The sequence below is a fragment of the Micromonospora sp. DH14 genome, from assembly GCF_029809455.1.
Taxonomy (GTDB): domain Bacteria; phylum Actinomycetota; class Actinomycetes; order Mycobacteriales; family Micromonosporaceae; genus Micromonospora; species Micromonospora parva.
The window spans coordinates 115,343-171,146 of sequence record NZ_JARVKT010000006.1 but is presented as its reverse complement, the minus strand read 5'-3'; the positions used below and the strand labels follow the sequence as shown (position 1 = coordinate 171,146).

General features: G+C 71.2%; 49 protein-coding genes (1 of these 49 only partly in view). 21 read left to right on the top strand and 28 right to left on the bottom strand.

The window, feature by feature from the left end:
• The 4 genes from QCZ28_RS11100 to QCZ28_RS11085 all read right to left on the bottom strand — a co-directional run.
• Positions 1-712, bottom strand: partial view of an ABC transporter ATP-binding protein gene (locus QCZ28_RS11100; protein ID WP_279516538.1) — the 5' portion only. It extends 392 nt beyond the left edge of the window; the window shows 712 of its 1,104 coding nt (coding positions 1-712); it begins with the start codon at positions 710-712; its stop codon lies beyond the left edge, outside the window.
• Positions 709-1,686 (bottom strand): ABC transporter permease, encoded by a 978-nt coding sequence (locus QCZ28_RS11095; protein ID WP_279516537.1) that lies wholly within the window; start codon positions 1,684-1,686, stop codon positions 709-711. Before QCZ28_RS11095 ends, QCZ28_RS11100 begins: the two co-directional genes overlap by 4 nt.
• Positions 1,687-1,810: 124 nt before the next feature.
• Positions 1,811-3,550: an ABC transporter substrate-binding protein gene (locus QCZ28_RS11090; RefSeq protein ID WP_279516536.1), complete on the bottom strand. Its 1,740-nt coding sequence runs from the start codon at positions 3,548-3,550 to the stop codon at positions 1,811-1,813.
• An 80-nt stretch (positions 3,551-3,630) separates the two neighbouring features.
• Positions 3,631-4,644, bottom strand: coding sequence for an ABC transporter permease (locus QCZ28_RS11085; RefSeq protein ID WP_279516535.1), 1,014 nt, complete (start codon positions 4,642-4,644; stop codon positions 3,631-3,633).
• A 527-nt stretch (positions 4,645-5,171) separates the two neighbouring features.
• Here QCZ28_RS11085 and QCZ28_RS11080 point away from each other — a divergent pair.
• From QCZ28_RS11080 to QCZ28_RS11070, 3 genes are all read left to right on the top strand, one after another.
• Positions 5,172-5,840 (top strand): response regulator transcription factor, encoded by a 669-nt coding sequence (locus QCZ28_RS11080; protein WP_279516534.1) that lies wholly within the window; start codon positions 5,172-5,174, stop codon positions 5,838-5,840.
• Positions 5,841-5,844: 4 nt separating this feature from the next.
• Complete coding sequence (locus QCZ28_RS11075) at positions 5,845-7,035, top strand: HAMP domain-containing sensor histidine kinase (protein WP_279516533.1); 1,191 nt, start codon at positions 5,845-5,847, stop codon at positions 7,033-7,035.
• Between the two features lie 77 nt (positions 7,036-7,112).
• Positions 7,113-7,607: a DUF2231 domain-containing protein gene (locus QCZ28_RS11070; protein ID WP_279516532.1), complete on the top strand. Its 495-nt coding sequence runs from the start codon at positions 7,113-7,115 to the stop codon at positions 7,605-7,607.
• A 62-nt stretch (positions 7,608-7,669) separates the two neighbouring features.
• On the opposite strand, the gene QCZ28_RS11065 is transcribed toward QCZ28_RS11070, so the two are convergent.
• Both QCZ28_RS11065 and QCZ28_RS11060 read right to left on the bottom strand, forming a co-directional pair.
• Complete coding sequence (locus tag QCZ28_RS11065) at positions 7,670-9,739, bottom strand: phospholipase C, phosphocholine-specific (protein WP_279516531.1); 2,070 nt, start codon at positions 9,737-9,739, stop codon at positions 7,670-7,672.
• Positions 9,740-9,874: 135 nt separating this feature from the next.
• Positions 9,875-10,801: an AraC family transcriptional regulator gene (locus QCZ28_RS11060; RefSeq protein ID WP_279516530.1), complete on the bottom strand. Its 927-nt coding sequence runs from the start codon at positions 10,799-10,801 to the stop codon at positions 9,875-9,877.
• Positions 10,802-10,904: 103 nt separating this feature from the next.
• Here QCZ28_RS11060 and QCZ28_RS11055 point away from each other — a divergent pair, with 103 nt between their 5' ends.
• Both QCZ28_RS11055 and QCZ28_RS11050 read left to right on the top strand, forming a co-directional pair.
• The gene (locus QCZ28_RS11055; protein WP_030337140.1) at positions 10,905-11,735 is read left to right on the top strand and encodes an NAD(P)H-binding protein; all 831 of its coding nucleotides are present in this window, start codon (positions 10,905-10,907) and stop codon (positions 11,733-11,735) included.
• An 80-nt stretch (positions 11,736-11,815) separates the two neighbouring features.
• Positions 11,816-12,859: an SEC-C metal-binding domain-containing protein gene (locus QCZ28_RS11050; protein WP_279516529.1), complete on the top strand. Its 1,044-nt coding sequence runs from the start codon at positions 11,816-11,818 to the stop codon at positions 12,857-12,859.
• A gap of 10 nt (positions 12,860-12,869) precedes the next feature.
• On the opposite strand, the gene QCZ28_RS11045 is transcribed toward QCZ28_RS11050, so the two are convergent.
• The gene (locus QCZ28_RS11045) at positions 12,870-13,475 is read right to left on the bottom strand and encodes a CGNR zinc finger domain-containing protein (protein WP_279516528.1); all 606 of its coding nucleotides are present in this window, start codon (positions 13,473-13,475) and stop codon (positions 12,870-12,872) included.
• A gap of 89 nt (positions 13,476-13,564) precedes the next feature.
• Here QCZ28_RS11045 and QCZ28_RS11040 point away from each other — a divergent pair, with 89 nt between their 5' ends.
• The gene (locus QCZ28_RS11040; protein ID WP_279516527.1) at positions 13,565-14,311 is read left to right on the top strand and encodes a metallophosphoesterase; all 747 of its coding nucleotides are present in this window, start codon (positions 13,565-13,567) and stop codon (positions 14,309-14,311) included.
• 153 nt (positions 14,312-14,464) lie between these two features.
• A complete protein-coding gene (locus tag QCZ28_RS11035; RefSeq protein WP_279516526.1) occupies positions 14,465-14,953 on the top strand; it encodes a DUF2231 domain-containing protein in 489 nt (162 codons plus the stop codon).
• A gap of 81 nt (positions 14,954-15,034) precedes the next feature.
• On the opposite strand, the gene QCZ28_RS11030 is transcribed toward QCZ28_RS11035, so the two are convergent.
• The 11 genes from QCZ28_RS11030 to QCZ28_RS10980 all read right to left on the bottom strand — a co-directional run bounded on the left by QCZ28_RS11030 (position 15,035) and on the right by QCZ28_RS10980 (position 28,676).
• Positions 15,035-18,385: a S8 family peptidase gene (locus tag QCZ28_RS11030; protein ID WP_279516525.1), complete on the bottom strand. Its 3,351-nt coding sequence runs from the start codon at positions 18,383-18,385 to the stop codon at positions 15,035-15,037.
• Positions 18,386-18,487: 102 nt separating this feature from the next.
• A complete protein-coding gene (locus QCZ28_RS11025) occupies positions 18,488-19,507 on the bottom strand; it encodes an LLM class flavin-dependent oxidoreductase (protein WP_279516524.1) in 1,020 nt (339 codons plus the stop codon).
• Entirely contained in the window at positions 19,504-19,830 is a 327-nt protein-coding gene (locus tag QCZ28_RS11020) for a TIGR04076 family protein (protein WP_279516523.1), read from the bottom strand. The genes QCZ28_RS11025 and QCZ28_RS11020 overlap by 4 nt, the downstream gene beginning before the upstream one ends.
• A complete protein-coding gene (locus QCZ28_RS11015; RefSeq protein WP_279516522.1) occupies positions 19,827-20,198 on the bottom strand; it encodes a nuclear transport factor 2 family protein in 372 nt (123 codons plus the stop codon). Before QCZ28_RS11015 ends, QCZ28_RS11020 begins: the two co-directional genes overlap by 4 nt.
• A 39-nt stretch (positions 20,199-20,237) precedes the next feature.
• Positions 20,238-21,881: a DUF885 domain-containing protein gene (locus QCZ28_RS11010; protein ID WP_279516521.1), complete on the bottom strand. Its 1,644-nt coding sequence runs from the start codon at positions 21,879-21,881 to the stop codon at positions 20,238-20,240.
• A complete protein-coding gene (locus tag QCZ28_RS11005; protein ID WP_279516520.1) occupies positions 21,878-23,116 on the bottom strand; it encodes an amidohydrolase family protein in 1,239 nt (412 codons plus the stop codon). The genes QCZ28_RS11010 and QCZ28_RS11005 overlap by 4 nt, the downstream gene beginning before the upstream one ends.
• A 9-nt stretch (positions 23,117-23,125) precedes the next feature.
• Positions 23,126-24,103 (bottom strand): ABC transporter ATP-binding protein, encoded by a 978-nt coding sequence (locus QCZ28_RS11000; RefSeq protein ID WP_279516519.1) that lies wholly within the window; start codon positions 24,101-24,103, stop codon positions 23,126-23,128.
• The gene (locus QCZ28_RS10995; protein WP_279516518.1) at positions 24,100-25,077 is read right to left on the bottom strand and encodes an ABC transporter ATP-binding protein; all 978 of its coding nucleotides are present in this window, start codon (positions 25,075-25,077) and stop codon (positions 24,100-24,102) included. Before QCZ28_RS10995 ends, QCZ28_RS11000 begins: the two co-directional genes overlap by 4 nt.
• 1 nt (position 25,078) lies before the next feature.
• Entirely contained in the window at positions 25,079-25,978 is a 900-nt protein-coding gene (locus QCZ28_RS10990; RefSeq protein ID WP_279516517.1) for an ABC transporter permease, read from the bottom strand.
• Positions 25,975-27,060: an ABC transporter permease gene (locus QCZ28_RS10985; protein WP_279516516.1), complete on the bottom strand. Its 1,086-nt coding sequence runs from the start codon at positions 27,058-27,060 to the stop codon at positions 25,975-25,977. Before QCZ28_RS10985 ends, QCZ28_RS10990 begins: the two co-directional genes overlap by 4 nt.
• An 11-nt stretch (positions 27,061-27,071) precedes the next feature.
• Complete coding sequence (locus QCZ28_RS10980; protein ID WP_279516515.1) at positions 27,072-28,676, bottom strand: ABC transporter substrate-binding protein; 1,605 nt, start codon at positions 28,674-28,676, stop codon at positions 27,072-27,074.
• A gap of 292 nt (positions 28,677-28,968) precedes the next feature.
• Here QCZ28_RS10980 and QCZ28_RS10975 point away from each other — a divergent pair, with 292 nt between their 5' ends.
• Positions 28,969-29,505: a helix-turn-helix domain-containing protein gene (locus tag QCZ28_RS10975; protein ID WP_279516514.1), complete on the top strand. Its 537-nt coding sequence runs from the start codon at positions 28,969-28,971 to the stop codon at positions 29,503-29,505.
• Positions 29,506-29,621: 116 nt separating this feature from the next.
• A complete protein-coding gene (locus QCZ28_RS10970; RefSeq protein ID WP_279516513.1) occupies positions 29,622-31,505 on the top strand; it encodes a Xaa-Pro dipeptidyl-peptidase in 1,884 nt (627 codons plus the stop codon).
• Here the strand turns inward: QCZ28_RS10970 and QCZ28_RS10965 are convergent, their stop codons facing one another.
• Entirely contained in the window at positions 31,506-32,399 is an 894-nt protein-coding gene (locus tag QCZ28_RS10965) for a helix-turn-helix transcriptional regulator (protein WP_279516512.1), read from the bottom strand.
• Positions 32,400-32,589: 190 nt separating this feature from the next.
• On the opposite strand from QCZ28_RS10965, the gene QCZ28_RS10960 reads away from it, so the two are divergent.
• The 4 genes from QCZ28_RS10960 (at position 32,590) to QCZ28_RS10945 (ending at position 36,401) form a co-directional block, all read left to right on the top strand.
• Positions 32,590-33,351 carry an SDR family NAD(P)-dependent oxidoreductase gene (locus tag QCZ28_RS10960; RefSeq protein ID WP_279516511.1) on the top strand — a complete coding sequence of 254 codons (762 nt, stop codon included), beginning with the start codon at positions 32,590-32,592 and terminating at the stop codon, positions 33,349-33,351.
• Positions 33,352-33,908: 557 nt separating this feature from the next.
• The gene (locus tag QCZ28_RS10955; protein ID WP_279516510.1) at positions 33,909-34,571 is read left to right on the top strand and encodes a C39 family peptidase; all 663 of its coding nucleotides are present in this window, start codon (positions 33,909-33,911) and stop codon (positions 34,569-34,571) included.
• Positions 34,572-34,818: 247 nt separating this feature from the next.
• Positions 34,819-35,733 (top strand): DUF1996 domain-containing protein, encoded by a 915-nt coding sequence (locus tag QCZ28_RS10950; protein WP_279516509.1) that lies wholly within the window; start codon positions 34,819-34,821, stop codon positions 35,731-35,733.
• Positions 35,734-35,807: 74 nt separating this feature from the next.
• A complete protein-coding gene (locus QCZ28_RS10945; RefSeq protein WP_279516508.1) occupies positions 35,808-36,401 on the top strand; it encodes a DUF305 domain-containing protein in 594 nt (197 codons plus the stop codon).
• Positions 36,402-36,452: 51 nt separating this feature from the next.
• Here the strand turns inward: QCZ28_RS10945 and QCZ28_RS10940 are convergent, their stop codons facing one another.
• Both QCZ28_RS10940 and QCZ28_RS10935 read right to left on the bottom strand, forming a co-directional pair.
• The gene (locus tag QCZ28_RS10940; RefSeq protein WP_279516507.1) at positions 36,453-38,105 is read right to left on the bottom strand and encodes an ABC-F family ATP-binding cassette domain-containing protein; all 1,653 of its coding nucleotides are present in this window, start codon (positions 38,103-38,105) and stop codon (positions 36,453-36,455) included.
• 271 nt (positions 38,106-38,376) lie between these two features.
• The gene (locus QCZ28_RS10935) at positions 38,377-38,982 is read right to left on the bottom strand and encodes a TetR/AcrR family transcriptional regulator (protein ID WP_279516506.1); all 606 of its coding nucleotides are present in this window, start codon (positions 38,980-38,982) and stop codon (positions 38,377-38,379) included.
• Between the two features lie 133 nt (positions 38,983-39,115).
• On the opposite strand from QCZ28_RS10935, the gene QCZ28_RS10930 reads away from it, so the two are divergent.
• Positions 39,116-40,216 (top strand): aldo/keto reductase, encoded by a 1,101-nt coding sequence (locus tag QCZ28_RS10930; protein WP_279516505.1) that lies wholly within the window; start codon positions 39,116-39,118, stop codon positions 40,214-40,216.
• Here QCZ28_RS10930 and QCZ28_RS10925 read toward each other — a convergent pair.
• The 4 genes from QCZ28_RS10925 to QCZ28_RS10910 all read right to left on the bottom strand — a co-directional run bounded on the left by QCZ28_RS10925 (position 40,174) and on the right by QCZ28_RS10910 (position 45,123).
• Positions 40,174-41,133 carry an alpha/beta fold hydrolase gene (locus QCZ28_RS10925; protein ID WP_279516504.1) on the bottom strand — a complete coding sequence of 320 codons (960 nt, stop codon included), beginning with the start codon at positions 41,131-41,133 and terminating at the stop codon, positions 40,174-40,176. The genes QCZ28_RS10930 and QCZ28_RS10925 overlap by 43 nt on opposite strands.
• Before the next feature lie 74 nt (positions 41,134-41,207).
• A complete protein-coding gene (locus QCZ28_RS10920) occupies positions 41,208-42,104 on the bottom strand; it encodes an acetyltransferase (RefSeq protein WP_279516503.1) in 897 nt (298 codons plus the stop codon).
• Positions 42,105-42,263: 159 nt separating this feature from the next.
• On the bottom strand, positions 42,264-43,463 hold the full coding sequence (locus QCZ28_RS10915; protein WP_279516502.1) for a low temperature requirement protein A: 1,200 nt from the start codon (positions 43,461-43,463) through the stop codon (positions 42,264-42,266).
• Between the two features lie 115 nt (positions 43,464-43,578).
• Positions 43,579-45,123, bottom strand: coding sequence for an NAD(P)/FAD-dependent oxidoreductase (locus QCZ28_RS10910; protein ID WP_279516501.1), 1,545 nt, complete (start codon positions 45,121-45,123; stop codon positions 43,579-43,581).
• Positions 45,124-45,364: 241 nt separating this feature from the next.
• On the opposite strand from QCZ28_RS10910, the gene QCZ28_RS10905 reads away from it, so the two are divergent.
• The 4 genes from QCZ28_RS10905 to QCZ28_RS10890 all read left to right on the top strand — a co-directional run bounded on the left by QCZ28_RS10905 (position 45,365) and on the right by QCZ28_RS10890 (position 48,435).
• Positions 45,365-46,327, top strand: coding sequence for an AraC family transcriptional regulator (locus tag QCZ28_RS10905; protein ID WP_279516500.1), 963 nt, complete (start codon positions 45,365-45,367; stop codon positions 46,325-46,327).
• A 129-nt stretch (positions 46,328-46,456) separates the two neighbouring features.
• Positions 46,457-46,840 (top strand): MerR family transcriptional regulator, encoded by a 384-nt coding sequence (locus QCZ28_RS10900; protein WP_279516499.1) that lies wholly within the window; start codon positions 46,457-46,459, stop codon positions 46,838-46,840.
• The gene (trxA, locus tag QCZ28_RS10895; RefSeq protein WP_279516498.1) at positions 46,819-47,166 is read left to right on the top strand and encodes a thioredoxin; all 348 of its coding nucleotides are present in this window, start codon (positions 46,819-46,821) and stop codon (positions 47,164-47,166) included. The genes QCZ28_RS10900 and trxA overlap by 22 nt, the downstream gene beginning before the upstream one ends.
• 159 nt (positions 47,167-47,325) lie before the next feature.
• Complete coding sequence (locus tag QCZ28_RS10890) at positions 47,326-48,435, top strand: glycoside hydrolase family protein (protein WP_279516497.1); 1,110 nt, start codon at positions 47,326-47,328, stop codon at positions 48,433-48,435.
• Between the two features lies 1 nt (position 48,436).
• Here the strand turns inward: QCZ28_RS10890 and QCZ28_RS10885 are convergent, their stop codons facing one another.
• Positions 48,437-49,330, bottom strand: coding sequence for an NAD(P)-dependent oxidoreductase (locus QCZ28_RS10885; protein ID WP_279516496.1), 894 nt, complete (start codon positions 49,328-49,330; stop codon positions 48,437-48,439).
• Between the two features lie 131 nt (positions 49,331-49,461).
• Between QCZ28_RS10885 and QCZ28_RS10880 the strand changes: the two genes are divergently transcribed.
• Positions 49,462-49,881: a PPOX class F420-dependent oxidoreductase gene (locus QCZ28_RS10880; protein ID WP_279516495.1), complete on the top strand. Its 420-nt coding sequence runs from the start codon at positions 49,462-49,464 to the stop codon at positions 49,879-49,881.
• Between the two features lie 60 nt (positions 49,882-49,941).
• Here QCZ28_RS10880 and QCZ28_RS10875 read toward each other — a convergent pair whose 3' ends face one another.
• The gene (locus QCZ28_RS10875; protein WP_279516494.1) at positions 49,942-50,826 is read right to left on the bottom strand and encodes a bile acid:sodium symporter family protein; all 885 of its coding nucleotides are present in this window, start codon (positions 50,824-50,826) and stop codon (positions 49,942-49,944) included.
• 145 nt (positions 50,827-50,971) lie between these two features.
• Between QCZ28_RS10875 and QCZ28_RS10870 the strand changes: the two genes are divergently transcribed.
• Positions 50,972-52,297: a glycoside hydrolase family 18 protein gene (locus QCZ28_RS10870; RefSeq protein ID WP_279516493.1), complete on the top strand. Its 1,326-nt coding sequence runs from the start codon at positions 50,972-50,974 to the stop codon at positions 52,295-52,297.
• 57 nt (positions 52,298-52,354) lie between these two features.
• Here QCZ28_RS10870 and QCZ28_RS10865 read toward each other — a convergent pair whose 3' ends face one another.
• Positions 52,355-52,711 carry a hypothetical protein gene (locus tag QCZ28_RS10865; RefSeq protein WP_279516631.1) on the bottom strand — a complete coding sequence of 119 codons (357 nt, stop codon included), beginning with the start codon at positions 52,709-52,711 and terminating at the stop codon, positions 52,355-52,357.
• A gap of 188 nt (positions 52,712-52,899) precedes the next feature.
• On the opposite strand from QCZ28_RS10865, the gene QCZ28_RS10860 reads away from it, so the two are divergent.
• Positions 52,900-55,692: a M14 family zinc carboxypeptidase gene (locus QCZ28_RS10860; protein WP_279516492.1), complete on the top strand. Its 2,793-nt coding sequence runs from the start codon at positions 52,900-52,902 to the stop codon at positions 55,690-55,692.
• Positions 55,693-55,804: the final 112 nt, after the last annotated feature.

The following is a 55,804-nucleotide window of genomic DNA, read 5'->3' as shown; positions in this document are numbered from 1 at the left end:
GGACCGCCGAGCCGAAGTCCTGCTGCAACTCCATGATCAGGTCGAGGATCTGCGCCTGCACGGTGACGTCCAGTGCGGTGGTGGGCTCGTCGGCGATCAGTAGCTTGGGGTCGTTGACCAGGGCCATCGCGATCATGGCGCGTTGCCGCATGCCACCGGAGAACTGGTGCGGGTAGTCGTCCAGGCGGCGGCGCGGGTTGGGGATGCCGACCCGGCCGAGCATGTCGACCGCCCGGTCCCGGGCGACCCGCTTGGACACCCGGTGGTGCGCCCGGTACGCCTCGATGATCTGGTCGCCGACGGTGAAGTACGGGTGCAGCGAGGACTGCGGGTCCTGGAAGATCATCGCGGCGTTGGCGCCCCTCCGCTTGCGGAGTTCGGCCGGCGGCATGCCGACGATCTCCTCGCCGCCGACCGTGATCGAGCCGGTCATCCGGGTGCTGCGCGGATCGTGCAGACCCATGATGGCCATGCTGGACACACTCTTGCCGGAGCCGGATTCGCCGACCACCGCGAGGGTGCGGCCCAGCGGCACGGAGTAGCTGAGCCCCTGCACCGCCCGCACCAGCCCGTCGGCGGTCGGGAAGCTGACGGTGAGGTCGGTGACCTCCAGGTAGGGCTGCCCAGCGGCGCGGTCGCCGGCTACCCGGCGGGCGCGGGAAACCGTCTCGGGCCGTCGGGCCGGGGTCGACAGCAGTTGCGGTTCGGTCATCCCAGCCTCACTCGCGGGTCGAGGATCGTGTAGAGGATGTCGACGAGCAGGTTCATCACGACCAGCACCACCGAGCCGACCAGCACGCCGGCCATCAGCACCGGCAGGTCGTACTGGTTGAACGCGCGCAGGGTGAGCACGCCGAGGCCGGGCAGGCCGAACATCGCCTCGGTGAAGATCGCTCCGGTCAACTGGATCGCCAGGTCGATGCCGAAGATGGTGGCGATCGGGGTGATCGCGGCGCGTAAACCGTGGCGGTAGACCACCCGGCGTTCGCTGATGCCCTTCGCACGGGCGGTGCGGATGTAGTCCTCGCCCAGCGTCTCGATCATGGACGCTCGGGAGTAACGGGTGTACGAGGCGGCGTTGGCCAGGCCGAGCGTCAGCCAGGCGGCCAGCAGCCCACTCGCCCAGGTGAGCGGGTTCTCCAGCAGCGGGTGGTAGGCGGCGTGCGGCAGGAACGTCGCGTACAGCGAGACGAGGAGCGCCACCACGAAGTACGGCACGGCGTTGATCCCGAGCGAGGTGCCGACCATGAGTCGGTCCAGGTAGGTGCCGCGTCTTCGGGCCGCGACGATGCCGGCGAGGATGCCGACGATCAGGTACACCACCGCGCCGCCGAGGACGAGCGAGACGGTGATCGGCAGCGCCTGCCCGATCAGCTTGGTCACCGGCTGACCGAGGGTGTACGAGTAGCCGAGGCAGGGCGCGTCACAGTCGATGGTGAGCCCACCGGAGTGGTACGTCCGCCCGACCGCGAGCCCCTTCAGATACTCGCCGACCTGCTGTGCCACGGGCTGGTCGAGGTTGAGGCTGGCGCTGATGTCGGCGTAGCGCTCCGGGGTGCAGCGCTGGCCGCAGATCGTCCCGGCCGGGTCGGTGGGGGCGATGAAGAACAGGCCGAAGCTGGCGACAAGCGTCACGATGACGACGGAGACCGCGCTGGCGATCCGTCGCAGGATGTAGATGAGCACCGCCGAGGCTCCTGGTGGCAGCGGGCCGGGCGCGGAGCCCAAGCCGGAACGGGGAGGGGGGTGGACGCCGGCCGGCGAAGTGCCGGAGGCCGGCCGACGTCCACGATGGGGGGTGCGGGGAAAGTCAGATCTTGAGGAACATGTTCAGGTAGAACGGCTCACCCATGGTGGCGTCGCCCTCGGCGCCACCGATGTTCGTGCCGATGGCGAAGGCGAGCTTGCCGTAGTAGCGCGGCAGAGCCACGTACATGCCCATGATTTCCTTGTCCAGCTCGCCCCACTTGGCAGTGGCCTGGTCGGCCGGGAGGTTGCCGATCTCGTCGATCTTGGCATCGAGCGCCTTGTCGCTGAGCATTCCCCAGCTGGTGCCGTCGCTGACGCTGTGCGACTGGAAGAGCACCGGGAACCAGCTACCGCCGCTCGGCCAGTCCGAGCACCAACCCTGCGGCGCCTGGCCCATGTTGACCGGGGCGTCGTAGTCAGCGATCTTGGAGCGCAACTCCGCGGTGGTGACACCGATCGGCTTCACGGTGAAGCCGGCCGCCTTGAACGCGTCGACCCGGATCTGGTTGGTCTGCTGCGGGAGCGGCTTGGTGTTGTCGTAGTACCAGCTGAGCTCGAAGCCGACCTTGCCGGCCGCCTCCAGGTCGGCCTTGGCCCCGGCCGGGTCGCCCTGACCGACACCGCTCAGGCCCGGCAGCGGGTCGTACTTGGTGTAGCCCGGCACGCTCGGCGGCAGGATGGTGCTGGCCGGCTGCGAGTTGAAGCTGTTCAGCCCGGCGGCCTTGTTGACCTGGTCGTACGGGTACGCCTTGGCGATCGCCTTGCGCACCTCCAGCGGGATCTTGCGGGTGTCCAGCTGCACGGAATAGGTGCAGGGCTGCTCGCCCTGGATCAACTGGGCCTTCTTGTCCCCGGTCACCTGCGGGATCAGCGAGGCGTCGATGGAGTAGGAGTTGAGCGCGTTGGCGTCCTCGCCGGCGCTGTTGAGCACCTGCTGCTGGGTCTTCGGGTCCTCGCCGCCCCACTTGAAGTCGAAGCCGTCCGGGTACTGGTGCCGCACCGCGTCGGTGTTCGGGTCCCAGTTCGGGTTCTTCTTCAGCTTCAGCTCGGTGCCGGGGGTGTAGGTGTCGAACTGGTACGGCCCGGTGGCGAGGGGGTTGTTCTTGTAGTTCTCCTTGGTGTCCTTGGCCTTCGGGATCGGCGTGAACGCCGGGAAGGACAGGTAGAAGGGCAGGTCCGGGAACGGCCGGGCCAGGTGGATGACCAGCGTGGTCGGGTCCGGAGTCTCCACGCCGGAGTATTCGTCGCCGCTGGCGTAGGGGCCCTTGTACGTGTCGCCGCCCTTGAAGTAGGTCAGCTGGTACGTCGGGCCGTTGGCGAACACGTCGTGGGCGAACGAGCGCTTGATCGCGTACGCCAGGTCCTCGACCTTGACCTCACTGCCGTCGGCGTACTTGATGCCCGACTGCATCTTGAACGTCCAGGTCAGCTTGTCCGACGAGACGGTGCCGAGGTCGGTGAGGTCCGGCACCAGAACCGGCTTGCCGCTGCGGATCGCGAACTGGGTCGGGCTGCGCATGACCAGCTTGGCGATCGCGTTGGCGTCCACGTAGTAGATGTCGGTCGGGTCGAACGTGTTCGGGGTCACCTGGGAGTAGACCGTGATGACGCCGCCCTTCTTGGCGCCCGGCACCTCGGCCGCCGGGCCCTTGGCGGTCGGGTCGAGCGCGTTCTGTTGGGTCTCGATGCCCTTGGCGTCACCCCCGCCGCTGCTGCCGTTGTTCGCCGAAGGGCTGCCGCAGCCGGCCACCGCCATGGTGGCGGCCAGAGCGGCGGCGAGACCAACCTTTAGTTGCCGCACAGACGTACTCCTGTCTTTTCCTTCAGTCAGCGGACCCCCGGCGTGCGGGGTCCGTGTTTCTCCTCCGACCCGGGGCGTCCTCATCGACGGGTCCGGGGATCGAAGGCGTCGCGCACGGCGTCGCCGAGCAGGCTCAGTGCGAGCACCAGGATCGTGATGCCGAGTACGGGCAACCACAGGTAGAGCGGGTCGGCCCGGTAGTACGTGGTGGCGGCGGAGATGGTCAGGCCCCAGGACGGGGTGGGCTCGATCAGCCCGGCCCCGAGCACGGTCAGACCGGCCTCGGCCACCACGTAGCCGGGCAGCGCCAGCGACACCGAGACCACGATCGGCGCCACCAGGTTGGGCAGCAACTCCTTGAAGAGCACCTGCCGGGTCGGGATGCCGAGCACCCTGGCCGCCGCGACGAACTCGCGCTCGCGCAGCGAGAGCACCTGCCCCCGGACCAGGCGGGCGAGGCTGGCCCAGCCGAAGAACGACAGCACGCAGATCAGCGAGATGAAGCGGATCTGGGCGACGTCCTCGGAACCGGCACCGTCGGCGCCGCCGAAGATCGCGACCAGGACGGCGGAGCTGGCGATCGCGAAGAGCAGGTACGGCAGGCTGAGCACCAGGTCGATCAGCCAGGAAAGCACCCGGTCGACCCAGCCGCCGGAGAAACCGGCGACCAGGCCCACGACCACGCCGATGATCGTGGTGATCGTGGTGACCGCGACGGCGACGACGAGCGACGGGCGGGCGCCGTACACCCAGCGGGCGAAGAGGTCGCGGCCCAGGCGGGGCTCCACCCCGAACCAGTGTTCGCCGGTCGACCCGATCGTCGGGTAGCCGAACTCGTCGATCAGGTTCTGGTGCAGGTCGCTGGCGTTCTGCCCCTCCAACCGGGCGAGCAGCGGCGCGAAGATCGCGATCAGGACGTAGGCCAGGCAGATCGCGGCACAGATCATCGCGATCCGGTCGCGGCGCAGCCGGGCCAGGGCGATCCGGGTCGGCGACTTGCTGACCGTCCGGACCGGGGCGGCGGGCGACGTCGCGCTCCGCGCCCGTCCGTCGTCCGGCTCTCCGGCGCGGAGCACCTGGGGCTCCGTGACCATCGGCTCCACGCGGGACGACCTCCTCATCGTGCTGACACATGACACCGCCACCCGGTGAAAATTCGTCCGGATGGCGGCCCTCGCGACAGAACGTTAGCCAGGCAAATGATTTCGTTGTGGGTCGGTTGTGTAACGGGCCCATGTCCTGAACGACAGTTCATTCGGCCATTCGGGCCGCCGATCACCCAACCCCATCAACGATTGCGGCGCGGCGGGCGCATAGTCACGCAGGGTCACCGCGAACCTTGCCACCGTCGACGCCAATGAGAAATGATCAATTTAACCGCAGTTCAATGCGTCGATGCCGCGCTCCTCCCGAGCGTAACCCCGGCACGAGCAACACCGTCCATCACTAGCTGTAACGGGTTTCGATGGAAAGTGATGTCGCGAATCGCTCATTCAAATCCACCTCAGCGCAGATCACAGAAATGCGGGAGCGCCATTTGACCTATGTTGATTGTCCATGCCTAATAGCGAGGCCAGCGGATAGGGTGATCCTCCGATTCCGGGAGGTGAATACTGGTCCGGTGGAGAGTGCCCGCCCCCGCCTGCTGCTGGTCGAGGACGACCGCGCGCTGACCGCGCTGCTCGCCGACCTGCTCACCGAGGAGGGGTACGAGGTCGACCTGGCCGGCGACGGGCAGAGCGGCCTGCGCCAGGCGCTGGCCCGCGACTACCAGCTCATGATCATCGACCGAGGGCTGCCGGTGCTGGACGGCCTGGGCCTGGTCACCCGGCTGCGGGAGCGTGGCGTGACCTCCCCGGTGCTGCTCCTCACCGCTCGGGGCGCGCTCGACGACCGGGTGGAAGGGCTCGACGCCGGCGCGGAGGACTACCTGGTCAAGCCCTTCGAGGTCGCTGAGCTGCTGGCGAGGCTCAGGGCGCTACGCCGCCGCCATCAGGACGCGGCGAGCCGACTGCCGCTGGGGCCGCGGCGCTGGTTGGACGTGGGCAACCGGCGGGTGCTCGACGACGGCGAGGAGGTCCCGCTGTCCGGCCGCGAGTTCGCGGTGCTGCGCGCCCTCGCCGGCCGGCCGACGAAGGTCTTCACCCGAGCTGAGCTGCTGAGCACCGCATTCGACCACGCCGACGCCCCGGGCAGCGTCGACGCCTGCGTCCATCACCTGCGCCGCAAACTGGGCCGGGGCGCCATTCGTACGATCCACGGTCTCGGCTACCGGATCGGTACGGGCTGAGCGCGTGGACGAGGCCCGGCTGAAACGTGCCCGACGGCGCAGTGTGGCGCAGACCGCCGGGGCGATCGGCGCTGTGCTGCTGCTGGTCGGCGCGTTGATGTTCGTCCTCACCAGCCGTCAGGAGTCCCGTGCGCTCAACTCCGAGCTGGGTCAGGTGCTCGTGATGGCCGAGGACGTGGACGACCCGCCGCCGGGCCAGTTCCTCGCCCGGCAGATGAGCGGAGCCGACCGGGCCGAGGTGACCAGCAGCGCATCGCCGGAGCTGGTCCGGGTCCTCGACGACGCGCTGCGGCGGGAGCCGGGGAGGTTCGACACCGACGCGGCCGACGACCGCCGCGTCCGGGTGGTGGTCGCCCACCGGCCCGACGGCAGCCGCTGGGCAGTCGCCGCCGACCTCGCGCCACTACGCCAGCGCCAGGACCAGCTCGGCATCGCGCTGCTGGTGGCCGAGCTGGCCGGTCTGGCCGGAGCGTTGGTGGCCGCGGCCCTGCTCGCCCGGCGGGCCGTCGCTCCCCTGGCCACCGCACTGACCCTGCAACGCCGCTTCGTCGCCGACGCCTCCCACGAGCTTCGTGCCCCGCTCACCGTGCTGCACACCCGCGTACAGGTGCTCGCCCGTCGCGCCCGGACCCAGCCGGCGGAACAGCTCACCGATCAACTCGACCAACTGGTGGCCGACACGCGGACGCTCGGCGAGGTCGTCGAGGACCTGTTGGTTTCCGCCGCGGCCGAGCACCAACCGCCACCGGACACGGTGGTCGACCTGGCGGAGGTCACCCACGACGTGGTGGCGAGCATGTCCGCGTACGCGCGGGAGCGGGAGATCGAGCTACGCGTCGAGGCCACCGGGGCAGCCTTGGTCCTGGGTGCTCGCACCGCCCTACGCCGGGCATTGACCGCACTGGTGGACAACGCCATCGGGCACGTGGCCGTTGGCGGGCACGTCACCGTGACCGTACGACGGCACGGCGGTCGGGTCGCCGCCGAGGTCGCCGACGACGGGGTGGGTCTCGACCCGGCCGAGGCGGACCGTCTCTTCGACCGGTTCGCGCACGGCACGGCCGGGGCGGGCCGCCGCTTCGGGTTGGGGCTGGCACTGGTGCAGCAGGTCGCGCAGGCCCACCGGGGATCACTCGAGGTCAGCGGCGCTCCGGGTCGCGGTGCCACGTTCACGCTGCTGCTACCCGCGTATTGAACCGATCGCGCAAGAACTTCGCAAGAATCGCGAAATATGGTGACTGGCAGTGACATCCCGAGCGCCGAGGAGATTTCATGCCCGACACCGTCAACGGACTGCCGCTGCACCCACTCGTGGTGCACGCCGTGGTGGTCCTGCTGCCGCTGGCCGCGATCGGCGTCGCCGCGCTGGCCATCCGGCCGTCCTGGCGGGGCCGCTACGGCGGGCTCGTCGTGCTGATCACCGCGCTGGCCACGATCGCGGTGCCGGTCGCCTCCTCCACCGGTGAGGGGCTGGAGCGTCGGGTCGGCGACCCGGGCGTGCACGCCCAACTCGGGGACACCCTGATCTGGTTCGCGCTGCCGCTGCTCGTCGCCGCCGTCGCGCTGTTCTGGCTGCACCGTCGCACAGCGCCGCCGGCCGGGAAGCGAACCGGCGCCTCGGGAAAGGTCGCAGTGGTGATCGCCGTGCTGGCCGTGGTCGTGGCGGCCGCGAACCTGGTCCAGGTCTACCGGGTGGGTGACTCCGGGGCGAAGGCGGTCTGGGGCAACGCCCCGGCCGCGTCCGCCGGACACGGCGACGACGACTGAACCCACGCCTGTGCCGGGCGGCCACGTGGCGGCCGCCCGGCACGGCATCGGCGTGCGTCAGATCAGACGAGCCCGCCGAGGGCCGGGTCGCTGATGCTGTCCTTGCCGTTCTCGACATGACCCGCGCAGCGGTACCCGAAGTCCGCGTCACGCGCGACGGAAACCGTCAGGTCGTACCAGCCGTGGGTGCGGGCGAGCGGCCAGGTAGCGCGCTCGGTCTCGCCGGGGCGCAGCGACAGCGTGACCGGACGGGCGTTGTACCCGTCGCGGACGGTCACCTCGACCCGCTTCGACCCACGGTTGGTGAGCGTGAGGGCGACCTTGAAGTCCCGCTCGTCGTACGAGGGGGTGACGTCGAGGTCCGACCGGCCGCCCGTGAACCGGCGGAAGAACCCGTTCGGCCCGTGCACCGACAGGTCGTACCCGGATTCGACCTTCCACGTGTCCGACAGGTGCTTGCCCGGCTCGACGGTGAAGCTGCGCGGTGCGTCCGCGCTGCCTGCCTGGCGGACCTGGAAGACCGCGGCGACCCCGCCGGAGTTGCGGAAGTCGATCCGGAACGCGCCGTCGGCGAGGTGCCCGTCGGCGCGCAGGGTGTACGGGATCGGGCGCGCCGGTCGTACCCCGTGCTCCTGCTTCGGCAGCCGCTGGTCCGCCGGCGGGACCGGCACCTCGTCGGGGTGCCGGATGAGGTCCTCGGGCTTGAAGTCGTCGGTGTCGGGCAGCCGGACCTCGCGTGAGCGGTTCGGGTGTCGGAAATCGAAGGCCGTGGTCAGGTCACCGACGACGGCACGCCGCCACGGGGTGATGTTCTGCTCGATCAGGTCCGGCCGGCCGTGTCCGAACCGCGCCTCCAGGAACTTGATCAGCGAGGTGTGGTCGAAGACCTGGGAGTTCACATAGCCGCCGCGGCTCCACGGCGACACGATGATCATCGGTACGCGAAGGCCGAGCCCGTAGGGTCCGGCCGGGTGGTTGGCGTCGCCGGGGAAGATCTCGTTGGTGGTGGGCACCGTGGACTGCCCGTGCTCCCGCGACTGCGGCGGGGTCGGCGGGACCACGTGGTCGAAGAAGCCGCCCTCCTCGTCGTACGTGATGAAGAGCGCCATCTTGCTCCACACCTCGGGGTTCGCCGCGAGGATGTCGATGACCTGCGAGATGTACCAGGAGCCGTACGCCGGCTCCCAGTTCGGGTGCTCGGTGTACGCCTCGGGAGCGGTGATCCAGGAAACCTGGGGCAGGCGTCCCGCCTCGACGTCGGCGCGGAAGTCGGCCAGCAGCGCCTCCGGGTCGCGGCCCTGCGTCCTGATCTCGGTGCCGGTCTTGGCCTTGTCTGCCAGCGGCGTTCCGGGCTGCGCGTTCTGGTACTGGTGGAAGTAGAGCAGCGAGTTGTCGCCGTAGTTGCCGATGTACGGGTCGTTCGTCCAGCCCCAGGAGCCGCCGGCGTTCAGGCCGGTGCCGACGTCCTGGTAGATCTTCCAGGAGATGCCGTTGCGCTCCAGCCGCTCCGGGTAGGTGGACCAGTCGTAGCCGGCCTCCGCGTTGGTGATGACCGGGCCGCCACCCTTGCCGTCGTTGCCGACCCAGCCGCTGAACATGTGGTAGCGGTTCGGGTCGGTCGGCCCCATCAGCGAACAGTGGTAGCTGTCGCAGACAGTGAACGCGTCGGCGAGCGCGTAGTGGTACGGCAGGTCCTGGCGGGTGTGGTAGGTCATCGCCGTGACGCCCTTGTTCGGCACCCACCTGTCGAACCGGCCGTCGTTCCAGGCGGCGTGCCCGTCGTTCCAGCCGTGCGGCGGGTCCGGCAGGAAGGTCTGGCCGAGGTCCTTCACCTCGGGCCGGAAGGGCAGCAGCTCGTCGGCCCCATTGGGCTGGTGCCACACGTCCTTGCCGGACGGCAGTGTCGCCGGATGGGGGTCACCGAATCCGCGTACGCCGCGCATGGTGCCGAAGTAGTGGTCGAAGGAGCGGTTCTCCTGCATCAGGATGATGACGTGCTCGACGTCCTTGATCGTGCCCGTCCGGTTGTTCGCCGGGATGGCGAGCGCCTTGCTGAGGTCCAGCGGGAGCGCCGCGCCGATCGCGGGGACTCCCATCGCCTTGAGGAACGTGCGCCGATCCACCGTGCCCATAACTCCGCCTTTTGTGCGATCTGGTCGAGAAACTGGCGACCGGACGCTACCGACGACGGGTTGACGGCAGATGACCGTAGTTCGTTGGTTTTGCGACCACTCGTCGACCGGCTCCGGGCCCTCGATGAGTGCCGGTCACGCCGCCGTGGCGTCGACCCGGGTGAGCCGTCGATGCCCGCTCGGGCTCAGGCCGTGCACGCGTTTGAAGGCCGCGCTGAAGCCGAACGCGTCCGCGTACCCGAGGCGGCGCGCCACGGCGGCGACCGTCGCTGTTGATTCGGACAGCAGGTCGGCGGCCACCGCCATGCGCCAGTCGGTCAGGTAGGTGAGCGGCGGTTCACCCACCAATGCGGTGAACCGTTTCGCCAGTGTGGACCGGGAAACCCCGGCCTGGGCGGCCAGGCTGGCCAGGGTCCACGGTCGGCCCGGCGCGTCGTGCATGGCGCGCAGCACCGGACCGACAGTGTCGTCGCTCAGCGCGCGGTACCAGCCGGGCGCCTCGGCCTCCGGCTGGTCGAACCAGTCCCGAACCGTGCACACCAACAACCAGTCCAGCAGACGGTCCAGCACGACCTGCCGTCCGGGCCGACCCGCGTCGAGTTGGGCGTCCAGGTAGTCGCGCAGCGCGGCGCAGTCCTGGTCTTCCGGCACGACGAGCACCGGCGGCAGCGCGCCCAGCAACCGCTGAGGCACCCGACCCCGGACGTGGTACACCCCGACCAACAGCACGAGGCGGTCGGTGTGATCCGCGCCCACCGGGTCGACGACCCCGGTCTGGCCGCGCCGGACGTCCCGCAGTTCCCCGGGCTCGAAGCTCGACCGGGGCTCGGCGGAGAAGACGAACGGCGCCGGCCCGCGCACGATGGCCGCCTCGCCGACCCGGACCAGGCGAGGCTTGTCGCTGTCCGGATGGGAGATCCAGCCCTCGCCCCGCATCGGAACACAGAGCGTCAGCGGGGCGCCGTCGGTGAACCGCAGCGCCCACGGCGGCGTCAGCACCGACCGGCCGAAGGCCGCGCCGTCGGCGTGCAGACCGCGCAGCAGATTGTCGAACGGGTCCATGTCCCCGACGATAGGTCGCGGAGGATGGACCGCGGACGATCGGACATGCCCGGCGTACGACAGGACATGTCCCGCCAACGACCGGGCGCGTTGACTCGTGGTCATGACGACGAACGCACCTTCGACACTCGTGATGGCCGGCACCGGCAAGACCGGTCGCCGGCTGGTCCAGACGCTGCGGGCGGCGGGTCACCACGCCCGGGCCGCCTCTCGCTCCGGTGAGGTGCGCTTCGACTGGTCGCGGCGGGACACCTGGCGGCCGGCCGTGGCAGGTGCCTCTGCTGTCTATCTGCTCGCTCCGGAGGACCCGGCGCTGGCCACCGACTTCGTGACGCAGGCAGTCGACTCCGGTGTCGGCCGGATCGTGGCGCTCTCCGGGCGCGGGATCGACCGGATCGGTGACTTCTCCCCCGGCATGCTCGCCGCGGAGGAGGCGGTGCGGAAGTCCGGCATCGAGTGGACGATCATCCGGGCGAACAACTTCAGTCAGAACTTCAGCGAGGACCTGTTTCGCCAACCACTGCTCGACGGTCGGCTGGCCCTGCCGATGGGGGCCACGCCCGAGCCGTTCGTCGACGCCCAGGACGTCGCCGACGTGGCGGCGACGCTGTTGACCTCGCCCGGTCACCACGGACAGGTGTACGACCTGTCCGGCCCCCGTGCGCTCACCTTCGCTACGGCGGTCGCCACGATCGCGCGGGTGACCGGCCGCTCGATCCGCTACGTGGAGCTCACGCCGGAGCAGTACCACGCCGAACTGCGCGCCGAGGGTTATCCGGCGCAGGCGGCCACGGGGCTGAACGCCCTGTTCGCCGGGATGCGGGCGGGCCATCTCGCCGAACCGACCGACGGGGTACGTCGGGTTCTCGGACGGGACCCGCTCGACTTCGACACCTACGCCGAACGGGCCGCTGCGGCCGGCGCGTGGTCGTAGTCCGCCCGGCGGGCGGCATGAGAGCGGCGTAACAGGTGATCTGCCCGCATACCGCGAGCACCCGGACGTACCGTGAGATCGTGCCGACGAGAGAGACACTCACCAAGGCTGACCTCGCCGAACTTCGCCGCTCGGCGCTCGGGACGGCCAACCCGCTCGGCGTCGCCGCTGATCTCGCCGAGGCGGCGGAGCAGGGCCGACTGGAGGATCCCGACGACGCCGGGGACGCGCTGACCCTGGCCGCCGAGATCGCCGAGATCCGGGCCCGACCGGACGCCGCGCTGCGCTACGCGGAGCGGGCCCTGGCGGCGTACCCGTCCGAGGACGATCCGCGGGCCGGGTTCGCCCGGGCGCTGCGGGCCCGGGCGCTGTTCCGGGCCGGCGGTCGGGACGACGAGGCGGTGGCGGAGCTGACCGCGCTGCGCCCGTTGCTGCTCACGCAGCCCGACGCCCCCGCGTACCTGAGTGCGGCCCTGGACGCGGGTGGTCGTTCGGCGACCGCCGAGACGTGGCTGAGCGAGGCGGTCGACAGCTTGCTCAGCGAGCGCGCGACCGCGGCGTCCGGGCCGGCCAGCACCGCGATCGACCCGGTGGTGGATCTCGGTCCGCCGGACGCGCCCGGTGTCGTCTTCTTCCTGCTGCAACAGCGGCACCGGGTACGCCGGAATCTCAACCTGCCGCACGACCGGCAGGACGACCTGGCGGACCGGTTGGAGACCCAGCTCGTGCGCCGGGCCGGGGAGCGCAGGGACGCCGAGTCCGACCTGCTCTTCTGGCCTCGGGCCGAGTTCGACCGGCTGCTCGCCGAGCACGCCGCGCTGAGCGAGGTGTACGGGTCGGACTGGGACGCGCACCGGGGCCGGCTGGAGAAGGAACTGGTCCGGCTGAGGGGTGCCGGTCAGGCCGGGTTGGCCGTGTTCCGCGCCACCGTGGACGGGTTGAACGCGTTTGCCGGTCGACGTGACGGCGATCCGGCCGACGCCGCGGTCCGGGCGGGGTACGCGGCCGAGGTGCAGGCGCGACCCAGCGCGCGGATCCCCTGGCCTCCGGAGCGCAACGACGCCTGCTGGTGCGGCTCCGGCCTCAAGTACAAGAAGGACTGTCTGCCGCGGTCTCGCAGCTGAACGTGCCAAGCTATCGCGGTGCGGCGCGCCGCTGATAGTGGCGGGCGACGCGGGCCCGGTTGCCGCAGGAGGGCTTGCACCACTCCTGACGTGGGTGGTCCTTGACGAAGTAGCGCACGCATCGGGGTGCGGGGCAGGCGCGCAACTCTTCGCGCGCCGGACCGGTGAGGAAGCCGATGACGGCCCGCGCCAACCCGGCGGTGATCGCGAGCCGCGTGTCGGCGGCCTCGCCCTGCCAGGCGAGGGACGGCGTGTCCCCCTGCGCCCAGCTCAGCACGGGCCGGACCGGCACCGCCCCGGCGGCCTGGTTGAGCTGGGCGACCGCCTCCTGCGGCGAGAGCAGCGAGGCCGAGTCGGCCCGGCTCGGTGGGCCTGGGCGGACCGCCACGGCGAAGAGGCCACGCGCGGCACGGCGCACCGCCACCACGTCGAGTCGGGTCCGTTCGTCGACCACGTCGCCGTGGGCGTCGAACCCGCCGACGTACTCCCGCAGCGCCTCGGAGTGCTCGTGCAGCCAGGCGGCGAGGCCGGGGAGGTCGTCGAGGTCGTCGGCGACCCCGCCGTTGCCGTCGTGCCGAATCGTGCTGACCAGAGCGAGCGCGAGCTGCGCTGACATCGGTCCCTCCGGTGCTGGCTTGTGCTGTCGATGCCGCCAAGAGTAGCTTCCCTAATGCTTACACCGTTAGTGAACCATTAGGGGGCGCCGTGCTGGTCATCGCACACCTCAGCGACACTCACCTCGACAGCCATCCCCGGTCAGCCGAGCGGACCGCTCGGGTCATGGACCACCTGCACTCCCTGCCGCGACCGGTCGACGCCATCCTGATCACCGGGGACATCGCCGATCATGGCGAGGTGGCCGAGTACGAGACCGCCGCGAAGCTCTTCGACTCCCCGCTGCCGGTCCTGGTCTGCCCCGGCAACCATGATGTGCGCGACGCGTACCGCAAGGGTCTGCTCGGCGACGGCCGTGGCGGCACCGGGCCGATCAACGCCCGGCACGACGTGGCCGGCGCGGTCTTCCTCCTCGCCGACTCCTCGGTGCCGGGCGAGGATGACGGCCACCTGGACGACGAGACGATGAGGTGGCTCGCCGACGAACTGGGCTCGGTGCCGGCCGAAACGCCCACGTTCATCGCCCTGCATCACCCGCCGGTGGTGCTGCACCACCCGGTCATCGACCCGATGCGGCTCCTGCCGGCCGACCCCCTGGCCGACCTCGTCGCCGCCCACCCCCAGGTCGTCGCCGTGCTGACCGGGCACTTCCACACCGCCGCCGCGAGCACCTTCGCGGGCCGTCCACTGCGGATCGCCCCGGGTGTCGTCTCCACGCTGCGGATGCCCTGGGAGGGTGACGGCCCGCTGACCACCCAGACCCAGCCGCCCGGCGTCGCGTTCCACGTGTACGACGACACCGGGCTGCTCACCACCCACTACCGGGTGGTGGTCTGAGCGTGCACGGGGTCGCGGTGCTCGGCTTCCTGCTCGCCGTCGCGCCGATCACCGCCACGCCGGGCGATCGTGGGGGCTGACACATCCCAGTGGTACCGATAGCGTCCATGCCCCGGACGATCGACGTCCGGCCGGTATCAGGAGGAGACGCCGATGTTCGAGGAGTTCATGGGCATCCCCGCCCACCCCCTGCTGCTGCACGCCGCGGTCGTGTTCGTGCCGCTGCTGGCCCTGCTGACCGTCGGCTACGCGTTGGTCGCCCCGATCCGGCCGCACACCCGCTGGGTGTTGGGGCTGCTCGCCGTGGGCGCTCCGATCGCCACCCTGCTGACGAAGCTCTCCGGTGACGCCTTCCTCGAACGCATGCAGGCGGCCAACCGCGTCACTCCCGAATTCCTCCCGAAGCTTGAGGCGCATCAGGATTTCGGCGACATCACGCTGTACGCGACGATCGGGTTGGCCGTGGTGGCGCTGGCACTGGTCTGGTTCGTCGCGCCGAGAACGGCCGACGCCGACCGGCGCCCCGCCCCTGCGCTGACGGTGGCGTTGCAGGTGTTGTCGGTGGTGGCCGCCGGCGTCGCCGTCTACTACGTGTTCCGTACCGGCGACTCCGGGGCGAAGGCGGTCTGGGAGGGCCAGTGACGGTCCGGCCGCTCGCCGCGACCGGCGGGGGTGCCGGTGCGGCCCGGTCGGGGGGCCCGGGCCGCACCAGCGGGGTGACCGTCAGCCGGCGTGGTACGCCCGGATGATGGTCTGGTCGATGCCGCTACCACCGTTCGCGCCGGCCTTCACCCGCAGCGAGACGGCCTGCCCGGCGGCGGTCTTCGGCAGCACGACCCGGTAGCTGTCGCCGCTGCTGGTGACCCGGGCCGAGGTCCAGGTGGCACCGTCGTTTGTCGACGTCCAGACCTCGAACGAGGTCACCTTCTGCGCCGTGACACCGTGCGCCTGCCGGACGGCCAGCTCGGCCGTACCGCCGGTGGCGTGGTTGTTGGTGTCCATCGGCAGCGCGTAGTCCAGCGCGAGCAGCGGCAACGGCACGCTCGCGGTCCCCTCCGGCCCGGCCGACCGGAACGTCCACGAGGTGCTGACCTTGGTGGAGATCGGCAGGATCAGGCTCGTGTCGACGTCGAGGGTCAGCCGGTAGTCCGACAGCTGCTGCGGCACCGTGAAGTCGGCGAGCGGGCGGTCCCGTTCGTCGACCAGCTTGCCGTTGCGGTACAGCGACAGCTTGCGGTTCACACCGATGGAGGGGCCCTGGAGGCAGTCGGCCCGCTGGTGCTGGTCGGTCAGCGACACCAGGTCGATGTGCAGGTTGCCCCGGGTCCGCGACGGCGCGGTGGCGCAGCTGTGGTCGACGCCGGCCGGGTCGTCGTAGAAGCCGGAGTGCAGGGGTTGCCGCGCCCACACCTTGGTCTGCTGACTGCCCGGCTGGTAGCTGCGGGGCGCCTCCTGGGCCGACAGGCCACCGTAGACACCCTCGTCCGCCCAGCGGAACCCGGGCGAGAGGTAGTCGGTGCGGTTCGGCGGCAGGTTGCCCTCGTGGGTCTGCGTCACCGGGAACCCGTCCGGCGTGAAGCCACTGCGGATCAGCTGGGTGACCATCCCCTCCGAGTCCATCTGGTGGAATCGCTCATCGATGCGGGCGAGGGTCGCCTGCTCGGCCCGGCCCACCCGGAAGGCGGGGTCGGCCGGAAGGCCGTTCGGGTACTCGTGCACCAGGTTGTAGCGGTACGGCTTGGCGGTGCCGGCCGGCGAATCGAGGTTGACGGCCGCCCAGCTGCGCCGGGAACCGACACCGGGTTTCGGCATCGCGGTGCTGCGGACCGTGGTCTTGGAGCCGTACCCGCTGACCTGGTGCCACCAGGACAACCCGTTCGGCGCGGTCTGGACGTTGGTGAGGTCGGTCTTGGTGGGTGTGGTGGGCACCCCGTCGACGGTCGCCGTCACCGCCCTGGCCCGCGCCGGGTCGAGGGTCACGCTCCGGGCACCGCGCACGTCCAGGTCGGCCTCGGCGGCGAGCGTGGTCTCCTGCACGTCACTGTCGACGTAGTAGGCGACGGACGAGCCGAGGATCGCGTACCGGCCGGCCGGCACCCGCAGCGTGAAGGTGTCTCCGGGGGCACCGCCCGCGCCGCCGTAGTAGACCACCGGGTCGGCGAGGTTGGTGACCAGCAGGTTGATCCAGCTCTCCGCGCCGTCCTTGAGGCCGGGCAGCGGCTTCGTGTGGATGGTCAGGTCATAGCTGGGCGGCTCGACGTAGAAGCTCACCGGGGTGGTCGAGACCAGCTTACGGCCGGGACCACGCGCGGTGACGGTGGCCAGGTAGAAGCCCGGCCGGGCGGACAGCGCCGCACGGTTGATCCGCACTGTCGCACCGGCGGTGGAACCGCGCTTGACCGTCACCCGGTTGGTCGACAGCGACGCCGCCCCGCGCGGCACCGGCTGGCCGTCGTGGTTGACCACCGACACGTCGAGGTCGAGGTGGGTCGTCGCCGGGGTCGCCGCACCGGTCCAGCTCAGCTTCGCCTCGCCGGTGCCGGACTGCGGGTACGCGAAGGTGCCGAGGTTGACCACCGGCTGGTTGCTGGTCGGGCCGCCGAGGGCCCGCGCCGCGTTGAGCCGGCCGGCCCCGACGGCGTACGCGTCGACACCGGTCAGCGGGTCGGCGGCGCCGACGAGCGCGGCCTTGATCTGCTCGCCGGTCCAGTCGGGGTGCCGCTGGACGAGGAGCGCGGCGGCGCCCGCCACGTGCGGGGTGGCCATCGAGGTGCCGCTGATCGCCTCGTAGTGCTCGTCGATCGGATCCTGCAGGTTGGTGCCGGCGGCCCGGGCGGCGACGATGTCGACACCGGGCGCGACCAGTTCCGGCTTCGCCACGTGGCTGGTGACCAGCGGTCCGCGGCTGGAGAAGTCGGCGAGCTTGTCGTTGCGGTCGACGGCGCCGACGGTCAGCGCGCTGGCGGCGGAGCCGGGCGAGGAGATCGCCCCGCCGCTGTTGCCGGCGGCGATGACGAAGAGGACGCCGGTGGACTTGCTCAGACCGTCGACGGCGAGCGAGAGCGGGTCGTTGCCGTCGTCCGCGTCGCTGCCGCCGAGGCTCATGTTGATGACGTCGGCCCGGGCGGCGGCCCACTCCATGCCGGCGATGATGCCGGAGTCCTCGCCGGAACCGTGGTCGTCGAGAACCTTGCCGATCATCAGCTTGGCGTCCGGCGCCACGCCGCGACGCTGCCCCTGGGCGGACGCGCCGGTGCCGGCGATGGTGGCGGCGACGTGCGTACCGTGGCCGTTGTGGTCGACGGCGTCACCGCCCTCGGCGGTGAAGTCGGCCCGGTCGGCGACCCGGCCGACCAGGTCCGGGTGGGTGAAGTCGGCGCCGGTGTCGAGCACCGCGACGGTGCTCCCCTTGCCGGTCCAGCCGGCCTGCCAGGCGTCGGATGCGGCGATCTGCTTTAGGTTGCGGTCGAGGCCGGCGTGCTTGCCGCCGGTCAGCGCGGTGGCGCGGACCTTGCGGTCGAGCCAGACCTTCTTCGCGCCGGCGAGCAGCGAGTTCGTCGCCAGCTTCGCGGTGGCCGTGCCCTTCTTGGGTACGCGGCCGGCGACCGCGCCGATGCTGGGCAACGGCAGCACGTCGCCGAGCGCGGCCACCCGGGCCGACGCCGTGGCGGGCTGCACGATGAGCGGCAACTCGAGGGTGTTCTCGTCGTCGTACCCGTCGGCGATCAGCGCGGTGACGTCGAAGAGGTCGGGGTCGAGGACCGCGCCGATCTGGGACGCGACGCGGGCGGGGATGACGTGCAGGTGGCCGTCGGGGCCACAGGTCTGGCGGATCACCGCGTTCTCGTCGGCCGGCCGGACCGTGGCGTGCGGGCAGCCCGGTCCGGTGTCCCGTACGGTCACCACGTCCCCGGTCAGCAGGGTGACGGTGTGCGTCTTCGGATCGGCCGAGGCTGCGGGTGCGCCGGCCTGACCGATGTGGCTGGGTCCGGCCGTGGCCGCGCCGCCCGGTAGGGCGGTCAGCGTGGTGGCCGTGACGGCGATGGCCAACAGCCACCGCGTTCTCCTGAGCATGGTGCTCCTCGTCTAATGTGGACGAAAGCGCCTCTTCGGGCGACTTCCCGCAAGATCATATGCACGGAAACGATCTTCGGGTGAGTTCTCGACGAGAGGTTTTCACGCCCGTAACAACGGCAGCACCCGCCGGCCGAGCAGGTCGATGCCACCGTGCGGCGTCAACCCGTGCGGGGTGCCGAACTCCACCCGGCCCGCCCCGGCGTCGAACACCGCCGCGGCCTGCCCCGCGACCTGCTCGGGCGTGCCGGAGAAGGCGAACAGGTCGAGCAGGTCGTCGCCGATCAGTGCGCCGGCGAGGTCGTCCTCCCGGCGGCCGACGTGCTGCTGGATCCGGGCCAGCAGCTCCGGGTCCACCTCGATCGTCGGGTCGAGGGCGGCGACCACCGCCAGATACATGGCCACCTCCCGGCACGCGACCCGGCGGGCCAGCGCGCCGTCCTCGTCGACGACGGTGACCGCGCCGAGCACGACACCCGTGAGGTTGCGGTCCGCGACCGCACGGCTGCCGTCACGGTCCACTACCGTGGCGTCGTCCAGCCAGCCACGCATCATCCGGGCCATCGCCGGGTTGGCCGATCCGCCGACCTTGACCTCGTCGGCGAACCCGGCCGCCGTCCGCGCGGTCTGCCGCCCCCAGGTGCCAACCAGGACGGGCACGTCGGCGCGGGCCGGCGTGTACCGCAGCGACGTGCCCGGCGCCACGGTGAACTCGGCACCCTGAAAACCGCTGTCGTCACCGGCGAGCAGCAGCCGCACGACGGCGACCGTCTCGACGATGCGCCGGATCGGACGGGTCTGCGGCACACCGATCTCGTTGAGCCAGGTGCCCCGGGCCAACCCCAGGTAGGCGCGACCCCGCGAGGCCAGGTCCAGTGCGGCCACCTGACCGGCAACCTCCACCGGGTGCATGGTGAAAGGGTTGAGACACGCCGCGCCCAGCCGGATCCGCCGGGTGTGCCGGGCCGCCACCAGCAGCGGAAATATCGGCGGTTGGTACATCAGATCACCAAAGACCGACAGCACGTCGAAGCCGTGCCGCTCGGTCAGCTCGGCCAACTCCGCGTACTCGTCGGCGGACTTGTCGGACTGCAGGCCGATGCCGACCAGCCCAACGCTCACGTCAACTCCTCGGTGGGGATGCGCTGAAGGCCGGTCCGTTCGATGCGCATGATGAGCCGCTCGTCCGGGTCCGGACAGGCGACGTGACTGTCCCGTGCCATCCAGTCGCCCTCGGCCAGCGCCCGCTGCTTCGCCGGCAGCAGCGGCAGGCACGCCGCCAGGGCGTACAGGCAGAAGTGCTTGCCGGCGGGGATGGTGAGCCGGTTGGAGCCGGTCAGGTCGATGTGGTCGCCCGGCTGCAGGCCGCACACCGAGCGGCCCTCGATCCGCTCTACCACGACCCGCAGGTCGTAGAGGTCGGTGGTGGGTTCCTCGGCGCTCATCGCACGGCCTCCGCGTGGTGGTGCACGATGCGCCAGGAGCCATCCTCGCGGCGCAGGACGTCGGTCACCCGGAAAAACTCGTCCGGCCGGGCGTCGGCGAAGCGGGCCCGCAGCACGTAGCGGACCAGGCCGGTGTCGCCCCAGGCGTCGGCGCGCAGGTGTTCCGGCGCCACCGAGATCGGCGCCGGTCCCGACGCCCGGGTCGCCCGCCGGTCCCGCAGGTCGTCCAGCGCGGACAGGCCGGACAGCATGCCGTCCGCGTCGGACTCCCAGAACGTCAGGTCAGGGTGCAGATGCGCGTCGAAGGCGGGCCGGTCGCCGAGGGACCGGTACAGGTCGGTGATGGTGGTGGCGAGCTCGTCGCTCATCGGCTGTCACTTTCGATCGGTTACGGCGGGTACGGACGGTCAGGGCAGGTCGGCCAGGCGGGCGCGGAGCGGATCCAGTCCCATGGGCCCGAGCGCCAACGCGGTGTGGTGGAAGCGTTTCCGGTCGAACGTCGTACCCGCGCGCCGCTCGGCGTCCCGGCGGGCCTGCTGCCACAACCGCGCACCGACCTTGAAGGCCAGGGCCTGCGCCGGCCAGCCGAGATACCGGTCGACCTCGAAGCGCGCAGTCTCGGCGTCCAGGCCGGCGACGCGGGTGAGGACGTCCACCGCGAGCGCGGGCGTCCAGCGGCGCTCCTCGGTGAACCCGTTGCCGGCCGGGATCGGCAACCCGAGGTGCAGCCCCAGGTCGATGACCACGCGGGCGGCCCGCCACAGCTGACCGTCGAGCATCCCGAGCCGCTCGGCCGGGTCGGCGTACAGGCCGATCTCGTCGGCCAGCCGCTCGGCGTAGTGCGCCCACCCTTCGGCGTACCCGTGCACCTGGCAGAGGTGGCGTTGCCACGGGTGCAGATTGGCGGTGGTCAGGGTGACGGCGTGCTGGAGGTGGTGACCGGGCAACCCCTCGTGGCACAGCGTGCCGACGTGCCGCCACACCGGCACTGTCGGCTCGCCGGAGGGCACCGACCACCAGATCGCACCGGGACGGGTCAACGCCGGGTCGGGAGGCGTGTAGTACATGACCCCGGACGTGGCGGGGCTGATCCGGCACACCACCCGCCGCAGGACGGCCGGGATGTCGAAGTGGGTGCCGTCGAGCGCGTCGGTCAGCAGGTCGGTGCGCTGGCGCAGCCACTCCTCCAGTGCGGGCCCGGCCGACACCCGGCCGGCCGGGTCGGCGTCCAGGGCCGCGCGCGCGGCGGCCACCCGGGAGTGGCCCAGCTCGCCCGCGACGGCACGCAGCTCACCGGCGGTGCGGTCCAACTCCGCCCAGCCGTACGCGTACACCTCGTCGAGGTCGACGGTAGCGCCGAGGAAGCTGCGGGCGGTGACCCGGTAGAGGTCGCCGCCGACACCGTCCGCGTCGGATGCGACGGGTGCCAGCTCGGTCCGCAGGAACGCGGCGAAGCCGACGGTGGCCTCGGTGGCCAACCGGGCGCCCCGCTGCAGGTGCGCGGCGGACGGGCCGCCGGGATAGCCCTCCGCCAACCGCCCGTAGAAGTCGGCGGTGGTCCAGGCCGTGCACTGGTCGGCGACCACCAGCACCTGCCGGCGGGCGACCAGGTGTCCCCGCTGCGCCGAGCGGCGCAACGTCGCGGCGTACCGGTCGAGGGCGTCGGGCACCTGGTGCAGGTGCTCGGCGACCACCGCCCAGTCGTCCTCGGTGTTCCGGGGCAGGTTGTCGAAGAGCTGCCGGAGCAGGTGCACCGGCGTGGCCAGCGGGGCGAGCAGTCGGGTGGTGAACCCCGCGTCGTACAGGTCGACCTCGCTGGCCAGCCGGTCGAGCAGGGCGTCGGCCAGGGACCGCTCACCGGGGTCGTGGGTGGTCGCCGCGGCGGCGGCCGTCGCGGTGCGTCGGGCCAGCTCCGCGCGGGCGTCGAACGCGTCCGGCGACAGGTCCGGGACGTGCGACAGGGGTCTACGCCCCGCCGTCTCGGCCGCCTGCGGGTCCAGCTCGGCGAGCGCGTCGAGGTACCCGTCGGTGACCCGGGTGATGCTGGTCATCGCGGTACGCCCAGCCGGCCGTGGTCGTCGCGGTACGCCACCCCGCCCTTGAGCACCGCGTGCAGTGTGCGCAGCGCGGAGACCGAGCGGGTCGGGTCGTCGCGGAGCACCAGCAGGTCGGCGTGCTTGCCGGCCTCGACGGTGCCGAGGGTGTCGGCCCGACCCAGCCACTGGGCGGGGCCGGTGGTGGCGGCCTTGAGCGCGTCCGCGACGGGCATGCCAGCGTCCACCATGAACTCCAGTTCGCGGATGGTCGCGGTGGTCTCGTCGTAGCCGGCGTGCGGGGGCATGTCGCTGCCCAGGGCGATCGGGACGTTGTTGCGGATGGCGTGCTGGAGGCTCTCCCAGTGCCGTGGGCCGGCTGCGAGGGCCCGGTCCATCAGCCAGCCGGGCACCCCGGAGTCGCGGAAGAACTGCTCGCACCGGCTCACCACGATCGTCGGCACATACCAGACGCCCCGCTCGGCCATCAGCCGCGTGACGTCGTCGGTCAGCTCGTAGCCGTGCTCGACGCAGTCGAGACCCAGCTCCACGGCACGACGGACCGAGTCGGCCGGGCCGGCGTGCGCGGTGACCTTGCGCCCCCAGTCGTGTGCGACCCGGATCACCGCGGCCATCTCGTCGTCGAGCAACTGCGGGGTGTCGATCGCCTCGTGCTGACCGGCGATCCCGCCGGAGATGCAGACCTTGATCAGGTCGGCGCCGGCGCGCAGCTGTTCGCGGGTGGCCCGACGGAACCCGTCCGCACCGTCGGCTTCCAGGGCGTCGGCCTCCCACCCGTGCCCGCCGGTGCAGCAGAGCGCGTGCCCCGCGGTGAAGATGCGCGGGCCGTCGACCGCGCCGGCCTCGATCCCCCGGCGCAGGGCGAAGTCCGCGTACCGGCTCTCGCCGACGAGGCGGGCGGTGGTGACGCCGGAGTGCAGGGTGCGCCGGGCCGAGTCGGCCATCATCAGCACCAGTTCGGCCAGGTTGGCGCCGTGCACGGTGTCGGCGAGGTGGCCGGGCAACCCCAGCGAGAGGTGGACGTGCATGTTGGTCAGACCCGGCATGACGTGGTCGCCGCCCAGGTCGACCACCCGGGCGGCGCCGGCCTCGGCGAGGACGTCGTCGACCTGACCGACGGCCCGGATCATCCCGTCGGCGTCGATCCAGATGCCGCGATCCGGTTGGGAGGCGTCCTGGACACCGTCGTAGAGGGCGAGGTTGACCAGGACCTGTTCGGTGGGCATGCGCATGGGGCGTCCTCAGAGTGAGCGTGCGACGGTCGGGGCCGTGGCGGAGTCGGTGAGCCAGCAGGCGACGCTGCGGCCGTCCAGCTCGACGGTGGGTGGCTGCTCCCCGCAGGGCGCGAACGCGTGCGGACAGCGTGGCCGGAAACGGCACCCGGTGGGCGCGTTGGCCGGGTCGGGCACCTCCCCGGCGAGGATGGCGGGCAGGCGCGGGGTGGGCCCGATCTGCGGCACCGCGTCGATCAACGCCCGGGTGTACGGGTGTCGGGGCTCGCGCCACAGCTCGCGGGTGGGCGCGGCCTCGACGATGCGGCCCAGGTACATCACCGCGGTCACGTCGGCGATCTCGTGCACCAGCGCCAGGTCGTGGGAGATGAAGAGCATGCCCATGTCGAGGTCGCGGACCAGCCCGACGAGCAGATTGACCACCTGGGCCTGGGACGAGGCGTCCAGCGCGGTGACCGGCTCGTCCGCGATGATCATCCGGGGTTCCGGGGCGAGCGCACGGGCGATCGCCAGGCGCTGCCGCTGACCGCCGGAGAACTGGTGCGGATACCGCTGCGCGGCGCTGGCCGGCATCGCCACCCGTTCGAGCAGCTCGTGCACCCGGGCCCGGCGGGCCGCCCCGGTGACAGCGGCGGGCACGCCGTCGAGGAGCTGCGAACCGATGGTGCGCCGGGGGTTCAGCGAGGCGTACGGGTTCTGGAAGACCATCTGGAGGCCGACCTCGGCGCCGGATCGGGATCGCCAGCCCAGCGGGGTGACCGGTCGGCCGGCGTACCGGACGTTGCCGGCGCTCGGTGCGCTGAGACCGACCGCGACGCGGGCCAACGAGGACTTGCCGCACCCGGACTCGCCGACCAGCCCGACGATCTGGCCGGGCGACACCTCCAGGCTGACCCCGGCGACCGCCCGCACCCGGGCACGCCCACGGGAGCGGTACTCGACCTCGACGTCGGTGAAGGACAGTCGCGCCGGCTCGATCGCGGTCATGGGGCCACCTCCAACTGTGGGCGGACCACGCAGGCCACCGACCGGTCGACCCCGGCGGGGGTGAGCGGGGGCGGGGACGTGCCGCAGGACGGTTCGGCGTACCCGCATCGGGGTTGGAACGGGCAGCCCGGTGGTGCCTCCCCCGGGGCCGGCGGCGCGCCCGGGATGGGCCGCAACGTTCCGCCGGTCCGGGTGCCGTGCGGTCGGGCGCCGAGCAGCGCGGCCGTGTACGGGTGGGTGGGGGCGGTCAGCAGCGCGCCCGTCGGGCCGGTCTCGACGACCCGCCCGGCGTAGAAGATGTAGCCACGGGTGGTGAGGGCACTGAGCACGCCGAGGTCGTGGGTGATGAACGCGACGGCCAGCCCGGTCTCGGCGCGCAATCGGTCCAGCAGCGCGAGGATGCCGGCCTGCACGGTCACGTCGAGGGCGGTCGTCGGCTCGTCGGCGATCAGCAGTCGGGGTCGGGCGGCCAGGGCCATGGCGATGGCGACCCGCTGCCGCATCCCGCCGGAGAACTGGTGTGGGTAGGCGCGCAGCGCCCGCTCCGGGTCCGGGATACGGACCTGGTCGAGCAGGTCCACCGCGCGGCGGCCGGCGGCTCGGCGGTCCATCCGCAGGTGCACCCGCATGTGCTCGGTGAGCTGCCGGCCGACGGTGAGCATCGGGTGCAGGGCCGCGCTCGGGTCCTGGAAGACCATCGCGATGCCCGCACCGCGGACCCGCTGCCAGCCCCTGGGGTCCAGGCCCAGCAGCTCGGTGCCGGCGTACCGGGCCGAGCCGCTGACCACGGCCCCCGCGGGCAGCAACCCGAGCAGGGTCTGCGCGGTGAGGCTCTTGCCGCAGCCGCTCTCCCCCGCGATGCCGACCAACTCCCCCTCGTCGACGGTCAACGACACGTCGTGCAGGATCGGCAGCGGGCCACGCGGCGACGGCAGGGTGACGGCCAGGGAGTCGACGTCGAGCAGCGGTGCCACCTCAGCGTCCCTTCGTGTAGCGGGGGTCGAGCCGGTCGCGCAGCGCGTCGCCGAGCACGTTGAAGGCCATCACCACGGTCAGGATGGCGAGGCCGGGAAAGACGCTGACCCACCACATCGACAGGTCCTGCGCGCCGAGGGCCACCATCGAGCCCCACTCGGCGGCCGGTGGGCGGGGGCCCAGGCCGAGGAACGACAGCGCGGCGAGCAGCAGCACCGCGTTGCCCAACTCCAGGGTGGCCAGCACGATCGCCGGGCCGATGCTGTTGGGCAGCACGTCGCGGCGCAACGCGCGGATCGGCCCGACGCCGAGCAGGCGGGCGGCGTTGAGGTAGTCGTCGCCGCGCATGCTCAGCACGGCGCTGCGGATCACCCGGGCGTAGACCGGCCAGGAGACGATGACCAGGGCCAGCACCGCGTTGCGCGTGCTCGGGCCGAACGCGGCCGTCACCGCCATGGCCAGAATGATCTGGGGGAACGCGAACACCAGATCGGTCAGGCGCATCAGCGCCTCGTCGACGAACCGCCCGACGTATCCGGCGACCAGCCCGAGCAGCCCACCGACCAGCAGCGCCAGCGAGACGATGGCCAGGGCCAGCGGGATGGACAGGCGGGCGCCGTGGATGACCCGGCTGAGGATGTCCCGGCCGAGCGAGTCGGTGCCGAACCAGTGCGCCCCCGACGGCGACGCGTACGCGTCGGCGCTCTGCGCCAGCGGGTCGTACGGTGCGAGAACGTCGGCGAGCAGAGCCAGCAGCAACCATCCACCGAGGATCGTCATCGCCGTCACGGTGATCGGCTGACGCCAGACCGGTCGGCTGGTCGAGGCGCCGCGCAGTCGGCCGAGCCAACGACGTCGGCCCAGGGCTCGCTCCGCCTTCGGGTCTGCAAGTGTCGTCATGACAATCGGATCCTCGGATCGATGAGCCCGTACAGCAGGTCGACGGTCAGGTTGACCAGCGTGTAGACCAGTGCCACGAACAGGCTGACGCCGAGGATCGCGGGCAGGTCCAACGCGGTGGCGCTGCGGTACGCGTACTGGCCGACGCCGGGCCAGCCGAAGATGCTTTCGACCAGCACCGTCCCGGACAGCAGCGAGGCGAAGGCCAGCCCGGAGACGGTGACCACCGGGACGAGACCAGCGCGCAGCAGGTGCCGGCGCAGCACCACCCTTGTCGGCAGACCCTTGGCGTACGCGGCGCGGATGTAGTCCTGCTGGAGCACCTCCAGCATCGCCGAGCGGACGAAGCGGACCAGCATCGCCACGGTCAGCGAGGTCAGCACGAGCACCGGCAGGGACAGGTGCTGCGCGGCGTCCCAGGCGACGTCCCACTGCCCGGCGAGCGCGCCGTCGACCGTGTACATGCCGGTGACGGTGGGCGGCGGGCTGAAGTCCGTCGAGAGTCGTCCGCCGCTGGGTGCCAGGCCGAGCTGGTAGAAGAAGACGTAGAGCACGACCAGGGACAGCCAGAAGGGCGGGGTGGAGAGCCCGAGCAGGGCGCCGACCCGGACGAGCTGGTCGGTGAGCCGACCGTTGCGGACCGCCGCGAGCATGCCGATCCCGGTGCCGATGAGCAACGCGAGCACCATGCTGGGGATGGCCAGCTCCAGCGTTGCCGGCACGTAGTGCAGCAGGTCGTCCAGGACCGCCCGACCGGTCTGCTGGGAGTGACCCAGGTCGCCGTGCAGCAGGTTGCCCAGGTAGTGCAGGTACTGGGCCCAGAGCGGCTGGTCCAGGCCCCACTTCTCGCGGAAGGCGGCCACCGCGGAGGGGTCGTTGAGCGCCTGGTCGGAGAGGTTGGCGGTCACCGGGTCACCGGGGACCACGTTGACCAGACCGAAGGTCACCACCGTGACGCCCAGCAGCAGACCGGCGGTCACGGCCACCCGCTTCGCCAGGAAGGTCAGCAGCGGGTGGGCACCCCGGGGCCGGGACGCGGTCGTCGCGACCGCGCCCGGCTCACCGTCGTGAACTGTCGTCATGTGGTCGTCGACTACTTGCGGCCGACCGCGGCGACGTCCACCTGCCAACCGGCGGCGGTGTAGTCCGCCCCGGTCAGGTCCGTGGTCGCCACGACGATGGAGGAGTTGCTGGCCAGCACGAGGTACGGCGAGGACGCGTTCATCAGCCGCTGCCATTCCTGCATGGCGGTGGCTCGACCGGCCAGGTCGAGGGTCTCGGTGACCTTCTTGCCGGCGGCCACCACGGCCGGGTCGGCCCGCTCGATCGTCCAGCCGGAGCGCAGCGCGGTCGCCTGCCCCGGTGCCATGTTGTTGATCAGTGAGTCGGCGACGGGGTAGTTCAGGCTCTGCGGGGTGAATCCGAGCGGTGACTTCCCGCCGCGCATCTCGTCGAGGAACGTGGTCAGCGGCTGCGGGTTGAGTTCCAGCTTGATGCCCGCCTCGGCGGCGTCGCCCTGCACCTTGGTGGCCACCGTGCCGAGGTCCACACCCTTGTAGGTGATGGCCGGGTAGGTGAACTTGACCGTCGGGTTGGTCAGGCCGCCCTCGGCCAGCAGCGCCTTGGCCTTCGCCACGTCCCGCTTGGACTCCTCGCCGGCCGGCAGCGCGCCCGGGAAGGCCGGCGCGACCAGCCCGGCGCCGGGGGCGGCACCCTTGCCGTACAGGGCGGCGATCCCCTGGTAGTCGATGGCCGCACGGAGCGCCTGGTTGAACTTCGGGTTGGAGGTGACGGCGGAGACGGCCGAGTCGGCGTTGAGGAAGAGGAAGTAGACGGTGTCCTGCACGCCAGAGGTTTGCAGGCTGCCCGGCAGTCCGTCGAGGAGCTTGCCGGAGATGTCCAGGGAGATCTCGGCGGCCTCGGCGCGCTGCATGGTCAGTTTCTGGGTCTGCACATCCATGTTGCGCAGCACGACCCGGGAGAACTGCGGCTTCGTACCCCAGTACTTCGGGTTGGCCTCCAGAACCACCTGGGACGAGGGGTCGTAGGACTTCAGCACGTACGGGCCGCTGCCGACGGAGTTGGTGTCCAGGTACTGCTGCGCGGTGTCGCCCTGGGCGGCGTCGGCGCCGTCGCGGGCGCCGTGCTCCTTGGCGACCTTGGAATTGAGCACCGCGGTCGACGGCATCGACAGCACCACCGGGATGTTCGGGTCGGGGGTGGCCGAGGCGACCACGATGGTGCTGTCGTCGGTCTTGGTCACGGTCAGGCCGCTGACGGTGACCGCGGGGCTGGCCTTGATGTTCTTCAGGCGGTTGAGCGAGAAGACGACGTCGTCGGCGGTGAGCGGGCTGCCGTCGGCGAACGTCACGCCCTGCCGGAGCTTGAAGGTGAACGTCTTGGCGTCCGGCGACGCCTGGTACGACTCGGCCAGCGCGGGGACCGGCTTGCTCACGTCCGAACCTTTGAAGGTGAGCAGGGTGTCGTAGAGGGCGTGCACGGCGGTCAGACCGGTTGCCTCGTAGACCCGGCCGGGGTCGAGGGTCTTGAGCACGAACGAGGTGTTCACGGTGAGGGTCTTGGCCGCACCGTTCGCGTTTCCACCACTGCCGCCGGCGCTACAGGCGCTGACGGAGAGGACGGCCAGCGTCGCCAGAGCGGACGCTCCGGCGAGGAGCCGGCGGGGAGACACCGACATGCTGTTCCTACCTTCGTATCGCGCGGCCCGCTGTGCGCGGGATCCGCGGGGCGTCGACGACCGCCGGGCGACACCACGCATCGGCCGGGCCGGTGGGGTGACGGCGTCACGGGCTTCTCGGGGGCGTCGTCTCGGGGTTGGATGTAGACCGGACGGCCAGGGCCCGGTTCGCGCTGCATCGTGGCGTGTTTACTGGCGTCGAACTTTCTCGGTCGACGTTTAGCGATCCTAAACAGGGCTGTATAGTTTGGTCAATCAAGATTTAGCCACACTGAATTTGGAACGAGGACACATGCTCGGTGACCGACTCCGCGATCTGCGTCAGCAGCACTCCCTCACGCTGCGTCAGCTCGCCACAGCCGCCGACGTGTCCCCCGGCCTGCTCAGCCAGATCGAGAACGGCGCGACCGACCCCAGCCTGTCCACCCTGCGAAAACTCGCCCAGGTCTTCGACACCTCAATCGCGGAACTGTTCTCCGAGCCCGAGGCGCCACCGGTGCACGTCAGCCGCGTCGGTGCCCGGACCAGGCTGGCCGCGCCGCCCGGCCAGATCACCTACGAACGACTCACCCCTGGCCGTGGCGACCTGGAAGTGCTCCAGGCCCACCTCGCGCCCGGCGACGCCAGTTCCGCGGAGCCGTGGGCGCACCCGTCGACCGAGTGCGCGATCGTCATCACCGGTGAGGTCGTCGCCGAGATCGGCGGCGATTCGTACACCCTCAGCGCCGGCGAGTCGGTCACCTTCGACTCGCGCCTTGCGCACCTCTACCGCAACGCCAGCGATCAGCGCGCCCACCTGATCATCGCGGTGACACCGCCGACCCCCTGACCGACCACCGTGGACGGCTGAAGGGATCGACGCGACGCCGGACCGGACCTAGCATGGCGACGAATGGATCTTCGAGATCGGCCCCCGGCAACCAGCCCAACCGAAGGGAGACGCGCATGCGTCGACCCCGTCATCTGGCACTCCTGAGCGTCGGCGTGTCCGGCGCGCTGGTGCTCAGCGCAGCCCCACCAGCGGCTGCCGCCCCGCCCACGCCCACCACGCCCACCGGCATCGTGGTCAGCGACGGCATGACCCAACCCGTGTTCTCGCTCGCCGACGCGATCGAGGAACGCGTGTTCGTCCAGACCCCGGTGGACACCGACCACGACGGCCGGCTCGACCGGGTGGCCATCGACATCTCCCGGCCCCGGGAGACCGCCACCCAGGGCTTCAAGGTGCCGGTCATCTTCGAGCACAGCCCGTACCGCAAGGGCACCTGGGGTGACGTTCCGTACCCGAGCGTGCTGGTCGACGACCTGCCGCAGAACGGCCTGACCGACCGCGACGGGCGACGCGCTCTCGACGTCGGCGCACAACGGGCCCAGGCGAAGGCCAACCTGCCCGGCTCGCTGGACGACTACTACGTGCCCCGCGGGTACGCGGTGGTGCTCGGCCAGAGCGTCGGCACCGGCGACTCGGACGGCTGCCCGACCAGCGGCGACCAGGCCGAGACGCTCGGCACCAAGGCGGTCATCGACTGGCTCAACGGCCGGGCCAAGGGGTACGACGCCAACGGCGCCCCGGTCACCGCCGGTTGGACCACCGGCGCGGTCGGCATGACCGGGGTCTCCTACAACGGGACGCTGCCCAACCAGGTGGCCACCACCGGCGTCAAGGGGCTCAAGACCATCGTGCCGGTCTCCGCCATCAGCAGCTGGTACGACTACTACCGGGCCAACGGCCTCGTCGTCGCACCCGGCACGTTCCAGGGCGAGGACCTCGACATCCTGGCCCAGTACACCGCCGGACAGGCCCGCGCCGAGGGGCAGTGCGCCGACGAGCTCGCGAAGATCACCGAGGAGCAGGACCGGATCACCGGCGACTACTCCACGTTCTGGCGCGACCGTGACTACCTCGACGCCCGCGACGTCAAGGCCAGCGTCTTCGTGGTGCACGGGCTCAACGACTGGAACGTGAAGACCGAACACTTCGCCGGCTGGTGGGACCAGCTCGCCAAGCGCGACGTGCCACGCAAGATCTGGTTGCACCAGGGCGGGCACGGCGGCCCGGGCAGCAACGCCTCGGTGACCCTGCCCAGCGGGCAGACCTGGACGTACAAGCAGACCGAGAACCGCTGGTTCGACTTCTGGTTGTGGAACGTGCGCAACGGCATCATGGACGAGCCGACGGCGGTGCTCCAGCGCGAGGACCGCGCCTACACCACGTACGCCAACTGGCCCGACCCGGCCGCGCGGGAGGTCGGGCTGCGCTTCGCCGCCACCGACGCCACCGCGCCGGGCACCCTCACCACCGGCAAGCCGCCCAAGGCCGGTGTCGAGCAGAGCTTCGTCGACGAGGGCCGGACCATCCACCCGGACACCCTGGTGTCCAATCCGGACACCGCGAGCGCCAACCGGCTCGCCTACCGTTCCCCGGAGCTGACGCAGAGCGTGCGCATCTCGGGGCGTCCGGAGATGCGGCTGCGGATGGCGATCGACAACAAGCCGGACGCGAACCTCACCGCGTACCTGGTCGACTACGGCCCGACCGGGTCGACCGCCGCGCCGACAGTGGTGACGCGAGGCTGGATGGACCCGCAGAACCGCAAGAGCGCCGCCCGCACCGAGCCGGTCAGGCAGGGCAAGCTGTACGACTACCGGTGGACCATGGAGCCGAAGGACTACGTCTTCCCGGCGGGCCACCGCATCGGCGTGGTGGTCTTCTCCAGCGACCAGGAGTACACCCTGCTGCCGCTGGGCGGCACCGAGCTGCGGGTCGCGCCGAAGGACAGCGAGCTGCGACTGCCGGTGGTCGGCGGGCGGGCCGTCCTCGGTTTCTGATCAGCTCTGTGAACGGGTGGGGCGGTTCGACGACGCGTCGGGCCGCCCCACCCGGGTGGGGTCGTCGGCGGTCTCGGTGTGGGCGAGTGCGGCGAGCAGCCGCAGTTTCTCGTCGCTGTCGCTGTCCTTGTCGGGGTAGTAGACGACGAGGATGACGTCACCAATGGGGAGTTTGTCCCGGTGCAGGCGCAGTTCACCGACGACGGGGTGGTGGACCGTGGTCGTGCCCCCGTCGAGGCTGCGGACGTCGTGGCGCGCCCACAGGGTACGGAACCGCTGACTGGACAGCGCGAGTTCGCCCACCAGCTCGACGAACCGGGGGTTGTCGATGTCGTCGCCGATGGTGGTGCGCAGGGTGGCGATGAAGTCGGCGGTGGCCTTCGTCCAATCCTGGTGGAAGGCTCGTTCCTCCGGATCGAGCAGGAGCGACCGCAGCCGGTTCTGACCGGGCCGCAGGCGCGGGGAGAGTGCCACGGCCATCGGGTTGGAGGCCAGGACGTCGAAGGCGCGTCCTTCCACGAACGCGGGGATCTGAAGGTGGGCGAGCAGTTCGTACACCCGCGCCGGTACGTGCTCGGACCGCTTACGGCGCGGCGCCCTGGGACGCGCCGCCGCGAGGTCGAGCAGATACGTCCGCTCGATGTCGTCGAGTTGCAGGACGCGCGCGAGTGATTCGAGGACCTGCGGTGAGGGGTTCTTGTCCCGGCCCCGCTCCAGCCGCAGGTAGTAGTCGGGGCTGATTCCGGCGAGCAGGGCGACCTCCTCGCGGCGCAGGCCGGGCACGCGGCGCCTGCCGCCGGTCGGGAGCCCCACCTGCGCCGGTGAGACCAGTTCGCGCCGGGCCCGAAGGTAGCTGCCCAGCCGGTGGCCGCCGCCCGACTCCTCATCCCTCATGGTCACCACGGTAGTGCGGTGCGCGGGGCGCAGAGGGGCCCTGCTGGGACCTGGGAAAACGGGGGCCCTGCCACCCCCGCCGACCTCCGTCAAGACTTGTGATCGCGCTGTTTTCGAGAAGGACAGCGCGCATCACTGTTCGCGCCGCGAGTTGACACGTCGGCGCCCTCTGGATCGAAGGGAAGATCTCGTGGATCTCTCCAACCGCACAGTTCTCATCGTCGGCGGCACCTCGGGTATCGGGCGGGAGCTGGCCCGGCGGTTCGCCGCGGCGGGCAGCACCGTGGCCGTCGGCGGTCGCAGCCCCGACGCCCTCGCCGAGCTGGCCGCTGAAGGTTTCGGCACGTTCGGCATCGACGTCACCGACGGCGCGTCTGTCGGCGCTGCCCGGAACGCCGTGCTCGCCCGTTACCCCGAACTGGACACGGTGGTGACGATGTCGGGTGTCATGCTCATGGAAGACCTTCGCGACACCGCGCACTTTCCGGCGGCGGAGGCGACGATCGACACCAACCTGGTCGGCACCATCCGCGTCATCGACGCCTTCACGCCGCACCTGGTGGGTCGGGGTGCCGGCACCTTCATCACCGTCACCTCCGGCATCGCCTTCCTGCCGTTCCCGCCCATGCCCAGCTACGCCGCCTCGAAGGCAGCGGTGCACGCCTACTCCGAGGCGCTGCGCGCGCAACTCGACGGCACCGGTGTCGACGTCGTCGAGCTCGTCCCACCGGCCGTCGCGACAGCCGGGCAGGAGAAGGTGAACCCGCACGCGCTGCCGCTCGACGACTTCGCCACCGAGGTCATGCAACTGCTCTCGGCGAACCCCACCCCGCGCGAGATCCTGGTGAAGGGCGTTCTCATGCACCGTTGGGCCGAACGTGACGGCACCTACGCCGAGCTCGTCGCGCAGCGCGCGAAGGCCCTGGCGATGCTCCCCGGCCGCCAAGGCTGACACATCCCTTCCCCGATCGTCGGGTTTTCATCCAGGGGGCGTGAACGGCGTAGACGGGCGTGATCCACTCGGGTTTCATGAAGTCGGGGCATCCCTGGCTCCGGGACACCGCGGTTTTCAGGAACCCGAGTCGATCACGCCGCGTTGGCCGTCGTGTCGGTTTGGCCGGTGGGCGGGGTGTCCGGTTTGGGTGGGGGTGTCGGGTGGTCGGGGCCACCGCGCGGGTGGAATCGGGGGCCGGGCCGGGTCGTTATACCTGGCAGATCACCGCGCCCCCGGCCGGCCGGTGGAGCAGCCGCCGGGAACACCCGCCGGGCCGCCCCGGTTACACCCCCTCGCACAGCCGAGCACCACCGGCCACCCCCCGGGTGGGCCGACCCCGCCAGGTTCAGGCACCACCACAGGGCCGGCGGAATGATCCGCCACCGCGAGCCGTTACACCCTGTCCCGACGCCGACCCCAGCGGGTCGCCGGGCCCCGCGAACGTCCCCGCACGGCCACACCCCCGCGTATTGAGTGTCCGTGCGGTTTCCCCCGATGCAGAGGAGCACGCCATCATGCGTACCGATCTGATCCGTAAGACCGCCCTGACCGCCGCCGGCCTCGCCTTCACCGGCGGCGCCATCGCCGGACCCGTCACCACCGCCTTCGCCGCCCCGAACACCAGCAAGCCGGCGTCGCAGACCCAGACCGACCGCAAGCCCGCCGGCGAGCGTCAACTCGGCGTGCGCTACGAAGCCCAGCCGAACTTCTACTACTGCGGCCCCGCCGCCACCCGCAACGCACTCTCCGTCCAGGGCAAGGACATCAGCGTCGACGCCATGGCCAAGGAAATGGGCACCACCGAGGCCGGCACCAACTCCATCAACGACATCACCCCCGTCCTGAACAAGGAAACCGGTAAGAACGACGCCTACCGGTCGGTCGAAATCAGCACCCCGGACGCCGACGCCAAGCAGACCGACACCCTGCGCGCCGACATCGTCCGCACCGTCGACGACGGCCGCGCCGTAGTCGCCAACATCGCCGGCACCACCACCGACACCGACGGCAACACCCACTCCTTCGAGGGCGGGCACTACATCAGCGTCGTCGGCTACCGCGACAACGGGAACGTGGTCACGATCGCCGACTCCGCCAACCCGGACACCGCCTCCTACGAGACCACCGTCGAGCACCTCGCCGACTGGATCGCCACCCGCGGCTACGCCACCAGCTGACCCCCAACACACCAACACACAGCCGAAGGGCCGGACCCCACCACGGGGCCCGGCCCTTCGGCGTCTTTTCCACCAGTTGCCGGACGTATTGACAAGAGTCGACATACGGGCGACGCTGGGACCAAGAGAGCGCTCTCTCTTCTCGGGCTCACCCAGCCACCACCATGTCTGGCCAGGACACACTCCGCTGTCTTCGGCGGCGGCGCCGGAGCTGTCCCTGACCCGTCCTCCCGACAGGAGTCACACGATGGACAGGGCCGCACCCCTCTCCGGCATGCCCCGCCGACTGCGCCTCGCCACGGCGATCGGCGCACTGCTGATGCTCCTCGGCACGTACCTGGTCTCCACCACCGACCGGGCCGACGCCGCCCCCGACCGAGCCGGCGCTGACTTCGGCGCCAACGCCATCCGGGTCGCCGAGTTCCCCGCCGACTGCACCTACAGCCACCGGTTGCCGGACGACCCGATCATCTTCCCCGGGCTGCCCGGGGCCTCGCACATGCACAGCTTCTTCGGCAGCACCGTGACGAACGCCAGCACCACGCTCCCCGACCTGGTCAACTCCCCCACCACCTGCAACCCACGGGTGGACGTCTCGTCCTACTGGGTGCCGACCCTGTACCGGGACAACGTCGCGGTGGAGCCGGCGATCGCCACGTTCTACTACCTGGGCGAGGGCGTACGCGCCGACGTCGTCGCGAACACCCAGCCGTTCCCGCAGGGGCTACGGCTCGTCGCCGGCAACGCGAAGGCCACCGGGCCGAACGACAGCATCGCGCGCTGGTCCTGCCTGCACGCCGGGCACGTGCCGCCGTCGAAGGACTTCGTCAACTGCCCGTCCGGCACAATGCTGGAGTCGTACCTGGACTTCCCGCAGTGCTGGAACGGCCGCGACCTCGACTCACCGGACCACAAGAGCCACCTGGCGTACCCGGTGAACCAGGCCTGCCCGAGCACCCACCCGGTGCACGTGCCGAAGTTGCGGCAGGTGCTGCGCTACCCGGTCACCGGTGACCCGTCGCGGTTCCGGTTGGCCTCCGGGCCGGGCTACACCATGCACGGCGACTTCTTCAACGCCTGGCCGGTGGCCGAGCTGGCCCGTCGCGTCCAGGACTGTATCCGTCCCGTCATCAAGTGCGGTCACGACGGCCGACCGATCTGAGCGACCGGGTCACACCCTGGCGGCGGGTCCGGTCATCCCCGGGCCCGCCGCCCCCCGGGTGGGGAGGGAGTCGGATGCACCAGTCCAGGGCGGGTGCCGTGCTCGTCGCCGTGCTGCTCGTCGCCGGCTGCGGTGCCGGGCGCCGGGACGCGGCCGGCACACCACCCGTTAGCGCGCCATCGGCGACGGTCGCGCCGACACCGTCGGCTACGGCGGGGTCGTTCAACCCGACCGACATCGCCTGGCTGCAACTGACCGCCGCCATGGCCGAACGTCTGCTGCCCGTACTCGATCTGGTGCCGGCCCGCACCACCGACCCGGTCTGGCGGCGAACGGCCGCCCAGGTCGCGGCCGCCCAGCGCGCGGACCTGGACCACGCCCGCCGACTACTTGCCGAGGCCGGCGCGCCGACGACCAATCCGCACGAGGGGCACGACATGCCGGGCATGGTCACCGCCGAGCAGTTGACGGCGCTGCGGTCGGCCACCGGGACGCCGCTTCACCGTCTGCTCACCGGGCACCTGCGGGCGCACCTGACGCAGTCGGTCCGGATCGCCGCCGCCGAGCAACAGAACGGAGTCCAGCCCGCGACCGTCGCGCTCGCCGCCGCCATAACCCGCAACGCCACCACCCACCTCACCCACCTGCCGCCCCCTCCACCCGCGTGATCAAGAGGTCTGCGTCACGACGCGCCGAGCGGGTCAACGCAAACCTCTTGATCACCGCCGCAGGGAGCCGGGAGCAGGGGGTGGGCAGGGCGGTGGGAGGGTGAGGTCGCGGCCCTGCCAGCGGGAGCGGAGTCTGCGGTCGTGACTGGCGACGACGATCGCGCCCGGGCCGGCACCCAGGGCATCCTCCAGTTCGTCGCAGAGCGTCGGCGAGAGGTGGTTGGTGGGCTCGTCGAGCAGGAGCAGTTCCGGCGGGTCGGCGACGAGCACCGCGAGGGCGAGCCGACGGCGCTGCCCCACCGACAGGTGGGCCACCGGGCGGTCGAGGTCCGCCGGGGCGAGCAGGCCGAGCGACGACAGTGGTACGGCAGCGGCCCGCCCCAGCCCGACGGCCGCGTCGAAGACCTGCCGGGCGGTCCGCCGGGCGTCGGCGAAGACGCTGTCCTGGGCGAGCAGGCCGACCCGCAGACCGGGTCGTCGCCAGAGCGCCCCGGCACCGGTCAGGGAGCCGGCGAGCACCGCGAGCAGGGTCGATTTGCCCGCCCCGTTGGGGCCGGTCACCAGCAGCCGATCGCGGGACCTGATCTCCAGGTGCGCCACCCGCAGTCGATCGGGAACCTCCAGTCGGTCCACGGTGACGATGGCCTCGTCGCTGTCGCCGACAGCGAGCACGCTCGTGTGGAAGCGCAACGGCTCCGACGGCACCGGAACGGGGTCGCGCTCGATCGTCTCCAGTCGGCGGGTGGCGTCGCGGACGCGACGGGAGATCTGGTTCTGTACACGGCCGGCGGTGTGCCCGTACCCCATCTTCTCGCTGTCGCGCGGGCCGCGGCCGTGCGCGACCTGATGCCCGGTCACGGCAGCGGCCTCCCGAAGGTCGGCGAGGAGCGCCTGCTCGTCGTCGTAACGCCGACGCCACCGTTGCGCCTCGGCGCGCTTCGCTGCCAGGTAGGCGGTGTAGCCGCCGCCGAAGCGGACCGGTCCGTCGACCGCCGGGTCCAGGTCGATGAGATCGGTGCAGACCGCGTCCAGGAAGGCCCGGTCGTGACTGGCCGCCACTACCACCCCGGGCATGCCGCGCAGCTGGTCCTCGCAGAACGCCGCCGCCGCGTCGTCGAGGTGGTTGGTGGGCTCGTCGAGCAGCAGCGCGGCCGGCCGGCGGATCAGCACCGCCGCGAGGGCGAGCCGGCCTCGTTGCCCGCCGGAGAGTGCGCCCACCGTCCGGTCGTGGGGCAGCGCGCCGAGGCCGAGGCCGTCGAGGACCGTCCAGGCCCGCCGGTCGGCGTCCCAGGCGTCGCGGTCCTGCGCCCGCTCCAGAACGTCGCCGTACGCGGCCAGCAGCCGGTCGTGCTGCTCGCTGTCCCGCGGCGAATCGGCCAGCGCGACGCCGATCCGGTCCAGCTCGGCGAGGTCGGCACGCGCCTCGCGCAGCGCGTCGTCGAGGACCGCGGCGATGGTCGTGGATGGGCCGAGGGGCAGTTCCTGGTGCAGGAAGCCGACGTCCGGTGGGCTCGTGACGGTGCCGGAGTCAGGTACGTCGACACCGGCCAGGACCCGCAGCAGGGTCGTCTTGCCGGTGCCGTTCTCACCGATCAGGCCGATCCGGTGGCCGGGCGCGGCGGTCAGGGAGACGCCGTCGAGCACCCGGCGGTCGCCGCGGACCCGCACCAGGTCCTGGGCGATGAGAGCAGGTCGAACAGACATGGGAACCTCGGAGAACGACGATTCGGGCGCGCACACGGGCACCCGGTGGGAGCAGGACATGACGACGGGGGCCGCGACGACGGCGGCGCGATCACGCGCCCGTCGGCGGCCGGTCCGGGTGCTCACCCGGAGATGTCGTCGTCACCTGCCACGTCTGCTCCTGTCTCCGGCAACTCGTGTCAGAGACTAGCTGACCGTTCGGCGGCCCCGGCTGACATGATCGACCGCTCTTCTCCGACCCCGCAGGCCGGACGAGCAGATCCTGACTCGATCAGGCCGTTCGAGCACCTGCCCGAAGCGAGTCGATGGTGAGATCGAGGACGGCTTCGAGGTGGTCGATCTTCCCGGTGGAGAGCAGCAGCAGCACACCGCCCTGGATGCCGGCGAGCAGCGCCGCCGCGGCCCGGTCGGCGTCGAGGTCTGCGGCGATGTCGCCGGTCGACTGCATGTGCCGGATGCCCTCGGTGATCGCCTTCTGCCAGCGCCACATGAGCCCGGTCACGATCGCCTGCGCGCCGGGCGCCCGCCGGCCGGTCTGGCCGAGCAGACCGTTGAGCGGGCACTTCACCCCCTGCGCCCGGTACCGCTCGATCAGCCGGTCACGCCAGGCGAGCCAGGCCGGCCAGGTCGTCAGGTTGCTCAGCATCGGCTCCTGGTCGATGAGCACCTGGTCCGCCTCGTGCTGCGCCACCGCGAGCAGCAGCCCTTCCTTCCCGTCCGGGAAGTAGTGGAAGAGCTGCCCCTTGCTGGTGCCGGTGTGGGCCATCACGTCTTCGAGGCGTACCTCGTCGACGCCGCGCTCGCGGATCTCGGCGGCCGCGCCGGCGACGATGCGGGCCCGGGTCGCCTCGCCCTTGCGGGTCAACGCCCGTGTCATGGGACCTCCTGGTCTGGGGGTGCAGGTCCGACCCTAGCTCGGCTTTTGGACTTGCAGGTCCATTTTTGCCGAGCAAAAGTCTGGAACACGCGGCCCGCAGCGGGCCGAACACCACGATCGGAAGGGCATCACCATGAACCACTACTACCTGCTCGGGCGGTCCGGTCTGCGGGTGAGCCGGCTGGCGCTGGGCACCATGAACTTCGGCGTCGACGGGTTCCACGCCGCGTACGGCAGGACCGAACAGGAGGCCGAACCGATCTTCCGGCAGTACCTGGAGGCGGGCGGGAACTTCATCGACACGGCGGACTTCTACACCGCCGGCGAGAGCGAGAAGATCCTCGGCCGCCTGATCGAGCGGGCCGGCGTACGCGAGCGGCTCGTGCTCACCAGCAAGGCCACCAACACCGTCGACCCGTCCGACCCGAACGCCAGCGGCAACGGTCGCAAGCACATCATGCGGGCCGTGGAGGCGTCGCTGCGCCGGCTCGGCACCGACTACATCGACCTGTACCTGCTGCACACCTGGGACCGGATCACCCCGGTCGAGGAGGTCGTGCACACCTTCGACGACCTGGTGCGCTCCGGCAAGATCCGGTACGCCGGGCTGTCCGACGTACCGGCCTGGTACGCGGCCCGGGCGCAGGGCTACGCCGAGGCGCACGGGCTGGCCCCGATGGTCAACGTGCAGTTGCCGTACTCGCTCGTCACCCGGGACATCGAGGCGGAGCACGTGACGATGGCGCAGAGCCTGGGCATGGGGCTGACCGCGTGGAGCCCCATCGGCGGAGGGCTGCTCAGCGGCAAGTACCGGCGGACCGCCGAGGGCATGAGCGGGGCCGGCCGCCTCACGAACCCCGACGCCGCGGGTCGGGAGATCAGCCCCGGCGACTGGCAGGTGATCGAGACGCTGGAGAGCGTTGCCGCCGATCTCGGGCGCAGCATGGCGCAGGTGGCGATCAACTGGGTGGCCACGCAGCCCGCCGTCGGGTCGGTGGTCATCGGGGCCAGCGGCCCGGAACAGCTCGCCAGCAACCTCGGCGCGCTCGACTTCGAGATCCCGGCCGACGCCCGACGTCGGCTCGACGAGGCGAGCGCCCCGAAGCTCCCGCTGCTCTACGGCATGTTCACCCCGCAGTACCAGTCCTGGGTGGTGAGCCCCGGCCTCGGCATCGGCGACAAGCCCGCCGGCTACGCCCCGGCGGTGTTCAACGGCGCCGGGTCGCCCTCGTAGAGCGCGACGTACCGCCGTCGCCACTCGTCGCCGTCGACGCCGAGGTTGAGGGTGTTGTGCTCGACCCCCAACTCCTTCGGCAGGGTGCACACCCGCAGCGGTATCGCGTTCGCGTCGGCGATCCGGCGCGGCAGGTGCACCGCCGCCCGGAGGTCCACCACGGCATCGAGCGGGCTGATCGCGACAGCTGCGGTCCGCAGACCGGTCCGCCGGGGCGGACTCGGCAGGGTACGGGCGATCGTCAGGTACTGGGTGACGGCGGCGAGGGAGTATCCGCGCGACGTGACGCGGTCCCGCAGGACGCGGCGTCCGTACAGCACGATGAGCGGCTTGACCGCGTAGGCCGGTGCCTGTCGCGGGTTCGGGCCGAAGAACGGCGACAGCAGCAACAGGTGGCGTACGACGTTGCCGGGCACCTGCGCGAGCCAGGTGGCCAGCACGGCACCGCCGGAGATCCCGACGACGCCCACCTCGTCTCCGAGGGCCGCCGCGACGGCCCAACCCTGCGCGGCGTACGTCGTCAGCTCACCGGCCTGGACCCGGTGGTGGGCCCGCCGGTCGACGGTGCCGTGCTGGGGGGCCCGGGGGATCCAGACGTTGTACCCACTGTCGAAGAACGCCTCGGCCAAACCCGCGTACTGCTCCGGCGCGAGGGTGTATCCGTGCAGCAACAGCACGGCCCGGCCGGTACGGGAGCCGTGGCTCAGCAGGCGGCTGCGCGACTCGGGCCGGATCTCCGGATCGGCCGCCTCGGCGGCGATGGTGGCCTCGGCGGCACGGATGGCCGTGTCGAAGTCGAGCGGTCGGGCCGGCGCGCCCGACAGCGCACGGCGGCCCACCGGCCAGAGGTAGAGCCCGGCGACCGCCGCCACGACCAGCGCCAACCCGCCGAGGAGAAGGGCGATTATCTCCGGCATGCCCAGATGCTGACAGCTGACGGGGTCCACGCCGGCTGAGGGGTGCGCCCGGGTGACCGGGCGCACCCGGTCAGCTATTCCTGACTGTCCGGCGGCGCGAAGGCGACCCGGGAACGCAACTGCCGGAAGCCGGTCCGCTCCAACTCCGCGAGCACCCTCACCCGGTGCGACTCCACGTCGGCGATGACCTCGCGGGCACCACCGGCGGCCAGCACCCGCACCGCCTCGGCCAGCAGCTCGGGCCGGGCCGCCTCGTCGAGCAGGCCGAGATAGGCGAGCAGGGGGTAGCAGGCGTCTCCGGCGGTGCCGACCAACCCGACCGGGTCGCCGGCCGCCCGGGCGACGCGCCATTCCTCGGTGGCGTCGCCCAGCCAGGCCACCGGGTCGGTGGCGAGGTCGACACCGGCAACCACCCGCGCGATCTCGACGCCGGTCAGCACGTCCGGCTCGACGAGCCTGGCGACCAGCGCGTTGATCTCCGCGACGTCGGCGGGCGGGCGGAAGTGGTAGTGCCCGGAGGACGCCGGCAGCGGGGTGCCCGTCCAGGAGCACCGGATCCGCTCCCCCCGCTCGACCAGCCCGGCCAGCCGGGCGGCCGCCATCGGTGCCCGCACCACGGCCAGCACCTCCGGCCGACGCCGCCAGTGTGCCGGCAGTGCGGCGTAGTACAGACCGGGACCACCCAGCGCCTCGTGGGCGGCGCGCAACAACTCGGCGCCCACCTCCGGCTCGGCGTCCAGATCGAACCGGTCCAGCCAGGGGGCACCGACCGCGCCCGGTGGCAGGAGCCAGGCGGCCCGGCCCACCAACCGCCCGGCGCGCAACGCGACCCAGGTGGTCTCGGGCCGGTAGCCGCCGCCGGCGACCCCGTCGGCGTACGCGACCTGGCGCAGCTGGGGCAGCGGATCGGGCATGGAGTCGAACAGATTTTCCTCGCCCGCGACGAGCGGACGAATGACCAGATCAGTCATGGATTGATCCTCCGGGAAGCGAGCGCCCCGGGTCAGATCCGCGCGGACGCCGGAGCGCGGAGGGGGCGCAGAACATCGGACATTGTTCTGACCTCCTTTCCGGCTCGACGGCGTGCCCGACGACCATACGCGGTGTCGCCGACGGCCCGCAACGGATCGTCACAGCGTCGGGTTGGTCTCCGCCCCCCGCTTGTGGGCCTGCTGGTCGTACACGGTGATGCCGGCCAGGATCACCGCCGCGGATGCCGCCACGGCGACCGGCGGCAGCAGCACCATCACGGGGGCCGCCACGACCATCGCCAGCGCCCCGTAGTACAGCGCCCGACACCGCGGCGCGTTCCGGCTCTCCTTCTCCAGGGCGCTGCGGCCGATCAGGAACAGCACCGGGCCGCCGAAGATGATGGCCACCAGGGCCCAGTCGATCGGCGGGTGCGGGTCCTCGATGACCTGACCGAAGCCGACCGCCGTGCAGATGATGCCGCCGACGATCAACAGCAGGCTGTAGCTCGCCCACCTCGACAGCTGGATCCCCTCCCCGCTCGGGGACGCGGCACGACCGTGCCCGACGTGGTAGAAGTAGATCCGCCAGAACGAGACGACCGCCACGAACGACGCGACGAGGGTGATCGTCCCCGCGGTCGAGAAGCCGGGGAAGCTGACCGCGGCGCCGGATTCGAGCACCACCTCGGCGAGAGCGATCATGAAGAACTGGTTGTACCGCTCGGCGAGATGCTCCTGCGAGACGGTGACCCCCGAGGTGGTGAGCTGTTTCGTGGCGATGCGGGGCAGGGGGTAGGTGGTGGCGGCGCCGATCAGCTCGATGGCGAGAGCGAGTGTCCAGAAGACACCCCGACCGAGACCACCGCTGATGCCGCCACTGATCCACAGCACGCTGGACGCCAGGTGCCAGGCGAGCACCCGGACAGAAACCGCCTGACCCGCGTGACCGCGCAGGGCGACCGTCAGGAAGAGCGGTCGGCCCACCTGGATGACCACGTAGGTGCAGGCGAAGATCACGCCACGTTGCCCGAAGGCCTGCGGCAACGTGACAGCCAGCACCAGGGTGCCGAACATCGTCGCCAGCAGGACGACCTGCAGATCGGTGCGTCGCGGGTCGTAGGTGCTCGCCAGCATTGCGTTGAGCGACCAGATCATCCACATCGCGGTGAAGAAGAGGACGGTCTGGCCCGCCTCGGAGAGCAGCGTATGCCGGACGATGGTCAGGTCGTCCCCGACCCGCCCGGCGAGGCGGGCCAGCGCGAAGACGTAGACGATGTCGAACAGCAGTTCCAGGACGGTCGCCGAACGCGGGCTCCTGCTGTCCCCGAGGCCACGAAAAAGCTCGGTGCGGGTCAGCACGGACGGCGGGACAGCTCAGCCGGCCGGGGCGGCCGGCACGGATGCAGCACGGTGGTGGCCCTGTTCCGCTGCCATCGTCCCCGAGCCTCCTCACCGACCGGTCCCGCCTGATCCCCTATCTGCGTACTTTATCCATCTTTGCCGGGTTGTCGTCGCTGATGGCGGATACCGGGTCGGCGGTACGCCGGATCATCTGCGCCGTCACCCCGCGGTACGAGCCCGGGTCGACCGGGAGCAGCCACTGCCGTGCCCGGGTCAGCGATCCGAGGTTGAGCCCCAGTTCGTCGAGCACCTCGTCGATGTTGTGCATCGAGAACGGGATGATGTTCGTGCCACGAGCGTGCCGTCCGTTGGTGCGTGCCGTCATCCAGGCCAGCCGGGCGCGCACCTCGTCACGCATCCGGTCCTCGGGTGGCAGGGTGATCCCACCTCGCAGGTACGCGGCCGTCCAGACCGCCGCCATCTCCGCGCTGAGCGGGCTGAAGAACGACGAGTTGTAGCCGGCGAACGTCAGTCGCGGCACGCCGATCGGCAGGATCTGCCGGTAGAGCATGAAGTTGCCGGCGTCGTCCTGCAGCCGGGTGTGCACCGCCTCGTCGAGGAACGGCACGTGCTGGCGGAAGCCGGTGCCACAGATCACCAGGTCGGCGGGGAGCACCGTGCCGTCGGCCAGGCGGGCGGCGGGCCGGCCACCGTCATCGACCAGCAACTCGGAGATCACCTGATCCCGGTGCACGACGATGCGGCCGTCGGTGACCCGCTCGAAGAAGCCCTCGGTGGCGAGGCTGACCGTGCTGCGGGCGATGTCCTCGAAGCTGCCGTTGGGCACCAGGCCCAGCGCGCGCAGGTTGAACTGCCGGGTCGCGACCGAGCCGACGCTGGTGACCATGCGCTGCCGCAGGCCGTTCCCCGGGCCGTGCAGGAACCGCTCGAAGCCCTTCAGGTGCAGGTACCGGAAGAGCGCCTCACCCATCCGGGTGAGCAGCAGGTACTTGTAGTTGAGCGCCCCACCGAGCTTGCGGGGCATCTTCCAGAGCAGTTCCCGGGCCACCACGTGGGTCTGGGCGGCGACCTCGCTCACCGGGACCGCCACGTCGCAGGCCGACTTGCCGTACCCGACCACCAGGACGTGCTGGCCTCGGGCCGCCTCGACGTCGGGGAACTCCCCCGTCGCCAGTACGCGCCCTCCGGCTGCGGCGAAGGCCGCCTGCCCGTCGAAGGACGGCACGAGCGGGTCGGAGAAGATGCCGTTGGCGACGATCAGGTGGTCGTACCGTTGCACCGTCAACGGTTCCTGGGCACCGGTCGGTCGGGACGTGACCAGCCACCCGGTCTCGTCGTTGACGAGTTCGGCGGAGACGACCTCCGTGGACAGGCGCAGCGCGCTGCCCAGCCCGAACTTCTCCACGTAGGTCTCCAGGTACCGCTGGACCTGCTCGCTGGAGGGCCACTGCGGGTAGTGGGCGGGCATCGGCAGGTCGGAGAGGTGGTAGGTGCCCTTGTCGTTCTGGGTGGTCAGACCGGGGTAACGCCGGGTACGGCTCCACACCCCGCCGACGTCGGGCGCGCGCTCGAACACGGTGACGTCGAATCCGCTCTGTCGCAGCACCTTCGCTGCGCTCACACCGGCGAATCCGGCACCGACGACAGCAATCCTCATGGTCTCCTCCAAACGACGTGAACCCTGCGACGTGAAGCAGTGCCGGAAACCCGCGCCGACCCTGACCGGCGCGCGGTGCTCGCACGCTAGCGAGCACGCCGGGATGGGCGCTATCCGCGCGACGCGGCCACTGTCCGCGGTGCGCGGCCGGCCCCTTTGCTGTCGGGTCGACGGCTTTCCGGGTTGTTCCGGCCCGCACACGCCGTACCGTCAGCGCGACAGGACGCCCGGGAGGTGTCGGATGGATGCGGTGACGGTCCGGACGGACGACGTCGACCGGGCCCGCGCCGAGGTGGGCCGGGTCTTCTGTCCACACCGGCTCACCCCGCAGGCGGGCGTCCGCAGCGTGCGCCTGCGGATGGCGGCTCGTCGGGCGGGCGGCGTGGGTGTCATCGACCTGGACTACGGGCAGGCGGTCCGCATTCAACCGCCCGCGCTGGAGACCTTCTACCTCGTCCAGATCCCCAGTGCCGGCAGCACACTGGTCCGGCACGCCGGTCAGACCGTCACCTCGACCCCCGACGTCGCCTCGGTCCTGTCCCCGTACGACGCCTCGGACATGCGGTGGTCCGAGGGCTCTCCCCACCGGATCTTCTACGCCGACCGGCGCGCCGTCGACCGGGAACTCGCCCGCCTGCTGGGCCGCCCGGTGGACGACCCGGTCCGCCTGGACGTCGGCATGCTCATGAACACCCCGACCGCGCAGGCGTGGGCGCGCGGGGTGGCGTTCCTCGCCGACGAGCTGTCCCAGCCGGCGGACGCGTCGCTGTTCGACCACCCGCAGGTCGCCGCCCGTTTCGAGCAGGGGCTCATCGGCAAGCTGTTGCTGGCCCACCGGCACAGCCACTCCCACCTGCTCGCCGAGCCGGACAGGCACGCCCACCCCGGGCGTCTCGTCCGCCGGGCCTGCGCCCTGATCTCCGAACACCACGGTGAGGCGCTGACCGTCGGTGACGTCGCCGAGGCGCTGCGGGTGAGCGTACGAACGCTGCAGGACTGTTTCCGCCGTGAGTTGCAGACCACCCCGACCGCGTACCTGCGGGCCTGCCGGCTCGACGCGGCGCACCGCACGCTCCGTTCGGCCGCGCCGGGGGTCTCCGTGACGACGGTCGCCCTGCAACACGGCTTCGTGCACCTCGGTCGGTTCGCGACCGAGTACCGGAGCCGGTTCGGTGAGTCGCCGTCGACGACCCTGCGTCGGTGACGAGCCCCGCCCCGGCATCGCGTCACCAAAAGGGGCATCTCTGGCTGCTGAGCGCGCCTCACCCGGTGCTTGCCTTGACGCCGACGACAAGGTTTAGCGTGGTCGCGACGGGCCGATGGAGGAGGTCAGATGCTCATTGGCGAGTTGGCTGAGCGGGCCGGCACGAGCCCTCGCACGCTGCGCTACTACGAGGCGCACGGGTTGGTACGGGCGCAGCGCTCCACCAACGGCTACCGCATCTACGACGAGGCGGAGCTGCGCGTCGTACGAGAGATCCGGGCGCTGCTCGACGTCGGCTTCGGCCTCGACGATGTCCGTCCGTTCGTCGCCTGCCTGCGCGCCGGCAACAGCTCCGGCGACGTCTGCCCCGACTCCGTCGTGGTGCTGCGGCGCAAGATCGCCGAGGTCGACGCCGTCATCGACCGGCTCGGCGCGGTGCGCCACCAACTGCACGCCCAACTCACCCACGCGATCGCCCACCGGGAGAAGACATGTCTCAGAAGTCGGAAGTAGGTTCGCTGGTCACCGTGACCGACGACACGTTCGCGGAGCTGGTGCTGGCCAGCGACCGGCCCGTGGTCGTCGACTTCTGGGCGGACTGGTGCCCGCCCTGCAAGGCCATCGAGAAGAGCCTCGTCGAACTGGCCCAGGAGTTCGGTGACCGGATGGTCGTGGCGAAGCTCAACTCCGACGAGAACCCGGTGGCGACCCGCCGTTACCAGGTGATGTCCCTGCCCACGCTGCTGGTGTTCCGTCAGGGCGAGGTGGTCGGCTCGACAGTGGGGTCCCGGCCGAAGACGTACCTGCGACAGACCCTGACCGCACAGGCCGGGTGGTAACGGCCGGCAGCGCGCCCGGGGACAGCGCTCCCGGCCACCATCAGCGCGGGAAATCGTTATCCCGGTCCGGCCGGCCGGTCTCCTGAGGGGAGGCAGCTGGCGGTTCGTCCGCCATGCCCCCGTCAGGTAGCGGTACGACCAGGTGAGGGAGTCGAGACGATGCGCGCAACCGGCCCGGGTGAAGCGGACGCCGCGAAGGGAAGACGAGGCGTCCACGCGGAGCCCCGACGCGGGACGCTCGGTGGTCTCCCGGTCGGCGCGCGGCGGCTGCTGTGGCCGCTCCTGGTGGCCGCCGTGGTCGCCGTACTGGTGACCGGTGTGATCGTCGTGGTGCAGCCGACCGGGCCGACGCCGGCCCCGGCGGCGACCCAGGCCCTCGACGCGCCCACGCCGGCGGGTTCGCAGCCCGGCGCGACCGGGACGAGCGCACCCACCGCCACGGCGGGCCCGGCGCAGGCGACCTCGACCCCGCCTCCGACGCCGGCGGTGCGGCCGACAACCGGGCGTCCGGTGGCCCCGGCGGCCCCGGCGGCGACCTCGAAGCGCAAGGGCGTCGGGGTGTGGACCTTCGACGGTGTCAGCAAGGCACTGGCCGACTCCGGTGCGGGTTGGTACTACACCTGGGACGTGGCCCACGCGGGCGTCACCAGCCCGAAGGGCGTCGAGTTCGTCCCGATGATCTGGGGGGCGAAGAGCGTCACCGCCAGCAACCTGGAGAAGGCCAAGAGCAATGGCCGCTACCTGCTCGGGTTCAACGAGCCGGACATGAACGGTCAGGCGGAGATGACCGTCGAGCAGGCGTTGGAGTTGTGGCCGCGGTTGCAGGCCACCGGCCTTCCGCTGGGCAGCCCGGCGGTGGCCTGGGGCGGGGACCGGCCGGGTGAGTGGCTCGACCGGTTCATGGCCGGGGCGAAGCAGCGCGGCTACCGCGTCGACTTCATCGCCCTGCACTGGTACGGCGGCGACTTCACCACCGTCAACGCGGTCAACCAGCTCAGGTCGTACCTGCAGGCCGTGCATGACCGGTACCGGCTGCCGATCTGGCTCACCGAGTTCGCCCTGATCGACTTCTCCAACGGTGTCCGCTTCCCCACGCAGGCCCAGCAGGCCGCGTTCCTCACCGCGGCCACCCGGATGTTGGGCGGCCTGTCCTGGCTGCACCGGTACGCGTGGTTCGGCCTGCCCGCCACGGACAAGGACCAGACCGGGCTGTTCCGCACCGGCGGCACGGCCACCGCCGTCGGCCGCGCCTACCAGGCGGCGCGCTGACCTACAGCAGGTCGACGTGGTCCCGCCAGGAGTGCTGCGGCTCGTACCCCAGCACCCGGCGGGCCTTGTCGATGCTGAGCAGGGTCCCGTGCTCAGCCAACTCCTTGCGGATCTCGACGTCCGGGTAGACCTCGGCCATCAGGCTGGCGCTGGAGCGGGTCATGACGGTGTCGGCGTTGGCGATGATGAAGACGTCGGCGCCGGGCTGGTCGTGGGCGAGCGCCCGCTCGACGGCCTGGGCTCCGTCGCGGGCGTCGATGTAGCCCCACAGGTTCCACCGGCGCAGTTGCGGGTCGGCGTCGAAGGTGGGGAACGGCGCGTAGTCCTCGACGTCCATCACGTTGGAGAAGCGCAGACCCACCATGACCAGCTCCGGGTCCCACCGGCAGAAGTGCCGGGCCATCTCCTCCTCCAGTGCCTTGTTGAGCGAGTACGTCGACTCGGGCCGGGGCGCGTACTCCTCGTCGACCGGCGCGTACGGCGGCGGGGTGTCGAACGGCAGGCCGAGCACCGTTTCGCTCGACGCCCACACGACCCGTTTGATGCCGGCCGCCCGGGCGGCAGCGAACACGTTGTACGTCGCGGCGGAGTTGTTCGCGAAGGTGGTCGAGTTGGACATCAGCCCGGGGGCCGGCACCGCCGCCAGGTGCACGACCGCGTCGACGCCGCCCGCGTGCTCGTCGGCACCTCCGGTGAAGGCCTCCACCACCTGCCCGTAGTCGGTCAGGTCGGCCAGCAGGAACTCGCCGTTCACGTCGCGCGGGTCGCGGCCACCGGTGCGGTCCACCGCCAACACGTCGACGCCGACGGCGCGCAGGTGGGCGACCACGGCTCGGCCGAGCTTGCCGGTGGCGCCGGTGACGACGACACGCCTGGGCAGTGCGGAATTGCTCATGACCACATCTTCGTCGCCGCCGCCGTCGGTCCGGCAGCCGGGTGCGCCACGCCGTGCTCACGATCCGAGCGCGATCGGGCCGGCGGGTGCGTAACGTGCAGGGGTAAACGTTGTCGCGACGAGGAGACCTCATGTCCAAGCCACCGCTTCCCGAGGCCGCGGTCGCCATGCTCCAGAAGCCGAACCCCGCCGTCATGACCACCCTGCGCAACGGTGGCCAGCCGGTCTCCGCCGCCACCTGGTACCTGTGGGAGGACGGCCGGATCCTGGTGAACATGGACGAGAGCCGCCGCCGGCTGGAGCACGTCCGCAACGACCCCCGGGTGTCGCTCACCGTGCTCGACGAGGCCGGCTGGTACACCCACGTCAGCATCATCGGGCACGTCACCGAGCTGCGTCCCGACGAGGGCCTCGCGGACATCGACCGGCTGTCGAAGCACTACACGGGCAACGCGTACCCACGTCGGGAGCGCGCCCGGGTCAGCGCCCTGATCGAGATCGACCGCTGGCACGGCTGGGGCGAGCAGAAGGACAACAACCAGGTCGGCTGACTCGACCAGCCGCCCTGTCGCCGCTGACCGTAGCCGTCAGCGGCGACAGGGCACTGCCGGTCAGGGGGCCAGCGTCGCGGCGGACCGGGCGCGGGCGCGGGTCACCAGGTAACCGAAGGCCGCCGCGGTGAAGAACATGACGATGCCGTAGACGGCGCCCGGGATCGCCATCTGGGTGCTGTTGAGCAGCGCCGGGCTGAGCGCGATGGTGATGGCCAGGGTGCTGTTGTGGATGCCGATCTCGAAGCCGGCGGCCGTCGCGGCGCTGCGGTCCACACCGGCGAGGCGCGGCACCCCGTACCCGATGGCGAGGCTGAGCAGGTTGAAGGCGAGCACGGCCAGGCCGACCGAGACGAAGTAGTCGGCGATGTTCTCCCGCTCGCCGAGCACCGCACCGGCGATCACCGCGACGAGGACGACGACGGACAGGACCCGGACCGGGCGGTTCAGCCGCTCGGCCACGTGCGGCATCCGTGCCCGGATGAGCATGCCGATCGCGACCGGGACGAGCACGATGGCGAAGACCTGCAGCACCTTGTCGAACTGCAGGCCGATGCTGCGCCCGTCGGGCAGGAAGTACGCCGCCGACAGGTTGACCAGGATCGGCAGGGTGAACACGGCCAGCACCGAGTTGATGGCGGTCAGGGTGATGTTCAGGGCCACGTGGCCACCGAACAGGTGGCTGTAGAGGTTGGCCGTGGTGCCGCCCGGAGAGGCGGCCAGCAGCATCATGCCGACGGCCAACTCGGGTGCCAGGTCGAAGGCGAGGACGAGGCAGAAGCAGAGCGCCGGCAGCACCAGCACCTGGCAGACCAAGGCGATGACGGCGGCTCGGGGATGGTGGGCCACCCGGCGGAAGTCCGCCATGGTCAGTCCGAGACCCAGACCGAGCATGATGATGCCGAGGGCGACGGGTAGTCCGATCAGAGTCACGGCGGAGTCCATGGCACAACATCGTTACCACCCGGTAACGCCGTCACAATCCCCCGTGTGGCTGGCGGCTCTTGACCCCGGACGGTGACCGGCTTAACTTCATCAATCAGACAACCCTCTTTACTAATTCTGTCTGATGTCTCGTGGGAGTGTGCCGATGCGACCATTCCGTCACCGCCGTCTCACCGCCGTCGTCGCCCTGGCGACAGTGCTGGTGACCGCCGCCCCACCAGCCGCCGCGAACGCGGGCGGCAAAGCGGACCGCGCCGGCTACCACCGGGTCGGCTACTTCACCCAGTGGGGCATCTACGGCCGGGCCTTCCCGGTCAAGAAACTCGAAACCTCCGGGGCGGCGAGCCACCTCACCCACCTCAACTACGCCTTCGGCAACGTCAGCGAGGACGGCCGCTGCTACGTGGACGGTGGGCCGGGCGAGGGCGACGCCTGGGCCGACTACCAGCGACCCGTCCCGGCCGAGGAGAGCGTCGACGGGGTCGCCGACGCCCCCGGCCAGGCGCTCAACGGCAACTTCAACCAGCTCGCCAAGCTCAAGGCCAAGCACCCCGACCTGAAGGTGCTGATCTCGCTGGGCGGCTGGAGCTGGTCGACGTACTTCTCGAACGCGGCCCGCACCGACGCCTCCCGCAAGGCGTTCGTCGCGTCCTGCATCGACCTCTACCTCAGGGGCAACCTCCCGGGCAGCCCTTCGGGCGCCGCCGCCGGCGTCTTCGACGGCATCGACCTCGACTGGGAGTGGCCCGGCTCGGAGGGTGAACCCGGCAACGTCATCCGCCCGGAGGACCGGGAGAACTTCACCAAACTGCTCGCCGAGTTCCGCCGGCAACTCGACGGGTACGGGCGCACCACCCGCGCACACCACCCGCTGACCGCGTTCCTGCCGGCCAGCCCGGCCACCATGGACGCCGGCTACGAGGGCCGCAAGATCTTCAAGTACCTGGACTTCGCCACCGTGCAGGGGTACGACTTCCACGGCGGCTGGGACGCGCGGGCCAACCAGCAGTCCGCGCTTCGCGTCCCGGCGGGCGCCCCGGACAACCCGGACTTCTCCGTCGAGGTGGCCGTCGACGGGTGGATCGCCCGCGGCGCGCCACGGGACAAGCTCGTGCTCGGCATCCCCTACTACGGTCGCGGCTGGACCGGCATCACCGGCGGCGGCAACGGCCTGTTCCAGCCGGCCACCGGGCCCGCGCCGGCCACCTTCGAAGCGGGGTACGAGGACTACAAGGAGCTCAGGACGCTGGCCGGCAACGGCTACACCGTGCACCGCGACCTGCGCGCCGGGCACGCCTGGTTGTTCGACGGTACGACGTTGTGGACGTACGACGACCCGGCGGTGGTGTTGCAGAAGACGCTCTACATCCGACGGGCCGGCCTGGCCGGCGCCATGATCTGGTCGCTCGACGGCGACGACGACAACGCCACCCTGACCAAGACGATCGGCCTCGGCCTGACGACCTGGTAGGCGTACCCGATCCCTGCGGCCCGTCGCCGACCGACTCCTCGGCCGGCGGCGGGCCGGTCAGCCCTGTGGGGCGGTCACCGCGCGCACCGCCGCCTCGATGAGCGCGGTCACCTGGTCCATGTCTCGAGCGCGGTGGACGTCCACCTCGGCCGACCAACCGTCGGGCCGGGTGAGCGTCACCGTCACATCCTCGCGGCGGTGGGTCAGCCAGGCGGCGACCGCCTGGATGAGCACCATGGCGGTGCCCGCGTCGCCGGCGGCCACCCGCAGGACGTCCGGGTGGCCCGCCGCCTCCCCGTCAGCAGACGTCGTGGTCACCCCCTCCCGCAGCCGCTCCTCGGCGCGCAGCCAGGACGCCAGCGAACGCCGCGCGGCGGCGGACGGAAGATCCGGATGGATCGAGAGCGTGATCATCTCTGGCACGTCTCCTCCTCCCAGGCGACGACAAACCCGCGCCACCCATCCTGCCAGTCCGCGTCGGGACCGGCCCGCCGTGTAGTCAGCAATATCGATCAAGCCTTGACCGCCCTGTCGGCGGTTCATAGGCTCCGGCCACTGCGAGGTTGTGCCCGAGAAGGGAAACACGACTCATGGCCCCATCGATGCGTCCATTCCGGAAGGTCCCCGCCAGACGCCTGGCGAGTGCCGCCACGATCGCCCTCCTGCTCGGCACGACTCCCCTGCTCGGTAACACACCTGCCGCGAGCGCCGCCCCGCCCTCCCGGTGCAGCGACGACCCGACCGCCCGGCTGGGCACCGTGCCCAGCCCGGAGACCGTGCTCGGCTTCCCGCTCGGCGCGGGTCAAGAACGGGTCGTCACCAACGACGAGGCCCGCACCTACCTCGGGGCCGTCGACCGCGCCTCGAACCGGGTCGTCACCGGCGTGATGACCACCAGCGTGCTCGGCCAACCGTTGCCGTACGCGGTGGTGTCCAACGAACGTCACGTGCGCCCCGCCGCGCTACGCCAGATCGCCGACGACGTCCGGGACCTGCGTGACCCGCGCCGGACCAGCGCGCGGACGGCCGCCCGGACGGCGAAGGACAGCCCGGCCATCGTCTGGGTCACCGCGAACGTGCACGGCGGCGAGAAGAGCGGCGCGGACGCGGCGCTCAAGACGCTGTACGAGTTGGCGGCCGGCCTGTCCTGCGCCGTCGCCGAGCGCAACGACAACCTGGTCACCATCATCGTCCCCACCCAGAACCCGGACGGCCGCGACGCCACCCGGCGGCAGAACGAGTTCGGCTTCGACCTGAACCGGGACTGGTTCGCCCGCACCCAGCAGGAGACCGACGGCAAGCTCGAACTGCTGCGCCGTTACCCGCCGCAGGTCTTCATCGACGCGCACGAGATGGGTGGCCGGCAGTACTTCTTCCCGCCCAACGCCGACCCGATCCACCACGAGATCGCCGGTGAGGCGGTGGACTGGATCAACCGGATCGGCGAGGCCAACAAGGCCGGCTTCGGCTTCAACGGGGCCTGCGACGAGACCGTCACCACCGAGTGCTACTTCAACTACGACACGTACGACATGTTCTTCATGGGCTATGGCGACACGGTGCCGACCACCGGCTTCGGCGCGGCCGGCATGACGTACGAGAAGGGCAGCGCGTCGGCGGTGGCCGACCGGGTCCAGCAGCAGTTCCACACCCAGTGGTCGACGCTCGGCTGGGCCGCCGCGCACAAGCGTGAGGTGCTGGACGGCTACTTCGACATCTGGACCGATGCGCTCGCCCAGGGCAGGGCGGGCACACTGGAGCCGAACGAGGTGGTGCAGCCCACCAACGAGGTCCAGTTCCCGGTGCCGGACGTCACGGTCCGCTCGTACTTCCTGCTGCCCGACCGGCAGCTCGCCGACGTCCGCCAACTCGTCGAGCGGCTGCGCCGGATGGACGTCGAGGTGTACGAGGTGCGCAAACCGACCCGGGTGCCCACCGCGCGGGTCTTCGGCGGGCGCACCGCCACCAACGTGACAGTGCCCGTTGGCGCGTACTGGATCCCGATGGACCAGCCGCAGAAGCACTGGATCCAGGCCGTCATGGGCGAGGACCCGTACGTGCCGTTCCCGTACTTCTACGACGTGTCGTCCTGGAGCAACCCGCTGCTGATGGGTGTCTCGGCGATCTACACCGGCGACACCGTCAAGCCGAAGGCCGAGCTGGTCCGGAAGGTCTCCGGTGGTCGCACCGGCGCGGCGTGGCCGTGGGGCTCGTACACGTACCCACTGGACTCGGCCGCCGCCGCCGAGTTCACCTTCGCGCTGCTCGGCCGCGGTGTCCCGCTGGTGCGTGACCTCGCGACCAGCCGGGTAGCCGTCCCGGCTGCCACTGTGAAGCGCAGTGTCGACGAGCTGGCCACCTCGCTCGGGGTGACGCTCACCCCCGGCGGCCGGCCGACCGGCACCCGCCTCGACCTGCCCGACGTCGGGCTCTTCCAGGGCACCGGCATCTCCACCACGTCGGGCTCCCACGGCGAGGCGCGCTACGTGCTCGGCAAGCGGTGGGGCCTGGACCTCAAGCCGGTCACCACTGCCGACATCAACGACAACACCGCCGCGTTCACCGGGCGTACCGTGCTGGTGGTGCCGGACGGCAGCAGCCCGACCGGCGGTCTGACCGCCGCCGGCCAGGCCAACCTGCGCGAGTGGATCGCCCAGGGCCACACCTACGTCGGGCTGCGCAACGAGGGCACCAGGTTGGCCCGCGCCGCCGGGCTCACCTCCACCACCGAGAAGACGAAGCCGGCCGACTACCTGGTGATCGGCTCACACCTGCGGGTGGACGTCGACACCGACAGCCCGGTCGCGTCGGGTCGCCCGGCGGAGGACTTCGAGTTCAACAACAGCGACCCGGTCCTCACGCCGAGCACCACCGGGACGAACGTGCTGAGCTACCCGACCGGTGACACGTTCTGGGCCAACGGCTACACCGTCGGCGCGGACACCCTCAAGGGCACCGCGGCGGTGGTGGACGAGCCGACCGGCGCCGGTCGGGCGGTGCTGTTCGCGTTCAACCCGCTCTTCCGGGCGTACAACGAGAATGGTCTGCACCTGGTGGCCAACGCGCTGCTCTACCCGGGGGGCGCGGCTCCGGACGCCCGGCGCTCGGCCGGTGTCGACGCGGCGCGCGCCAGCGCCGCCGCCGCGCCGGTGACGCCCGATCTGGGCGGCGGCTGGCGGCCGATCACCATCGAGGTCGCCGCCGGCGACCTGCCGCGCGCGCAGGCCATCGTCGACCGTTTCAGCACCGACGCGAAGGCGTCCGTGAAGGACGGTTCGGCGTACGTCGTGATCCCGAACCCGCAGGGCCTCCAGGCCGACGAACATCCGTTCACGAATGATCTGGTACGCGCGCTGCGCGACGCCGGTGTGCCACTGCGATCGGTGGTCGCCTGACGTAGCCCCGCACGCCGACACGCCCGCCCCCACATGTCGGGGGCGGGCGTGTCGGTGCGTTCCGGGGTTGGTCAGGTGCCGCCGCCGGAACCACTGCGGGTGGACTTACGCC

What these genes read in the sequence shown, in the direction of transcription:
- QCZ28_RS11045 (WP_279516528.1), bottom strand. Translation starts at nt 13,475, where the DNA reads ATGTCAGCGCAGCTCGCGCTCGCTCTGGTCAGCACGATTCGGCACGAC.
- QCZ28_RS10980 (WP_279516515.1), bottom strand. Translation starts at nt 28,676, where the DNA reads ATGTCGGTGTCTCCCCGCCGGCTCCTCGCCGGAGCGTCCGCTCTGGCG.
- QCZ28_RS11020 (WP_279516523.1), bottom strand. Translation starts at nt 19,830, where the DNA reads ATGAGCGCCGAGGAACCCACCACCGACCTCTACGACCTGCGGGTCGTG.
- QCZ28_RS11065 (WP_279516531.1), bottom strand. Translation starts at nt 9,739, where the DNA reads ATGGGCACGGTGGATCGGCGCACGTTCCTCAAGGCGATGGGAGTCCCC.
- QCZ28_RS11085 (WP_279516535.1), bottom strand. Translation starts at nt 4,644, where the DNA reads ATGGTCACGGAGCCCCAGGTGCTCCGCGCCGGAGAGCCGGACGACGGA.
- QCZ28_RS11055 (WP_030337140.1), top strand. Translation starts at nt 10,905, where the DNA reads ATGACGACGAACGCACCTTCGACACTCGTGATGGCCGGCACCGGCAAG.
- QCZ28_RS10975 (WP_279516514.1), top strand. Translation starts at nt 28,969, where the DNA reads ATGCTCGGTGACCGACTCCGCGATCTGCGTCAGCAGCACTCCCTCACG.
- QCZ28_RS10990 (WP_279516517.1), bottom strand. Translation starts at nt 25,978, where the DNA reads ATGACGACACTTGCAGACCCGAAGGCGGAGCGAGCCCTGGGCCGACGT.
- QCZ28_RS10985 (WP_279516516.1), bottom strand. Translation starts at nt 27,060, where the DNA reads ATGACGACAGTTCACGACGGTGAGCCGGGCGCGGTCGCGACGACCGCG.
- QCZ28_RS10910 (WP_279516501.1), bottom strand. Translation starts at nt 45,123, where the DNA reads ATGAGGATTGCTGTCGTCGGTGCCGGATTCGCCGGTGTGAGCGCAGCG.
- QCZ28_RS11015 (WP_279516522.1), bottom strand. Translation starts at nt 20,198, where the DNA reads ATGAGCGACGAGCTCGCCACCACCATCACCGACCTGTACCGGTCCCTC.
- QCZ28_RS10885 (WP_279516496.1), bottom strand. Translation starts at nt 49,330, where the DNA reads ATGAGCAATTCCGCACTGCCCAGGCGTGTCGTCGTCACCGGCGCCACC.
- QCZ28_RS10970 (WP_279516513.1), top strand. Translation starts at nt 29,622, where the DNA reads ATGCGTCGACCCCGTCATCTGGCACTCCTGAGCGTCGGCGTGTCCGGC.
- QCZ28_RS10905 (WP_279516500.1), top strand. Translation starts at nt 45,365, where the DNA reads ATGGATGCGGTGACGGTCCGGACGGACGACGTCGACCGGGCCCGCGCC.
- QCZ28_RS10920 (WP_279516503.1), bottom strand. Translation starts at nt 42,104, where the DNA reads ATGACTGATCTGGTCATTCGTCCGCTCGTCGCGGGCGAGGAAAATCTG.
- QCZ28_RS11010 (WP_279516521.1), bottom strand. Translation starts at nt 21,881, where the DNA reads ATGACCAGCATCACCCGGGTCACCGACGGGTACCTCGACGCGCTCGCC.
- QCZ28_RS10950 (WP_279516509.1), top strand. Translation starts at nt 34,819, where the DNA reads ATGGACAGGGCCGCACCCCTCTCCGGCATGCCCCGCCGACTGCGCCTC.
- QCZ28_RS10900 (WP_279516499.1), top strand. Translation starts at nt 46,457, where the DNA reads ATGCTCATTGGCGAGTTGGCTGAGCGGGCCGGCACGAGCCCTCGCACG.
- QCZ28_RS11060 (WP_279516530.1), bottom strand. Translation starts at nt 10,801, where the DNA reads ATGGACCCGTTCGACAATCTGCTGCGCGGTCTGCACGCCGACGGCGCG.
- QCZ28_RS10945 (WP_279516508.1), top strand. Translation starts at nt 35,808, where the DNA reads ATGCACCAGTCCAGGGCGGGTGCCGTGCTCGTCGCCGTGCTGCTCGTC.
- QCZ28_RS11000 (WP_279516519.1), bottom strand. Translation starts at nt 24,103, where the DNA reads ATGACCGCGATCGAGCCGGCGCGACTGTCCTTCACCGACGTCGAGGTC.
- QCZ28_RS10955 (WP_279516510.1), top strand. Translation starts at nt 33,909, where the DNA reads ATGCGTACCGATCTGATCCGTAAGACCGCCCTGACCGCCGCCGGCCTC.
- QCZ28_RS10890 (WP_279516497.1), top strand. Translation starts at nt 47,326, where the DNA reads ATGCGCGCAACCGGCCCGGGTGAAGCGGACGCCGCGAAGGGAAGACGA.
- trxA (WP_279516498.1), top strand. Translation starts at nt 46,819, where the DNA reads ATGTCTCAGAAGTCGGAAGTAGGTTCGCTGGTCACCGTGACCGACGAC.
- QCZ28_RS11030 (WP_279516525.1), bottom strand. Translation starts at nt 18,385, where the DNA reads ATGCTCAGGAGAACGCGGTGGCTGTTGGCCATCGCCGTCACGGCCACC.
- QCZ28_RS11035 (WP_279516526.1), top strand. Translation starts at nt 14,465, where the DNA reads ATGTTCGAGGAGTTCATGGGCATCCCCGCCCACCCCCTGCTGCTGCAC.
- QCZ28_RS10865 (WP_279516631.1), bottom strand. Translation starts at nt 52,711, where the DNA reads ATGATCACGCTCTCGATCCATCCGGATCTTCCGTCCGCCGCCGCGCGG.
- QCZ28_RS10935 (WP_279516506.1), bottom strand. Translation starts at nt 38,982, where the DNA reads ATGACACGGGCGTTGACCCGCAAGGGCGAGGCGACCCGGGCCCGCATC.
- QCZ28_RS10940 (WP_279516507.1), bottom strand. Translation starts at nt 38,105, where the DNA reads ATGTCTGTTCGACCTGCTCTCATCGCCCAGGACCTGGTGCGGGTCCGC.
- QCZ28_RS10870 (WP_279516493.1), top strand. Translation starts at nt 50,972, where the DNA reads ATGCGACCATTCCGTCACCGCCGTCTCACCGCCGTCGTCGCCCTGGCG.
- QCZ28_RS10925 (WP_279516504.1), bottom strand. Translation starts at nt 41,133, where the DNA reads ATGCCGGAGATAATCGCCCTTCTCCTCGGCGGGTTGGCGCTGGTCGTG.
- QCZ28_RS10875 (WP_279516494.1), bottom strand. Translation starts at nt 50,826, where the DNA reads ATGGACTCCGCCGTGACTCTGATCGGACTACCCGTCGCCCTCGGCATC.
- QCZ28_RS10930 (WP_279516505.1), top strand. Translation starts at nt 39,116, where the DNA reads ATGAACCACTACTACCTGCTCGGGCGGTCCGGTCTGCGGGTGAGCCGG.
- QCZ28_RS11005 (WP_279516520.1), bottom strand. Translation starts at nt 23,116, where the DNA reads ATGCGCATGCCCACCGAACAGGTCCTGGTCAACCTCGCCCTCTACGAC.
- QCZ28_RS10965 (WP_279516512.1), bottom strand. Translation starts at nt 32,399, where the DNA reads ATGAGGGATGAGGAGTCGGGCGGCGGCCACCGGCTGGGCAGCTACCTT.
- QCZ28_RS11070 (WP_279516532.1), top strand. Translation starts at nt 7,113, where the DNA reads ATGCCCGACACCGTCAACGGACTGCCGCTGCACCCACTCGTGGTGCAC.
- QCZ28_RS10860 (WP_279516492.1), top strand. Translation starts at nt 52,900, where the DNA reads ATGCGTCCATTCCGGAAGGTCCCCGCCAGACGCCTGGCGAGTGCCGCC.
- QCZ28_RS10880 (WP_279516495.1), top strand. Translation starts at nt 49,462, where the DNA reads ATGTCCAAGCCACCGCTTCCCGAGGCCGCGGTCGCCATGCTCCAGAAG.